This window comes from Lelliottia sp. RD5 (genome assembly GCF_056032945.1).
The window spans coordinates 1-57,671 of the sequence record NZ_JBVYHQ010000004.1 but is presented as its reverse complement, the minus strand read 5'-3'; the positions used below and the strand labels follow the sequence as shown (position 1 = coordinate 57,671).

The 57,671-nt window shown below is 49.9% G+C and carries 52 protein-coding genes, 2 tRNA genes and 2 pseudogenes (1 of these 56 running past the window's edge); 16 read left to right on the top strand and 40 right to left on the bottom strand.

Annotated elements, in window-relative coordinates; translation table 11 throughout:
• Positions 1 to 498, top strand: the 3' portion of a protein-coding gene (locus AC0LWE_RS14430) for an AI-2E family transporter (RefSeq protein ID WP_219346975.1). The gene continues 612 nt to the left of window position 1, outside the view; 498 of the gene's 1,110 nt are visible here — the last part of the coding sequence; its start codon lies beyond the left edge, outside the window; it ends in the stop codon at positions 496 to 498.
• A 120-nt stretch (positions 499 to 618) separates the two neighbouring features.
• A complete protein-coding gene (locus tag AC0LWE_RS14425) occupies positions 619 to 2,403 on the top strand; it encodes a diguanylate cyclase (RefSeq protein ID WP_202667313.1) in 1,785 nt (594 codons plus the stop codon).
• Between the two features lie 34 nt (positions 2,404 to 2,437).
• Here AC0LWE_RS14425 and AC0LWE_RS14420 read toward each other — a convergent pair whose 3' ends face one another.
• From AC0LWE_RS14420 to proB, 20 genes and pseudogenes are all read right to left on the bottom strand, one after another.
• Positions 2,438 to 2,734 carry a hypothetical protein gene (locus AC0LWE_RS14420; protein WP_202667314.1) on the bottom strand — a complete coding sequence of 99 codons (297 nt, stop codon included), beginning with the start codon at positions 2,732 to 2,734 and terminating at the stop codon, positions 2,438 to 2,440.
• 95 nt (positions 2,735 to 2,829) lie between these two features.
• A complete protein-coding gene (locus AC0LWE_RS14415; protein ID WP_202667315.1) occupies positions 2,830 to 3,441 on the bottom strand; it encodes a class I SAM-dependent DNA methyltransferase in 612 nt (203 codons plus the stop codon).
• Between the two features lie 135 nt (positions 3,442 to 3,576).
• Positions 3,577 to 5,130 (bottom strand): peptide MFS transporter, encoded by a 1,554-nt coding sequence (locus AC0LWE_RS14410; RefSeq protein WP_202667316.1) that lies wholly within the window; start codon positions 5,128 to 5,130, stop codon positions 3,577 to 3,579.
• Positions 5,131 to 5,502: 372 nt separating this feature from the next.
• Entirely contained in the window at positions 5,503 to 6,255 is a 753-nt protein-coding gene (locus AC0LWE_RS14405) for an alpha/beta fold hydrolase (RefSeq protein ID WP_174342459.1), read from the bottom strand.
• A 163-nt stretch (positions 6,256 to 6,418) separates the two neighbouring features.
• The gene (locus AC0LWE_RS14400) at positions 6,419 to 6,913 is read right to left on the bottom strand and encodes a hypothetical protein (RefSeq protein WP_219346976.1); all 495 of its coding nucleotides are present in this window, start codon (positions 6,911 to 6,913) and stop codon (positions 6,419 to 6,421) included.
• 120 nt (positions 6,914 to 7,033) lie between these two features.
• Positions 7,034 to 7,168: pseudogene (locus AC0LWE_RS14395) on the bottom strand (Arm DNA-binding domain-containing protein); the annotation flags it as partial.
• A 319-nt stretch (positions 7,169 to 7,487) separates the two neighbouring features.
• Positions 7,488 to 8,006 (bottom strand): hypothetical protein, encoded by a 519-nt coding sequence (locus AC0LWE_RS14390; RefSeq protein WP_474265721.1) that lies wholly within the window; start codon positions 8,004 to 8,006, stop codon positions 7,488 to 7,490.
• The gene (locus tag AC0LWE_RS14385) at positions 8,003 to 8,851 is read right to left on the bottom strand and encodes a ParA family protein (RefSeq protein WP_474265718.1); all 849 of its coding nucleotides are present in this window, start codon (positions 8,849 to 8,851) and stop codon (positions 8,003 to 8,005) included. Before AC0LWE_RS14385 ends, AC0LWE_RS14390 begins: the two co-directional genes overlap by 4 nt.
• Positions 8,852 to 9,417: 566 nt before the next feature.
• Positions 9,418 to 9,690 carry an Ogr/Delta-like zinc finger protein gene (locus tag AC0LWE_RS14380; RefSeq protein ID WP_421532772.1) on the bottom strand — a complete coding sequence of 91 codons (273 nt, stop codon included), beginning with the start codon at positions 9,688 to 9,690 and terminating at the stop codon, positions 9,418 to 9,420.
• Between the two features lie 276 nt (positions 9,691 to 9,966).
• Positions 9,967 to 12,654 (bottom strand): DUF927 domain-containing protein, encoded by a 2,688-nt coding sequence (locus tag AC0LWE_RS14375; RefSeq protein ID WP_474265716.1) that lies wholly within the window; start codon positions 12,652 to 12,654, stop codon positions 9,967 to 9,969.
• The gene (locus AC0LWE_RS14370; protein WP_474265714.1) at positions 12,651 to 13,061 is read right to left on the bottom strand and encodes a hypothetical protein; all 411 of its coding nucleotides are present in this window, start codon (positions 13,059 to 13,061) and stop codon (positions 12,651 to 12,653) included. Before AC0LWE_RS14370 ends, AC0LWE_RS14375 begins: the two co-directional genes overlap by 4 nt.
• On the bottom strand, positions 13,051 to 13,290 hold the full coding sequence (locus AC0LWE_RS14365) for a hypothetical protein (RefSeq protein WP_449576850.1): 240 nt from the start codon (positions 13,288 to 13,290) through the stop codon (positions 13,051 to 13,053). Before AC0LWE_RS14365 ends, AC0LWE_RS14370 begins: the two co-directional genes overlap by 11 nt.
• Positions 13,287 to 13,877, bottom strand: coding sequence for a host cell division inhibitor Icd-like protein (locus tag AC0LWE_RS14360; protein ID WP_449576851.1), 591 nt, complete (start codon positions 13,875 to 13,877; stop codon positions 13,287 to 13,289). Before AC0LWE_RS14360 ends, AC0LWE_RS14365 begins: the two co-directional genes overlap by 4 nt.
• Before the next feature lie 90 nt (positions 13,878 to 13,967).
• Positions 13,968 to 14,972: a P2 family phage major capsid protein gene (locus AC0LWE_RS14355; RefSeq protein ID WP_449576852.1), complete on the bottom strand. Its 1,005-nt coding sequence runs from the start codon at positions 14,970 to 14,972 to the stop codon at positions 13,968 to 13,970.
• An 18-nt stretch (positions 14,973 to 14,990) separates the two neighbouring features.
• The gene (locus AC0LWE_RS14350; protein ID WP_474265711.1) at positions 14,991 to 15,836 is read right to left on the bottom strand and encodes a hypothetical protein; all 846 of its coding nucleotides are present in this window, start codon (positions 15,834 to 15,836) and stop codon (positions 14,991 to 14,993) included.
• 333 nt (positions 15,837 to 16,169) lie between these two features.
• Entirely contained in the window at positions 16,170 to 16,967 is a 798-nt protein-coding gene (locus tag AC0LWE_RS14345; RefSeq protein ID WP_474265709.1) for a hypothetical protein, read from the bottom strand.
• The gene (locus AC0LWE_RS14340; RefSeq protein WP_474265707.1) at positions 16,957 to 18,147 is read right to left on the bottom strand and encodes a tyrosine-type recombinase/integrase; all 1,191 of its coding nucleotides are present in this window, start codon (positions 18,145 to 18,147) and stop codon (positions 16,957 to 16,959) included. Before AC0LWE_RS14340 ends, AC0LWE_RS14345 begins: the two co-directional genes overlap by 11 nt.
• Before the next feature lie 164 nt (positions 18,148 to 18,311).
• Positions 18,312 to 18,387, bottom strand: a tRNA-Thr gene (locus AC0LWE_RS14335).
• Positions 18,388 to 18,499: 112 nt separating this feature from the next.
• Entirely contained in the window at positions 18,500 to 19,753 is a 1,254-nt protein-coding gene (gene proA, locus AC0LWE_RS14330) for a glutamate-5-semialdehyde dehydrogenase (RefSeq protein WP_059177829.1), read from the bottom strand.
• A 10-nt stretch (positions 19,754 to 19,763) separates the two neighbouring features.
• The gene (gene proB, locus AC0LWE_RS14325) at positions 19,764 to 20,867 is read right to left on the bottom strand and encodes a glutamate 5-kinase (RefSeq protein ID WP_059177828.1); all 1,104 of its coding nucleotides are present in this window, start codon (positions 20,865 to 20,867) and stop codon (positions 19,764 to 19,766) included.
• 304 nt (positions 20,868 to 21,171) lie between these two features.
• Between proB and phoE the strand changes: the two genes are divergently transcribed.
• The gene (phoE, locus tag AC0LWE_RS14320; protein ID WP_219347039.1) at positions 21,172 to 22,224 is read left to right on the top strand and encodes a phosphoporin PhoE; all 1,053 of its coding nucleotides are present in this window, start codon (positions 21,172 to 21,174) and stop codon (positions 22,222 to 22,224) included.
• A gap of 203 nt (positions 22,225 to 22,427) precedes the next feature.
• On the opposite strand, the gene AC0LWE_RS14315 is transcribed toward phoE, so the two are convergent.
• The 4 genes from AC0LWE_RS14315 to gpt all read right to left on the bottom strand — a co-directional run bounded on the left by AC0LWE_RS14315 (position 22,428) and on the right by gpt (position 25,851).
• On the bottom strand, positions 22,428 to 22,970 hold the full coding sequence (locus AC0LWE_RS14315; RefSeq protein ID WP_131489412.1) for a fimbrial protein: 543 nt from the start codon (positions 22,968 to 22,970) through the stop codon (positions 22,428 to 22,430).
• Between the two features lie 609 nt (positions 22,971 to 23,579).
• Positions 23,580 to 23,981, bottom strand: a complete 402-nt coding sequence (gene crl, locus AC0LWE_RS14310; protein ID WP_059177825.1) for a sigma factor-binding protein Crl — start codon at positions 23,979 to 23,981, stop codon at positions 23,580 to 23,582.
• Positions 23,982 to 24,038: 57 nt separating this feature from the next.
• Positions 24,039 to 25,283, bottom strand: a complete 1,245-nt coding sequence (gene frsA / locus AC0LWE_RS14305; protein WP_059177824.1) for an esterase FrsA — start codon at positions 25,281 to 25,283, stop codon at positions 24,039 to 24,041.
• 109 nt (positions 25,284 to 25,392) lie between these two features.
• Positions 25,393 to 25,851, bottom strand: a complete 459-nt coding sequence (gene gpt / locus AC0LWE_RS14300) for a xanthine phosphoribosyltransferase (RefSeq protein WP_059177823.1) — start codon at positions 25,849 to 25,851, stop codon at positions 25,393 to 25,395.
• A 259-nt stretch (positions 25,852 to 26,110) separates the two neighbouring features.
• Between gpt and pepD the strand changes: the two genes are divergently transcribed.
• Positions 26,111 to 27,568 carry a cytosol nonspecific dipeptidase gene (gene pepD, locus AC0LWE_RS14295; protein WP_216980462.1) on the top strand — a complete coding sequence of 486 codons (1,458 nt, stop codon included), beginning with the start codon at positions 26,111 to 26,113 and terminating at the stop codon, positions 27,566 to 27,568.
• Between the two features lie 105 nt (positions 27,569 to 27,673).
• On the opposite strand, the gene dinB is transcribed toward pepD, so the two are convergent.
• Complete coding sequence (gene dinB, locus AC0LWE_RS14290) at positions 27,674 to 28,732, bottom strand: DNA polymerase IV (protein WP_174342473.1); 1,059 nt, start codon at positions 28,730 to 28,732, stop codon at positions 27,674 to 27,676.
• Between the two features lie 286 nt (positions 28,733 to 29,018).
• Between dinB and dpaA the strand changes: the two genes are divergently transcribed.
• A complete protein-coding gene (gene dpaA, locus AC0LWE_RS14285) occupies positions 29,019 to 29,759 on the top strand; it encodes a peptidoglycan meso-diaminopimelic acid protein amidase (RefSeq protein ID WP_219347040.1) in 741 nt (246 codons plus the stop codon).
• Here the strand turns inward: dpaA and AC0LWE_RS14280 are convergent.
• Together AC0LWE_RS14280 and lpcA are read right to left on the bottom strand one after the other, a co-directional pair.
• The gene (locus AC0LWE_RS14280) at positions 29,730 to 30,497 is read right to left on the bottom strand and encodes a class II glutamine amidotransferase (RefSeq protein WP_059177820.1); all 768 of its coding nucleotides are present in this window, start codon (positions 30,495 to 30,497) and stop codon (positions 29,730 to 29,732) included. The two genes, dpaA and AC0LWE_RS14280, sit on opposite strands and share 30 nt — an antisense overlap.
• Before the next feature lie 214 nt (positions 30,498 to 30,711).
• On the bottom strand, positions 30,712 to 31,290 hold the full coding sequence (gene lpcA / locus AC0LWE_RS14275) for a D-sedoheptulose 7-phosphate isomerase (RefSeq protein WP_059177819.1): 579 nt from the start codon (positions 31,288 to 31,290) through the stop codon (positions 30,712 to 30,714).
• A 363-nt stretch (positions 31,291 to 31,653) separates the two neighbouring features.
• Here lpcA and fadE point away from each other — a divergent pair, with 363 nt between their 5' ends.
• Complete coding sequence (gene fadE / locus AC0LWE_RS14270; RefSeq protein WP_219347041.1) at positions 31,654 to 34,098, top strand: acyl-CoA dehydrogenase FadE; 2,445 nt, start codon at positions 31,654 to 31,656, stop codon at positions 34,096 to 34,098.
• Between the two features lie 108 nt (positions 34,099 to 34,206).
• Entirely contained in the window at positions 34,207 to 34,977 is a 771-nt protein-coding gene (locus AC0LWE_RS14265) for an amidohydrolase (RefSeq protein ID WP_219347042.1), read from the top strand.
• 385 nt (positions 34,978 to 35,362) lie between these two features.
• Here the strand turns inward: AC0LWE_RS14265 and AC0LWE_RS14260 are convergent, their stop codons facing one another.
• The 8 genes from AC0LWE_RS14260 to AC0LWE_RS14225 all read right to left on the bottom strand — a co-directional run bounded on the left by AC0LWE_RS14260 (position 35,363) and on the right by AC0LWE_RS14225 (position 43,865).
• Positions 35,363 to 36,964 (bottom strand): gamma-glutamyltransferase family protein, encoded by a 1,602-nt coding sequence (locus AC0LWE_RS14260; protein WP_219347721.1) that lies wholly within the window; start codon positions 36,962 to 36,964, stop codon positions 35,363 to 35,365.
• Between the two features lie 9 nt (positions 36,965 to 36,973).
• Complete coding sequence (locus AC0LWE_RS14255) at positions 36,974 to 37,849, bottom strand: ABC transporter permease (RefSeq protein WP_012016162.1); 876 nt, start codon at positions 37,847 to 37,849, stop codon at positions 36,974 to 36,976.
• A gap of 2 nt (positions 37,850 to 37,851) precedes the next feature.
• Positions 37,852 to 38,793, bottom strand: a complete 942-nt coding sequence (locus tag AC0LWE_RS14250) for an ABC transporter permease (protein ID WP_012016161.1) — start codon at positions 38,791 to 38,793, stop codon at positions 37,852 to 37,854.
• A 19-nt stretch (positions 38,794 to 38,812) separates the two neighbouring features.
• Positions 38,813 to 40,327 (bottom strand): ABC transporter substrate-binding protein, encoded by a 1,515-nt coding sequence (locus AC0LWE_RS14245; RefSeq protein ID WP_219347043.1) that lies wholly within the window; start codon positions 40,325 to 40,327, stop codon positions 38,813 to 38,815.
• 2 nt (positions 40,328 to 40,329) lie between these two features.
• Positions 40,330 to 41,412 carry an ABC transporter ATP-binding protein gene (locus AC0LWE_RS14240; protein ID WP_059177815.1) on the bottom strand — a complete coding sequence of 361 codons (1,083 nt, stop codon included), beginning with the start codon at positions 41,410 to 41,412 and terminating at the stop codon, positions 40,330 to 40,332.
• On the bottom strand, positions 41,409 to 42,422 hold the full coding sequence (locus AC0LWE_RS14235; RefSeq protein WP_202694342.1) for an ABC transporter ATP-binding protein: 1,014 nt from the start codon (positions 42,420 to 42,422) through the stop codon (positions 41,409 to 41,411). Before AC0LWE_RS14235 ends, AC0LWE_RS14240 begins: the two co-directional genes overlap by 4 nt.
• A complete protein-coding gene (locus AC0LWE_RS14230; RefSeq protein ID WP_059177813.1) occupies positions 42,419 to 43,138 on the bottom strand; it encodes a FadR/GntR family transcriptional regulator in 720 nt (239 codons plus the stop codon). The genes AC0LWE_RS14235 and AC0LWE_RS14230 overlap by 4 nt, the downstream gene beginning before the upstream one ends.
• A gap of 448 nt (positions 43,139 to 43,586) precedes the next feature.
• Positions 43,587 to 43,865, bottom strand: coding sequence for a hypothetical protein (locus AC0LWE_RS14225; RefSeq protein WP_202667322.1), 279 nt, complete (start codon positions 43,863 to 43,865; stop codon positions 43,587 to 43,589).
• A gap of 1,188 nt (positions 43,866 to 45,053) precedes the next feature.
• On the opposite strand from AC0LWE_RS14225, the gene AC0LWE_RS14220 reads away from it, so the two are divergent.
• The 5 genes and pseudogenes from AC0LWE_RS14220 to AC0LWE_RS14200 all read left to right on the top strand — a co-directional run bounded on the left by AC0LWE_RS14220 (position 45,054) and on the right by AC0LWE_RS14200 (position 50,060).
• Positions 45,054 to 46,073 carry a glycosyltransferase family 2 protein gene (locus AC0LWE_RS14220; RefSeq protein ID WP_202667323.1) on the top strand — a complete coding sequence of 340 codons (1,020 nt, stop codon included), beginning with the start codon at positions 45,054 to 45,056 and terminating at the stop codon, positions 46,071 to 46,073.
• Positions 46,063 to 46,758, top strand: a complete 696-nt coding sequence (locus AC0LWE_RS14215) for a class I SAM-dependent methyltransferase (RefSeq protein ID WP_202667324.1) — start codon at positions 46,063 to 46,065, stop codon at positions 46,756 to 46,758. Before AC0LWE_RS14220 ends, AC0LWE_RS14215 begins: the two co-directional genes overlap by 11 nt.
• Before the next feature lie 4 nt (positions 46,759 to 46,762).
• Positions 46,763 to 47,104, top strand: a complete 342-nt coding sequence (locus AC0LWE_RS14210) for an EamA family transporter (protein ID WP_202667325.1) — start codon at positions 46,763 to 46,765, stop codon at positions 47,102 to 47,104.
• Positions 47,105 to 47,133: 29 nt separating this feature from the next.
• Positions 47,134 to 48,465 carry a hypothetical protein gene (locus tag AC0LWE_RS14205; protein WP_202667326.1) on the top strand — a complete coding sequence of 444 codons (1,332 nt, stop codon included), beginning with the start codon at positions 47,134 to 47,136 and terminating at the stop codon, positions 48,463 to 48,465.
• A gap of 838 nt (positions 48,466 to 49,303) precedes the next feature.
• Positions 49,304 to 50,060: pseudogene (locus tag AC0LWE_RS14200) on the top strand (DUF4942 domain-containing protein).
• A 148-nt stretch (positions 50,061 to 50,208) separates the two neighbouring features.
• On the opposite strand, the gene AC0LWE_RS14195 reads toward AC0LWE_RS14200, so the two are convergent.
• A tRNA-Asp gene (locus tag AC0LWE_RS14195) sits at positions 50,209 to 50,285 on the bottom strand.
• 129 nt (positions 50,286 to 50,414) lie between these two features.
• Positions 50,415 to 51,143 (bottom strand): DNA polymerase III subunit epsilon, encoded by a 729-nt coding sequence (gene dnaQ / locus AC0LWE_RS14190; protein ID WP_072241748.1) that lies wholly within the window; start codon positions 51,141 to 51,143, stop codon positions 50,415 to 50,417.
• Between dnaQ and rnhA the strand changes: the two genes are divergently transcribed.
• Positions 51,097 to 51,675, top strand: coding sequence for a ribonuclease HI (rnhA, locus tag AC0LWE_RS14185; RefSeq protein WP_164841565.1), 579 nt, complete (start codon positions 51,097 to 51,099; stop codon positions 51,673 to 51,675). The genes dnaQ and rnhA overlap by 47 nt on opposite strands.
• On the opposite strand, the gene AC0LWE_RS14180 is transcribed toward rnhA, so the two are convergent.
• The gene (locus AC0LWE_RS14180; protein WP_131489402.1) at positions 51,676 to 52,392 is read right to left on the bottom strand and encodes a class I SAM-dependent methyltransferase; all 717 of its coding nucleotides are present in this window, start codon (positions 52,390 to 52,392) and stop codon (positions 51,676 to 51,678) included.
• A gap of 32 nt (positions 52,393 to 52,424) precedes the next feature.
• On the opposite strand from AC0LWE_RS14180, the gene gloB reads away from it, so the two are divergent.
• Together gloB and mltD are read left to right on the top strand one after the other, a co-directional pair.
• A complete protein-coding gene (gloB, locus tag AC0LWE_RS14175) occupies positions 52,425 to 53,180 on the top strand; it encodes a hydroxyacylglutathione hydrolase (RefSeq protein ID WP_202667327.1) in 756 nt (251 codons plus the stop codon).
• Positions 53,181 to 53,251: 71 nt separating this feature from the next.
• A complete protein-coding gene (gene mltD / locus AC0LWE_RS14170) occupies positions 53,252 to 54,619 on the top strand; it encodes a murein transglycosylase D (RefSeq protein WP_131489400.1) in 1,368 nt (455 codons plus the stop codon).
• 50 nt (positions 54,620 to 54,669) lie between these two features.
• Here the strand turns inward: mltD and AC0LWE_RS14165 are convergent, their stop codons facing one another.
• Positions 54,670 to 55,440: a class I SAM-dependent methyltransferase gene (locus AC0LWE_RS14165; RefSeq protein WP_202694348.1), complete on the bottom strand. Its 771-nt coding sequence runs from the start codon at positions 55,438 to 55,440 to the stop codon at positions 54,670 to 54,672.
• A 75-nt stretch (positions 55,441 to 55,515) separates the two neighbouring features.
• A complete protein-coding gene (locus AC0LWE_RS14160; protein WP_012016150.1) occupies positions 55,516 to 56,316 on the bottom strand; it encodes an endonuclease/exonuclease/phosphatase family protein in 801 nt (266 codons plus the stop codon).
• Positions 56,317 to 56,624: 308 nt separating this feature from the next.
• Here AC0LWE_RS14160 and yafC point away from each other — a divergent pair, with 308 nt between their 5' ends.
• Positions 56,625 to 57,524 carry a DNA-binding transcriptional regulator YafC gene (yafC, locus tag AC0LWE_RS14155; protein ID WP_202665329.1) on the top strand — a complete coding sequence of 300 codons (900 nt, stop codon included), beginning with the start codon at positions 56,625 to 56,627 and terminating at the stop codon, positions 57,522 to 57,524.
• Positions 57,525 to 57,671: the final 147 nt, after the last annotated feature.

The window sequence follows — 57,671 nt, the reverse complement described above, 5'->3', positions numbered from 1 at the left end:
GCCGCCGTCTCCCGCGCGACGGTTAAAGGCACGGTGGTTGTGGCGCTCGTGCAGGGTATTTTGGGCGGTATCGCCTTTTATATCGCCGGTATCGACGGCAGTATTTTGTGGGGCGCGCTGATGGCGTTCCTGTCGTTAATTCCGGCCGTCGGCTCGGCGATTATCTGGGTACCCGCCGCTATCTTCCTGTTTGCCACGCAACAGCTGTGGCAAGGGTTCTTCATTGTCGGCTTCTTTGTCATCATCGTGGGGCTGGTGGATAACATCCTGCGCCCGCTGCTGGTCGGCAAAGACACCAAAATGCCGGACTATCTGATCCTGATCTCGACACTGGGCGGGATGGAAATTTACGGCATTAACGGCTTTGTGATTGGCCCGCTGATCGCCGCCCTGTTTATTGCCTGCTGGAATCTGCTTTCCGGACGCGACCATGCCGGCAATTCGGACGAAATCGACGAAACCTTTATCGAAGAAGGCAAAAACCCTCCAGATTTGTGAAAGCGTGACGATATTTAACAGACCAGGCGGCCAAATGGCCGCTTTTTTTACACGCAAAATCATGCGTTTCCTATAATTTCAAAATAGCTATCCCACAAATGGCCTAGAAGGATCCTACAGGTGCGTATTGCGACCATAACGAACTGGGCCTACGGTGCCACGGTGTGTCTGACAATCGTGTCAGGCGTGGTGATGCTGATGGCGTCAAACGCGGATAATGTTGAGCGGCAGGCGGTAGAACAGCGGCAGGTTTTTGACCAGCTCACTGAAGAGGTTGACGTCGAGATCTGGTCGCTTTCGGATCTGGCGCGGCTGTACGTGATCAAACAAGACCCGGACCTGCTGGCGGAATATCAGCAAAAAGAGCAGTCATTGAAGGCCGTTGAGCATCGTCTGGCAAAACTGAAAGACAATGGCGCGACGGATGATGAACTGGCGCTTTTGCATGAAGGATTCCGGGTTGTCGATGAACTGCAGGATGAACAGCAAACCGCGTTAGCTCAGGTGGCTCGCGGTGAACAGTCGCAAGCCCTCGCGCTACTTTACGGCAAACCTTACGAACAAGAGCTGGAGCGGGCGCAAGATCAAATCGACCATTTCCGCCTGATGCTCGATCGTCGTGCGCAGGACGCCGTCCAGCAAGCGACCAACACGTCACGCCTGTTACGCTCGTTATCTGAGGTGATGGTGGGTGTGACTGCCCTGCTGTTCCTGTTTGTGCTGGGTTTCATCTTAAAACGCCGCGTGCTGCGACCGGTGGTGCGTCTGAGCGACGTGGTGAATCGCCTGGCCTCCCAGGATTATGCGGTTGAAACGCCCAACTTTAACCAGATCGACGAAATTGGTGACATGGCGCAGGCGATCCGCATTTTTCGTGAGAATGGACTGGTGCGACAGCGTCTGGAAAAAGAGCGCGACGCCGACTGGGCGATCCGCGAGCTGCTGGCGCGCATGACGCAGCGTTTGCAGGGCTGCGAAAACTTCGAGGATGTGATTAACGTCGCACAGCTTTTTGCCCCCAATATCGCGCCGGGAATAGCCGGCCGGCTCTATATTTTCGACCGCGATCCGTGGCAGATGCGCTGCGTCGCGCAATGGCTTTCGCCCGAGGGAAAACAGGACCCGTTCCACCCCGACGAATGCTGGGCTGTACGTCGCGGTCAGAGCCATCCTCCGGTTAACGGCGAGCCGGATATCGCCTGCTACCATCTGCCGGACACCTGCGCAAATCACTCGCTTTGCGTACCGTTGATCGCCCAGGGAGAAGCGATTGGTTTACTCTCTTTCCAGAACATCACGCCGGAAACGGCGCCTTCTCGCGCTTATCTGGAACTGATGGCCGAAGCGCTTGGCCTCGCGTTAGCGAACCAACGTCTGCGCGATGCCCTGCTCGAAAAAGCGCTCTATGATCCGTTAACCGGCCTGCGCAATCGTCACCATCTGGAAGACACGTTGCGTACCCAAATGAGCCAGGCGACGCGCAATGCAGAACCGGTGAGCTGCCTGATGATCGACATTGATCACTTTAAAAATATTAACGACAGGTTCGGTCACGAGGCGGGCGATCAGGTGATCAAAAACGTCGCGGCCATCGTCCAACGCGCCGTTCACGACCATGGCGTGGCGTTCCGTTACGGCGGCGAGGAGTTTCTGGTGCTGCTGACGGGCGTTGATGAAGAGGCGGCTCACGCCTGCGCAACCGAGATTTTTAATGGCGTTCACACCCTCTCGATGCGCTATGGGCTGTCTGAAATCGGTCCCGTGGACGTGTCGATTGGCATCGCCAGCTACCCGGAGCACGTCCAGAGCGACAACCTGCTGCGTGCGGCCGACGTCGCGCTGTATCGTGCGAAAGAGCTGGGCCGTTCGCGGATTGTGAGTTTCGGGATGCTGGAGCCGGGTTAATTTTAAATTTGCCATTCAGTGAAGAGCACATTAATTAACTGTTATTTTGCTCCCGCCACTGTTTGACCCTGTCATCCGTAACTTCATTTTTATAGCAGAGTGGCGCGTAGCCTCCGGCCTTGCTCCATGCGCTGCGCCTGCCACAGGCACTACCATTCCTCGCACGATTGAATGGGCAAGCACACACGCCGGGATATGAGGCGATGGATTCGGCAATAACCTTATCTTTAATCTCTGAGTCTGAAACTGAATGACTCTTGGCCATGACGCTACCCATATTAAATACCCAGCATGCAGCCAAAATCACCGGTAACAATGATTTTATTTTCATTGAATTTGCTCACTAAGGGAGGGAATACAGCTTCACAGTAGAGTGAATAAGAGCAAAAAGTCATGATGTAAGACAATAAGCGCACTGACAAATGATTACGGGATAAGCGCCTGACAAAGCCAGACCGAATGCCCGCCGCAATCGGGATCTTCAAATATCACGTCAATCACTGCAAAACCATTTTCCGCCAGCCGTTGTCGGTATTCGTCCGGCGACAGGCTGGCGTGATACAGCGGTTCGCCTTCAAATTCCCCCATCGCGATACCGTGATGTGTGCCGCTGGTGAACATCAGCACGCTGTCAGGATGGCTGTGACGCGCAAAAACGGGGAACATCTGGCGCTGATCTTCAGGAGTCAGGTGGAAAAAACTGTCCCAGGCGATCAGCCCGTCAAAGGTTTTATTCAGCGCTAGCTGACGCATATCCAGATTCAACCAACGCTGTTCTGGAAACTGCTGCTGTGCGCGAGCCAGCATCGCGGAAGCGCCGTCGATACCCGTGATTTGATAATTTTGCTGAATGAAATAGTCAGCAATGGGCCGACCATTGCCGCAGCCGATGTCCAGAATCGTCCCGCGCGTCCCAAGCAAATCGATAAATTTATCGAGCCAGGCTTTTTCCATTAAATGGCGGGAACGCAGGCGCGCAAAGGCATCAGCGTGCGTGTCGTAAAGGTTAAGAATGTGTTTAGCGGCGGATTCTGACATGTCCTGCTCTTACGGTTGGGTTGTAGGGTGTCGCGTTTGTTCATCACCCGCAGGGTGATCATTACTGAACATATCACGCCCATAAAAAAACCGGCGCATTTCGCGCCGGTCTGTTTAAAGCTCAGTCACTGCCCGTCAGGCAGTTTTCACCGGTTTCTCTTCCGTTTTTACCTGTGCGTTTTCCAGCATACGACGCACCGGAACGATCAGCACCAACAGTACTGCGGCACAAATCAACAGCGCAATGGAACAGCGCGCGAAGAGATTTGGCAGCATATCCAGCTGATCGGCTTTGACGTGCCCGCCAATCAAACCAGCCGCCAGGTTGCCCAGCGCGCTGGCGCAGAACCACAGCCCCATCATCTGGCCGCGCATTCTTTCCGGCGCCAGCAGCGTCATGGTCGCCAGACCAATCGGACTCAAACAAAGTTCGCCAAGTGTCAGCATCAGAATGCTGCCCACCAGCCACATCGGCGATACGCCTGCCCCGCCGCTGTTCAACACATTTTGTGCCGCCAGCATCATCACGCCAAAGCCCGCCGCCGCACACAAAATGCCGATCACAAACTTGGTGATGCTGCTCGGACGCACGTGGTTACGCGCCAGCATCGGCCATGCCCAGCTAAAGATCGGTGCCAGAATAATGATAAACAGCGCATTGATTGACTGGAACCACACTGCCGGGATTTCAAAATCACCGATCATGCGGTTGGTGTAGTCATTGGCAAACAGGTTGAATGATGTTGGTTTTTGCTCAAATGCAGACCAGAAGAACGCCGCGGAAACCAGCAGAATGAAACAAACCAGCAGCCTGGCGCGCTCTTTACGATTCAGGCCGGCAAAGAGGAACAACCAGATAAAATAGAGCGCGACCGAGGCAGCAATCACGTAGACAAGCACGCTGGCGACCGCGACAGGATTAATCACAATCACACCCTGCGCAATCAGCGTCACAATAATCGCCACGCCGACCGCCAGAGCCAGCAGCCAGGCGCCTACGCCATTTTTCTTCGCCACCGGATTGTTCCAGGTGGAATCCAGGCCGACTTCACTGTCGTAGCGTTTCATTGATGGCACGGCAAACAGGCGGAAAATCACCAGCGCCACCAGCATCCCGATACCACCGATGCCGAACCCCCAGTGCCAGCCGTGCGTTTTAATCAGCCAGCCGGAGATCAACGGGGCGATAAACGATCCCATGTTGATGCCCATATAAAACAGCGAGAAGCCGCCGTCGCGACGGGCATCGCCTTTTTTATACAGCGTCCCCACCATGACCGAGATACAGGTTTTGAACAAGCCGGAGCCGAGGACGATGAACATCAGGCCGATAAAGAACAGGTTGTTGCCCATAAAGGCCGACAGCGCGATCGACAAATGCCCAAGTGCAATCAGAATGGAGCCGTACCAGACCGCACGCTGCTGGCCAAGCCAGTTATCCGCCAGCCAGCCGCCAGGGAGCGCAGCGAGATACATACTGCCGGCAAAGATCCCAACGATGGCCGATGCGTTTTCACGCGCGAGCCCCATACCACCGTCATAGACGGTCGCCGCCATGAACAGGATCAGTAACGGACGAATGCCGTAAAACGAGAACCGCTCCCACATTTCGGTAAAGAAGAGCGAGCCGAGCGGATAAGGATGGCCGAAGAAAGTTCGGCTTTCGTTCTTATTAACAGAGGATTGCATAATGCTCCTGAAAAGGTGTGTCAGTGTGTTTGCTGCGCTGACATGCACGCCGACCAGTCATCTATCTGGGCGATTTTTTACATGTAGCGATATTTTAATTAACCATATGATAACCAGACGTTGGTTTTGTCTAGTACAAAAGTTAGAACTTTAAGGTGAAAACTCGATAGATGTCTAGTTTTGTAGATTTTTTGTTTGATGAAAAGAGGAACTGATTGACACCGACTGCAAAAAAAAGCGGCAGAGTATTAGGCATTTATGTCTCGCACTCGTGTGCTTATGCGAGCGAGAAGAGGATAAAAAGGTTGTCATCATGAACACGGTCTTCGCCTGAGCGAACCTTGTCGAAGACCGTAGGCACGAAGCCACCGGTTATCCAAAAGCCTTGTTCAACGCCTCGGCAAGCGCAGAAGGATTCTCCCAGGACATTGAGTGTCCAGCCTGGGGCACTATGGCTACAGGAACGTCGTTATGGCTAACATGTTGAAAATCATCGTCCGGCAAGGATTGTTCGCCAAAAATCAGCGCGCGTGAACAGGACAGGCTAAGAAAGGTCTCCATCCACGAGGGTGAAGTCCCCTCAATCAGGCTTTTGGCTCCACGCCACATTGCCCAAGGCGCAGCATTTTGGGCCGAACCTTTCCATGGGGAGGTGTGGTTCGCCAGTATCCGATCGTAATCGTGAGAGACAAACTCAGCTTCCGGTTTCTCTACGATGATTCGGCTATATTCGCCGCCGCCAGCATGAAAGTTAGGTTCCGAAACCACCAGTTTACCGACCCGCTCACGCAACCGTGCCGCGACTTCAATCGCGATGCTGCCCCCCATGCTGTGACCATAAATGTTGCATTGCGGGAGCATCAATGCGTTGATCACCTCGATAACCACGCCTGCCTGATGAGCAATGCTGTAATCAAAGTCATGAGGCTTGTCGCTGAAGCCGTATCCAGGAAGGTCAATCAGTATGGCGCGTCGCCCGCCAAATGCCGGATCTGCCACAATGCGTGGGTATTCATAAGAAGAAGCACACCCGAGCCCGTGAATAAACACAACAGGAATACCCTTCCCTGGCAAATCATGCCAACGAACGTTGGCACCGGCTGTTTCCGAAAACACACTCTGCATACTGTGTCCCTTTATAAGTTGTGATTTTGAGATCTCAAAATGAGGAGGTCATTTTCCGGCGAATGAGGTAAAGCCAAAACCGTATACGCAGCTAAAAGATATACCATCAGTGTAAATACAATCAAAGCGACCCCTAAATGTTGCGCAAACGTTGTTCGGTCACTCATGATTTGATAAAGCTCACGCGCCTAACAATATAATCGACCACCGTTAACTGAATCGTTTTGCATTCCGCCGGGAAGCTCCAGACGTTACCGCGCACGTTGTGCCAGCAGTTATCAAGTAAAATACTCTTCGCGTCTTGCCAGTGCGCCCCCAAAACATAATCAGCCGCGAATCCCGATGCGTTGGTGTTCTCCATTGAAGGCATGGGCTTCGCACTCATCGCCCTGCGCGCCTCCTGGAGCGCTGACTTACGGTCATGTTCCTTCGCTGCAATCTGATTTTTGGTAAAGCCATTCTGCTCGGCGGTCTTGTGGATGTCGCAGCCGTCAAGCTGACTCATTTCGGTACAGCCTGATTTTTCTAATTGCATGCGGTAACGGGCAGAAATTGAAGAGGCATTAAAAGCAGGAACAGCGAAGAGAACAGCAACAGCGCTTTCGCCGTCGGTGTTCCCCACTCCAGCGCCGACATTTAAGGTCTGGCTTTGCAGCACTTGGGCTGGTCGCGATTGCAGCGACGCCAGCGATACCCGCAGAGGCGCGCTTGCGGTTGTTCTCAACGTCGCTTTTGAGTTTTTGCAGAGATACTTACAGTCACTCGGAGCCTTTCCTTAGGCTACACGATACTTGAGCCGCCAGTATTTGCCGCCATTAGGTTTAATCAGGAGATACAAACCACCACCATCAGCCAGCTTGTAAGGCTTATCTTTAGGTTTGGCGGCGTCCACCTGCCGGGCGTTTAGTTTCACTTGGGTGTACCTCCTCTAGACCGAACAGCAAATACCCCCAAACGACCGTAGATTTCAGGGAACTTTAGTAGACGTAGAAATACTAAAAGGGGCTGCAAGTCGCAGAGTATGAGGGGTTTCAGTGAACTTTAGTAGACTTGGGGAGACGTTAGAATGGTGCCGATAATAGGAACAAAAAAACACTTCCAACTATCTATTTATATTAGTGTTTTTTATTATAACAGAAGAAAATGCCCCCATAAGTGCCCCCTAGTACTTTTCACATGTAAGCCCTCACTGCCACTATACTTCGAGCATACAGTGGCAGTAAGTTTTTAAGTTATTTTTTTTGGGGATCAATGATATAGTTTGCTAAATCATTAAAACCTTTATCGTCGTGAGTTATCTTAGGACGCATATGATTTTTAACCACATCTCTGATTTCATTAGATTTTTTCTTAGAAAGATATATCAGTAAATTGTTTACAGTTGCAGCTTTAGTAGCACCAATCAAACTAACTTGATCGAGCTTTGCCATCAAATCTTTAAGATCACTAAAATTTTTGAAAATTGCACCAGACCGCAGATTTAATTTTAGCTGCTGAAGTAACTCATACTTTTCTGGCTCCTGTACTCGAAGGTTTTTTAAAATAAACTCGAAGCTTTTTGGTTTTAAATTCGACGAGCTGCTACTTTTAACGGCTATAGACACATTAGATGCACCCAATTTATTCGAAAAGAATGAATCAAAGGATAGCCTTTGTACTTCTCTAAGTACATTGCTAAACTCTGAGCTAGTTAAGCTTTCCTTTATAGCCAGCATATGCAATAGCGCGATTTTTTCTTTCTTACTTATCATAATCCAATCCCATCCAGGAACTCTTCTGCAATCAAGTGGAACTCATCTTTCACATATTCTCTTGCATTTTTAGTTCTAAAAATCGGGCTACCATCTCGAGACCCCGTTGGATAAGAGTCTGAATGATAGGCTTGATTACTTAAAACTGGCCAGTTGAAATCATTAGCTAGCTTTTTAACATTTCGTATCGACTCCAGATGTTCAGCAGTAGTCCCTGTTCTTTTAGAATCATTAAAGACAATACCTGCCATATCTAAGCTTTGGTGAGCGTTTCTCTGTTTAAATTCACTCATTGACCGTGCCAACAATGGAAGACCTATTGTTGCCAGAAACTCAGGTTTTACAGGAACAAAAATATAACGGCTAGATAAATAGGCTGCTGTGGTGAGAATTGATTCAGTAGGGGCACAATCAATAAGTATTAGATCATATCTATCTGCAATTTTTGCAATGAATTGAGGAAGAAGATTGGCTTTTTCTGTAGGATTTTTCAACGTCCATGCAAGTTCTAATCGAGAGGCCACCAAATGAATACAACTTTCATCTTGCCAGTCTTTAAATTCGTGGATCATATCATCTGGATTTATTATAACAGGCGATCCAGTCAGCCTATCGGGTGCAGAATATTGTTCAAATATATCTACAACTGTTTTGTTTTGTTTATTCAAAAAATCAAGATACTTTTCCGCGCCCATCAAATACTGACTTAAATTTGCTTGAGGATCTAAGTCAATAACTAAAACTTTAAGATTACGTATCCATGCAGAATACCAAGCAAGATTAAAAGTTAGTGTGGTTTTTCCTACCCCACCCTTCATGTTAATCATAGAAACAACTGTAGCCATTTAAAAAACCTCTTAAGATTAAATTAATATATGATATTTTGGGTCTGACTTTGTTGATTTTTCAATAATAATCACTTCTCCCTTTTCTCTTGTCAATAACATTTGCACGTTTTATTGACCTCTGACCTATCTTAATAAAAGCTCTATTTCAAACACTCAATGACTTTTTTTGACTCTCCTAAGTGCTCAAAAAAATAATCTTGTTGCGGACAAAAACGGCACTACACCGCACCCGCCTGCGGTTTTCAGATCATAAAAATTTTTCAGTTTGTTTTTTTACAAATGATAGCGCCAAGCCGCACCAATTCTGGGGATGGACTGAGAGACAGCTACTGAAAACGATGAAAAGAATTTCAGTTTTTTTCATTTTTGAGGTACTCAGATTTTAGCGAAATCAACATAACCCATTGATAATAAATGGATAATAAATTTTAGGTGAGACTTTTCAGGACTAAGGGCGAGAACATAAAATTATAATGCGTTGAATTATATGTTTTTTATTCTTTAAGCGATTGAAATTTTATGAATCGAATCCGGGAACGTTAATGCCATTCCCGTCGATTCGTTTACCGGCTCTCGTTAGCCTCCAGCAAAAGTTCTAAAGCTCTTTGTCGCTCGTCAGGTGGTAAAGAATCCATCAGCTCTTTAACCCTTCCCTGGCCGTTTAAAGCGCTGGGGCTAATGGTGTGAGAAAAACAGATATTCATTACGAACGTATGCCCACACTCAACATTTGAACAGTAACAGTATACATCTGACAATTTAGGGTGTTTCCGGTTTGTCTTTCTCACCTTTGCCGCAGACATACACTCTGGGCAGTTAATTTTCAGCACTCGCATCGCTGTTCCTCTTTTGCCAGCCAGAATAAGGGATTTGAATCCCTACCTCTTGTTCTGAACGTGTAACACTGGTAACACGTGTAACATCGTTGATTTAATTGAATTTAATCTGTTACCAGTGAGCTAAATAAAGAGGTAACGAGTGGTAACACACTGATTTTTGTTACCTCTGTTACCTCTGGCTATTTCTGACTGGTAACAGTGGCAAGCCTCGTCGTTACTGCCTGTTACCTCTGTTACCAGTGTTACCTCATAAAAATAAGACTCACGCGATTACTATTCGGGATCGGCGCTACCCAGTACTTGCGTATTAAACTGGTACACACGCTTAAGCCCTATTTCTGGTAGGCGAATGCTGTTTTGCGTTCTCCCGTCCTCCCCGGCTTTCAGCCAGCCCGCCTCAACACACAATCTGGCCACCTTTCGCGAATCGAACCCTTTACAAATTTCTTTCCAGCCAGATGGCAATACGTAGAAGGTCACTGTGGAATCTGTCACGTTGTCGCCCTTGTCCACTTTCCTGAACCCCATCATCGACAGTGGGCGGTTCTTGTCGTCGTGCCAGTCAGCAAAGCGGCTGAACTGGTTACGTGTCATATAATCCCTAACCTGCTCCAGTGCGGTTTTATCCTCCTGGTTCGCGGTGTGCCCACGATCAGCCATCCATGAGGCCAGACAACACTCAGCAGCCCTGAACGCCTCACCTTCAGGCCATCCGGTTATCCCAGCTTGTGTGGCCAGTTCTCCTGCCATCGCAACCAGCGCAAAACGGGTAACGGCGCGCCCAACCTGATTTCCTGCATCCGCAGGGGTCAACCTGCGGGTGTAGTCCTTCAGCAGCGCTTTCGCCTGGCTGGTCAGTTCCGGTAGATCAGCTGTCAGACAATGCAGCCAGTCGCGGAAGGGTGAGCCATGATGATGAATAACGGCATGTTCAAGATGCTCCGCCAGCGCTTTACCGCCACTAAAGCCGTGCAGCTCTTCAAATACACCATGCTTGCCCGAGTCACTTGGGATCTGGATCATGCGTACTTCAACCCCAGCGTAGGTTCGCTCTCCTGCATTGGCGGCGTGCTCGACCAGTGACAGCTCCCCCGTGGAAAGAAACAACAGATTCCAGCGGTTTGTTTCACGTACCGAACCATCAGTTCGGGCGCGGGCTTTGCCCTGGCCGTTCGCAAGCATGTAGGCAATATTTCCCGCCTCTCTGCCGTCCACTTCGCGGATTTCATCAAGCATCAGTGTGGCATCATTGCGGCGGCTGGCCGTTCCTTCCAGCGCGTTTCCGGTAGCACGCCATGTGTGCCAGAAATCCGTACCACCGCACACCGAAGCTGCCACTTTCATGGTCGTGGTTTTACCGTCTGTAGATTCACCTTTAAGGTGATAACCGCCGCCACCTATGCCAACCAGCTTCAAAAGCGGCGCGGCGAATGCCAGGCTTACGGCAAAGGCCAGTCGGGCATTATTGACGCAATAGCGGCCTATATTTTCCCGCCATTCTTTCGTGGTGCCAGTAACACGAAAATCACGCCCCTGAACGGTGGACGTCTGGAGAATGACAGACTGTGACTCTCTGCCGATCACTTCATCCTGAAGAACATAAACGCCGCCATGCCAGCCTGTTTTATTTACACAGGTTACTTTTCTGTCGGGCTTGCACAGGGAGATGTATTCCATCAGGTGCGCTCTGGCCATCCCGTTGATATTGATATAAGAAAGCCCATTAACCAGCAGTATGCGCCGCAGCTCCTCTCCGCTGCCGCCCAGCATTTCCATCGGCATTGCCCATTTTCGGCTCATGCCGTTGGTGTCCTCCCATTCCAGCAAGCGGCCATAGTTGCTGCCGTCCGCATCGCTGGTGATGGCAGTCACACGCAGCGGACTGCAAATCTTGATATTGCGGATCTCAGTGTCACCATCGGATTTGTTCACCAGCTTGTCGTACCACAAATATTCTTTAGTGAGCCTGAATCCCTGTGGCAATCTGGTTTGCCCTTTTCCGTGCAATGTCATTTCCTCCCGGAAGGCTTCACGCGCCCTTTCCTTCCCGGTTTCCTGACGATAATCATCCCAGTCTGCTTTATGACGTACCGGAGGAAGCGTTACCCAGCCATCTACGGCTTTCGCCGCTTTTTCAGCCCATACCCGGCCAGTGTTCTCTTTCCCGTCAACAAGATCATTATCTCCAGCCAGGATAATCCGGGTGTCCGGCCATCGAATGCGGATTTGCTCCGCAACCTTTACCAAATTTGTGGCCGCAATGGCAGCAACGATCCAACCGTCAGCCAGGAGGCTGACCGTCAACGCAGTGGCATACCCTTCAGTGATAATGACCTGTTCTGGAGCATCAGACGGAACATCAGCCACAGCAATAAAAGCACCTGACAGCTGACTGCCGGGTAACAGACTTTTATCACCGTCTGAGTTAATAAGCTGACCGCCTGTAACATTCCCGACGATGTCAGTTAAAGGCAGTAGCAGCGAACCGGCAGGAAAAGACATCCCCGCCAGATTGATGGTGGCAGTAAGAAGTGGTAAAGCGTAACCCTGTAACCCCTTCGCAGTCAGATAGACTGATTCACCGTTTTGAGACAGCTTTTTAAGTTTCTGATAGCGGTCTTCCCCGGCTTCTTTTACCTCCGCCTTTTTCCTGGCTGGCATAGCGGGTTTATCCTGTACTTCAGGCAATGCCAGAACCTCAGAGACCATCCCCGCGACCTCCTTCACTGTGCGCCCAGTCACTAGGCGGACTAAATCAAGGCCATCACCATTGCCGCACTGATTGCAGAACCATGTACCGCGCCCCTCTTTGTCATCAAGACGGAAGCGATCTTTTCCGCCGCAGGCCGGACAGGCACCGTGGCGTCGAGCGGAAGGAACATTGATCCCTAACGCGGTAAGGATGTGTGGCCAGCGCCCGTTTGCCGCACCCGAAACCGCAGATATAGATTGAACTTTCATAGTAGTACCTCCCCGACTCCCGCAGTGGTAATGCTGAAACCAGGAGGTAATTCGCCATCAGGCGCACCGAAAACGATATCCCGGTACACTTCGCGCAGCTCAGAAACACCAAATGCGGAAAGGCGAATATTTTCAGCCATGTAGCCGGGTGACAGCATTCGCTCCAGAACGTCACATGCCAGGCGATGACCTTCTTCCTGGCCAAATTCGTTAATCCAGGGCGCTTCAATATGATAAAGAATATTCATAGCCACACGATTAGGAGTTAGTTCGATGCGCTCGCCATCCTCGATATACACAGCTTCCCCATTAATCCGCAGCATCAAGGAGATATAGGCATCAGCAATGCAGGAACGCAGAAATGCCGCCCGAAATTCTGGTGAGTTAACCCCGATATTAGCGTGCATCGCTTTCTCCTTTCATTGTGCTGGTTTCTCTCACCACTCCTTCAAGCTGTTCTGCAATGCAAGCAATGACAGCTGCGGCACCTTCAGCAGAAATCGTTTTCGATCCGCTCATCGCGGGCATAGAAAGAATGTCAGCAAGAAACTCGCTGGCCAAGGCAGCTCGTAAAAGACGGCTCTCGCCTGCTTCAGTCAAGGTGCAACCGAGGTTCGCGATCGGTAAGTGGCTCATGCGTTCACCTTCCCGAAATTGTTCATCGGAATACGTGCCGCGAAGCTCAGTACGAAATCAGCAACGAGTTCAAGACGTGCAGCACGCTCGCAGGTTGCAACAGTCCGCACAGCGAATGGACGCGCGGCATAATCAGCACGGCGAACAGCGAGAAATACAAAGGTAAATTGTGGGTGAGAAAAAGCAGGGATCGTAGCCATGTTGGCAGTCTCCGTTAGATAGCGGGTAACGCTACCACCGGAGTTCCTACGCTCATGGGTGGTAGCCCAAACGGGGGTAGGAATACCGGCTCTAACGGATACCGGCCAGCCCGAAAGCTGCCCCGCCTGGACTACCATAATTCTGACAATGTGGCGCAAAAAAAGACAAGTTATGATTAATCGCCACACCATTAAATAAAGGTGAGTCAAAGCTACGACACAAAAAAACACGCCTGGCGCGTGTTGTGTCGCCGTTAGATTACTCGGGTTCCTACGCCCGGTTGCCGATTTTGCGGCAACGCTGCGAATATAGCCCGAGCAATTAGCATGGTGCAAGAATTTTATAACCGAATTATGTTTGTTGAACATATAGATAAACCCTGGCATTCTTAAACCTCAGACCGAAGTTTCGGTTTTTCATAATCCTGTTGCTGTGCATAAGACCCGCTTTTAGCGGGTCTTTTTGTTTCTAAAGTCTCAGTCAGAAAAAGTCACTGCACTCTCATCAACAGCCGCATAAAGCTCCGGTTCGCCCAGCGCATACCCTTCATTACGAAGATAAGAATTCACGTATTCACATTTCTCATCATCAAACTCAGCCCGAAACGAGCGAGTACGGGACTGGGTGTAAATGTGCAAATTATCCAGCGTAGTTACCGCAAGACGTTTGCCCGGCATAAAGGGCGGAACAAAAGCAAAGCGGCCAGCTACGGAACTGATTCCCATTTGTGCAGCATCTACATCTGCCGGGCGATCTGCCGTGTTAAAAAGCTTAAGGCGCTGTTTAGCAGCTAGCTCAGCACCAACCAGAACCACCAGGCGCGGATCTTCACGATAAGGTTCGGCAATCAGCTCTGTAATGAGGTGGTTAGCAAGCAGGTCAAGATTCTTCCATTCCCCGGTATCTCCGAGGGTAATAGGGGTGCTTAAAACCTGTTGACCATCCTGATAGTCTTTTGCCAGCGCATGCCACCCGATGTTTACGTCTTCACCTTTTTTATTCATCTCTGGATCAGTCGTATCGGCAATCGACTCACCATTAAAACCAACCCGCAGCATATCCAGCGCATAAGCCTGGCTAAAAAAGGTAGAGATCGTTTTATCGAATTCGCCCTGAACACTTGTATTATAAATATGTGACATATCTAAATAGCTAATTCGTGCACAAGTGTCCGTTTCGGATAAAAAAAACTCAGTACCATTTACCGCTAACATCTTACTGAATCTGCCACCATGAACTCGGCCTGTATGCAATTCGCTGGCTCCAATATTTATGGCATTACCTGAAACAGCATTAACATCGCGCAACGTAATATTATTAATTAACCAACCAGACTCAAGAATTGAGTTTCGCAATAAATTTTCAGTCGGCTTGCTCAATGCAAAGCGTCTGCTGGAACCATCCTGATAATTTGAACCAGATACGAATTTGCTGTGATAACGGCGTGCAGCGTCCGGCCTTTCGGCTTTGAATGCGTACATAATTTTCCTTTATATTATTTAAGAAAAGATTTTTTTCTTGTAGTCGGATAACTGATTAAATTTTACAGCATGCTCGGCATACTCCTGATCGCTTACTACGGAGCGTAAAATTGCATTCTCAGCACGATAATACTCCCGGTAAGCCATAGTTCGACTAACTCCGCCCCTATCCAGTTCATAACGGTCATTTGGAAGTGTGCAGCACTTAAGAATGTGATCAACTGCTTTATCCAATGCACACAGAGCAGCCATGATAAATCTCACATCCCGAACTAAAACCGCATCGTTTAAAATATTAATAAACTCGGTTGGAGAAGTTAACTGTCTGGAAAACGAGTTCTGATATTTTTTACTGATGTTCTTACCAATATGTTCAGCCTCTCCAAGTAACATACCTCCGAATCCTCTGAAGATACTTACGCGCGATTGCTGCTCTTTCAGCCTCAAATTTGCTGAATGGTATTGTCGTTCATAAGCATCACGCACCCCTTTCACGGCATTTTTGTTTTTTATTTCAGAAACTGTTCTGGAGTTAACATTCATTCCTGCATTTTTTAATGCGTACTCGGCAGAAGTAACATCTCTTTGTCTGAAGGATAACTCTTCTTCCTCACGGTGACATAGCATCTCAAATCGGCTCATCAAGAGATTGATCTCTTCTGCAACTGCCTCTGTATCGGAGATTGTTAGCCCTGTTAAAGAACGTAATTTTTCTCCTTTATGACGCAATTTACTTAACATGAAAATCTCAATGATTCTTATGATGCACGCAGAATCACCATATTCATCTTTGAAGATACTGATCTTATAATTATCTAATATAGAAACGTTTTCGTTTTTAAGTGAAGGGTAAAATGAAGTCATACTAATCCTCGATTTAAGAAAGACATTTAGTTAGATGTGTGACTATCTCGCCAAGCATAATAATCCCCTGCACGCCAACGTGACATACGTCCTAATTTAATAGGCTTAGGGAACTTGCCGAGAGATATCAATTTATAGATCCACTTATCAGTGAATAAGCAATCAGATGTGATATATTTCATATCAATTAGTGAATCAGCATTAGGGCGAGTTTCAGTGAACGCCATGATTGTTCCTCTCAATTCATCAATCCGTATCAATGGAGAGGATTAAAGCACTTGGTTCGGATGTAAAAAAGGCGAGTAAGTAAAAAAAACTTACCCACCGAAAATGTTAAGCATTTGTGAAAACTGGCTTTTTGAAAATACCCGCAATCAGTTTACTAATTACTGCGAAAGACAAGGGGGGTTCTTTATTATCAGGCCAAAATTCTTCAGCTCGGGTAAAGATAAGCTCTGTAAGTGCTGTAGCGTTGTCTTTTTTGACATTAGAATTTTCTTTATATAGATAAATGGCCACACACAAAACTTGATTTCTTTTTGATGCATGTCGCTCTTGTTGAGCAATTGAAAGCGATTTGTATACTTCGGAAGTAGGTGAATCATTGTTAATGATGTTATAAAGTTTTCGAACATATTCGCTTTCTAAATATCCATTATGTTCTAAAAAAAAGCCATCCGAATTTTTCCAGTCCATCTGGAGGAATTTTACATAATTTGAAAACACCTGTCCCGCAGGAATTAGGAGAGAGGGGTATTCTGGAAACTGACCACTATAAAATATAAAGTCCTTCTGGACTTTTGGCGGGTAATTAAAATACCCTTTGATACGTACTATAACTAAATTCTTGTCATTTTTAACTTCATATAACTTTATGAGGCTATATTGACTAATATAACTATACCCTTCATCATCCTTATCCAATGAATCAATATGATTAATAAACTCACTTATATTTCTAACTCGATGTTTTGAGAAGTTACCCTCCCTGCCAACATACGCTGAGAATAAAAAATCATTCTCCCCAGCCAGATAAAAGATATCTTCCTCTTCACAACTCAGTATCTTAGCAACTTCTACTACTTGATAATGTGTGCGAAATAGTTTCAAAGGAGAATATTTATTTGCCATTGTGATTCATTCCCCCAATAAAATCCGCATACCACTGCATCATTTCCCTACGCCCTTCAATATATTGAGCATGGTTATAAATTCCACGAATTGAATTTTTATCCAAATGAGCAAGCTGGGTTTCAATCCAGGCGCTATTAAAACCTTTCTCGTGTAGAATCGTACTCATCGTATGCCTGAAACCATGGCCTGTTACTCGTCCTGTATACCCAATACGTTTAAACACCTGATTAATACTGGCTTCACTCATAAACTTACTAGGATCGTTGCGTCCAGGAAACATGAGCGGATAGTTGCCTGTCAACTCATGCAATCGTTGGAGGTGAGCTAATGCTTGTTTTGACAATGGTACAATATGAGTCCTACGCATTTTCATGCGCTCTTTAGGGATTTCCCACACTGCGTTATCAAAATCTACCTCACACCATTCCGCTGCTCGTAGCTCTCCAGTTCTTAGACCTGTCAGGATGAGCAAATGTGCCCCCAGTAATACAATCGGGCTTCCTGAATAAGCGTTAAGGGTAGTAAAGAACTCGGGCAGCTCGTTGGCCTTGAGGAATGGATAGTGAACTGCTTCGTGGCCTTGCATAGCGCTGGCAAGATCTGGTGCCGGATTGTAGATCGCCCGACCCGTTACGATGGCATAGCGGAATACTTCACCGCATCGTTGACGAACTTTCTTCGCCTTTTCCATGGCTCCTCTGGCTTCTATCAACCTCAGAACTTCAAGCAGCTCAAGGGGCTTGATATCGGCAATAGGACGATGGCCAATATGCGGGAAAATGTCTTTCTCGAATGCCTCGATGATATCTGAAGCGTAGCCATCGGACCATTTGGGAGACTTCATCTTGTGCCACTCTAGCGCCACATCTCTGAATGGGTTAAGTATCTCGACCACAGCGGTTAAAGCCTGCTTTTTTGCTTTCTTCGCTTCGCCAGGGTCTTCACCGGCTGCGAGTAGTTTCTTTGCGTCTTCGCGTTTTTGCCGGGCATCAGCCAGAGAAACTATTGGATAGACACCAAAAGATAAGCGCTTCTCTTTGCCAGCAAAACGGTACTTCATACGCCAGTATCGCGAGCCATTGGGTTCAACTTGAAGATACAGACCACCGCCATCAGATAGCTTGTAGCTTTTCTCTTTTCCTTTCGCGGCTTCAACCTTGCGGGCATTCAGCATCATTGGGGGCACATTTCCTAAACCGAACAGAACATGCCCCTAATTGTGCCCCCAAAGGCATGTTGATTTCAATAGATAGAGGTTGACGTCAAATGACTGAAAAGATGGAAATGGCCATGTTTTTAAAGGGTTTTATTGATGTGAATTGACTTGAGAAAACTAGGGGATGGTGCCGATAATAGGAGTCGAACCTACGACCTTCGCATTACGAATGCGCTGCTCTACCAACTGAGCTATATCGGCCCTGAAAGGCCGGCTACGAATGTAACCACGGGGCAAAAGGTTAAAACTAACGGGGCGATGCGTCAATGGCCTTATGAATCAAGTGCCTGTTTTTGCATCACCCGCGTTTTAATTACGCACGAATCGTATCATCACCGTAGCCGATCCACTTGTAGGTGGTCAGTGCTTCGAGACCCATTGGCCCGCGCGCGTGGAGTTTTTGCGTACTGACCGCCACTTCTGCGCCCAAACCAAACTGTCCGCCGTCGGTGAACCGCGTGGACGCATTCACGTAAACGGCAGAAGAATCCACTTCGTTGATAAAGCGATTGGCGTTACTGAGCGTGCGGGTAAGGATCGCATCGGAGTGTTGCGTACCGTGTTCACGAATGTGCGCAATGGCGTCATCCAGATCGGTAACCACTTTTACGTTCAGATCCAGCGATAAATACTCGTCATCATACTGCTCTGCTTTCACTGCTTCGACTTTCGCCGCGCCGCCTTGCAACAGCGTCAATGCGCTGGCATCGGCATGTAACGTGACGCCACTCTCGGCCATTTGCTGACTCAGCGCAGGCAAGAATGTGTCAGCAATGCCCTGATGAACCAACAGCGTCTCAACAGTGTTACAGGTGCTTGGTCGCTGGGTTTTGGCGTTGACGATAATCTTCAGCGCAGGCTCAATTTCGGCGCTGTCATCCACCACGATATGGCACACGCCGATACCGCCGGTGATCACCGGAATGGTCGATTGCTCGCGACACAGCTTATGCAGACCGGCACCGCCGCGTGGGATCAGCATGTCGATATATTTGTCCATGCGTAGCATTTCATTCACCAGCGCACGGTCCGGGCTTTCAATCGCCTGTACGGCCCCCGCCGGTAAACCGCACTCTTCCAGCGCTTGCTGAATCACTTTGACGGTGGCGGCGTTAGTGCGCCATGTCTCTTTGCCCCCGCGTAAAATGGCGGCGTTGCCCGTTTTAAGGCACAGAGAGGCGACATCAACGGTGACGTTTGGGCGCGCTTCATAGATCACGCCAACCACACCGAGCGGCACGCGGCGACGTTCAAGTCGCAGGCCGCTGTCGAGCACCCCACCGTCGATCACCTGCCCAACCGGATCGGCAAGATTGCAGACCTGACGCACATCATCGGCAATGCTTTTCAGGCGTGCAGGGTTCAGCGCCAGACGATCCAGCATCGCGTCGCTCAGGCCGTTCGCGCGGGCTTCCGCTAAGTCTTGTTCGTTGGCGAGCAAAATCTGTTGTGACTGCCCTTCCAGATAATCAGCGATTTTTTCCAGAACGCGATTTTTCTCGCGGCTGGAAAGGAGCGCCAGCTTATAAGAGGCGGCTTTAGCAGCTGCGCCCATTTGTTCCAGCATGTTTGGCTCCTTAGCGAATAATCATATCGTCGCGATGCACAGCGACCGGACCGTATTCGTAGCCCAGAATGGCGTCAATTTGTTGTGAGTGATGGCCGGCAATACGGCGCAGCGCGTCACTGTTATAGCGCGTAACGCCATGAGCGATGTCGCGTCCTTCGAGGTTACAGATACGAATCACTTCACCACGGGAGAAGTTACCTGTCACGCTTTTAATCCCTTTCGGAAGCAATGAGCTCCCTCTTTCCAGAATTGCGGCGGTGGCACCTTCATCAACGGTGATTTCACCGGCAGGCGGGGCACCAAAGATCCAGCGTTTACGGTTTTCTAATGGCGTGGCTTCGGCGTGGAAACGCGTGCCAACGGAAATGCCTTCCATCACGTCGCCAATCACACCAGGACGGCTGCCCGCAGCAATGATCGTGTCGATACCGGCGCGACACGCCACGTCAGCGGCCTGTAATTTCGTGCCCATACCGCCGGTGCCCAAACCCGATACGCTGTCTCCGGCGATGGCACGCAGCGCGTCATCAATACCGTGAACATCTTTTATCAGCTCGGCCTGCGGATTGTTGCGCGGATCGGCGGTGAATAAGCCCTGCTGATCCGTGAGCAGCAGCAGTTTATCGGCACCCGCAAGGATCGCTGCCAGCGCGGAGAGATTATCGTTATCGCCGACTTTGATTTCAGCCGTCGCGACGGCATCGTTCTCGTTAATCACCGGAACGATATTGTTATCGAGCAGCGCCCGCAGGGTGTCGCGCGCGTTCAGGAAACGCTCACGATCTTCCATATCTGCACGGGTTAACAGCATCTGCCCCACGTGAATGCCATAGATTGAGAACAGCTGTTCCCACAGTTGAATCAGTCGGCTTTGTCCCACGGCGGCCAGCAGCTGTTTGGAGGCGATCGTTGCGGGCAATTCGGGGTATCCCAGATGTTCACGTCCGGCAGCAATCGCCCCGGATGTGACGATCACGATACGGTGACCTGCGGCATGAAGCTGTGCGCACTGGCGGACAAGTTCAACAATATGGGCGCGATTAAGGCGGCGCGATCCGCCTGTTAAAACACTGGTACCGAGTTTTACCACCAGCGTCTGGCTGTCACTCATGATTCTCTGCCATTCAACAATAAGGGAAAATGATGTAATCAGACGTTTTAACAGGACTCAGCGCCGTTGCCAACTGCCATAGCACAAAGCACGTTAATTTGTTGTGCGGGATCAGGAAGCGTAGCGGCAGATGTTGACAGTTTTATTACCGAAAAAATAAATGTGACTTTTTTAAACATATTCTTACTTTGTCATAAAACGTTCATCCCCGGACGATAAAAACCATCCTGTTTTTCACGGGGTAATGAGCCGAATCTTATTGCTCAGCGAATATTAGCGCGTTTTAAAAATATCAGGATTGAAAATGAAAAAGAGCACTCTGGCATTAGTGGTAATGAGCGTTGTCGCATCCGCATCCGTACAGGCAGCCGAAGTTTATAATAAAAACGGAAACAAACTGGACGTGTACGGCAAAGTTAAAGCCATGCATTATATCAGTGATAATGATGCTAAAGACGGTGACCAGACCTACGTTCGTTTTGGCTTCAAAGGTGAAACGCAAATTAACGATCAGCTGACCGGTTACGGTCGCTGGGAAGCAGAATTCTCCGGTAACAAAGCCGAGAGCGATTCCACGCAGAAAACCCGTCTGGCATTTGCTGGCCTTAAATTAAAAGACTTCGGTTCCCTGGATTACGGACGTAACCTGGGCGCGCTGTATGACGTGGAAGCCTGGACCGATATGTTCCCGGAATTCGGCGGTGACTCTTCAGCTCAGACCGATAACTTTATGACCAAACGCGCGTCTGGTCTTGCGACATACCGCAATACCGATTTCTTCGGCGTGATTGATGGCCTGGATATGACTCTGCAATATCAGGGTAAAAACGAAGATCGTGACGTCAAAAAACAGAATGGCGACGGCTTTGGTACCTCTCTGACTTATGATTTCGGTGGCAGCGATTTCGCCGTCAGCGGTGCCTACACAAGCTCTGACCGTACTGACGACCAGAACCTGCAGGCGCGTGGCGAGGGCAAAAAAGCGGAAGCCTGGGCAACAGGTCTGAAATATGACGCGAACGATATTTACCTAGCCGCGATGTATTCTGAAACGCGCAATATGACGCCTATTCCAGGTGGTTTTGCAAATAAAGCGCAGAACTTCGAAGTAGTTGCGCAATATCAGTTTGACTTTGGTCTGCGCCCATCCCTGGGTTACGTCCAGTCGAAAGGCAAGGATATTGAAGGTGTTGGCGATGAAGATCTGGTCAAATACATCGACGTTGGCGCGACCTATTATTTCAACAAAAATATGTCCGCATTTGTTGATTATAAAATCAACCAGCTCGACGACGACAATAAATTGGGTGTGAACAGCGATGACATCGTCGCGCTTGGCATGACCTACCAGTTCTAATATTCAAATATGAAAAACCCGGCACGACGGTGGCCGGGTTTTTTATTGCATACTTTTAACAGAGCGTGTCATCTTCGACTTTCAAAGCTACAGGCTGACTTAAACCGTATTTTTTAGATTAGATGCAGAACCCATACGTTCATACGGTTTATCCGCTGCCCTGTTGCCAGCCTTCACTCAACGACACGTAGTGAACATGACTTTCACAGACGCTCAATATTGATAGTCATTGCCGCGTGAAGCGTTCCTGGTACGGCTTCCTGCCCCGTGAGTTTAACAATAGCAAAGTTTATCGCTTCAACGCGGATTGGCGATGCGATCATTAATTCCTTATTTATTGGAAAAATATTATGGTCTTTGTCATAAAGACCAATACCTAAGCCTTTAGCGCGAGTTTGCGAAACGTCCATGTTCGCCAGGGCTGTCCCGTCGGCATTATCTGCTGTTCCAGTCAGGCGGTAAGCGAGCCTACCGTTCGTTGCCATGGTTATGCATTCCTCGCCACCCGTAAAATAAAAATTAAGGGCTTGCCCGGTTCCGTTAAACGTTTCCGTCCCCTGGTCAATAACATCTTTCATACTTTCCGAAATCATAAACGTGTTTTGATTGATATTAATCCCACAATCTTTAGATGCGTTTGCGGTAACCGAGCCGGTAATGGCAAGTGTCGACGAGGTATCTTCCGCATGCGCAAAACCCGCCAGTAAAAAAGTGGATAATGCCAGGCTAAGAATATTTTTTCCCATTTCATTCATCCTTGTATGTTCTGTGTAAAGTAAACATTGGAGACTATGCAAAGCCTCTACAGCGTATTTAAAGACATATTATCCTCATGAATAACTTTTTTTTAAATATCACTCTCCAAATAATGAATCCAGCCATTATGCAACGGTCTTCTACATCAGGTCGGGCATATTATTACTTGCAAAATGACGAGTCTCAATGTGGCATTTAACCCCACAGTCTTAAAGTTCGCAATGACATCAAACACCTACCTTTTCGAAAGAATGAACCGGCATTTTTATGAGAATTAATAAAAACAAGCGAACAATGCTGCAAGATTTTGATTTTAATGAGATAAGACAAAGAGGCTTCTTACTATTGTTTTGGTGAAATGCCGAGTGGCTAATAACGATGAGGAAATATTTTTCATCCAGATATACATATTTATTTTCTGGACACAATAATCAGATAATGCATCTTCATTCACGCTGTACAATTATCTTTATTAACGGTCTCCACATCGTATACGGCATGAGGGAAAGCAATAATAGCGTGTGTGCAGGGGGAATTCTGCGGGCAGAATGAGAGATAAATAAAACCCGCCGCAAGGGCGGCCGGGTTTTATACGTTATTCAGGCGGAAAGTTTGATCTTCTGGTTGGTAAAATCATCTGCAGGTTCGAGCTTAAGCTCAAAGGTCTCCAGCAAAGCGCGCGCTTTTTCATGGAATCCGCGCAGGGTTTGCTCCAGACGCTCGACGACTTCCTTATCCTTGATGGTTGTCGCTTGCCAGTGGCCCGCTTTATTGAACAAACCAAAATGATAGGTGTAGGTGAAGCGTTTTTCTTCGGCTTCCATTTCCATCCACCAACCCCAGAATTCACGCTCTTCTGGCGCGGGTTGCACATTGACGCATACAGCCAGGCAGTCGAAAAAAAAGCGATTCTCTTCACACTGCTCTTCACGGATGTACGGGCCCAGAGCCATGAACTTCTTAATCAGTCTGCTTTTCGGGTGTCCACTCGGTAACGTCATTGCGATCTCCTTTTGTCAGTCCACTGTTTTACCAAACCATCAAAATTTAGCAATCTCTTAACACAATCTCTGCGTGATCCAGCGTGTAATCTCTTTCAGGCCTTTGTCAAAATTCTGATACACCGGACTGAAGGGGATCTCCAGCAGTTTGCCATCCGAAGATGACGACGTGATTAAACGCGATTCTTCTTCAGGGCTGAAGGGGTCATTTTTCCAGAAACCTGACATCATTGGCGTGGGACAACGACGCCCCAATAACCCCTGCGTTTTTAACGAGTAACGGTTCAGTTCTACGCGCAGCGCTTCATCCGATGCATCATGCATGCCAAGCCGGCTTGCCAGGACGTCCAGATACATTTCAGGCACGCTTCCCTGACGCTGCGGCTCGCTGAGCAAAGCATGGACAACAGGCCCAAGACATGCGACCGCTTTCAGACGGGACGACTCAAGATACGCCAGGCGCACCGCGACGTTTGCCCCAAACCGGAAGCCAAATGCCGCCACACGGGTGTGATCCACCCACGGAATATTCTCGAGCGCTTTAAGCGCATGCTGGTGCAGCAAACTGGAATCTTGCGTCAGTTTCCATTTCGATGAAAACCCGATCGACGGCATGTCCAACGTCAGCATCGCGATCCCTTTTGGTGCGAAGTAACGCTCAAACAGGCTGTAATAGTCAATTTGCAGGGAGTCGAGACCGCCGCACATCAGCACCGTCGGGAACGGGCCCTCGCCGGGCGGCATATGCAAGAATCCGGTTACCGATGCACCACCGGGGATGGCGAATTCGATTTCACGCATGTTGCAAGGTAGCCGCTGTGCCGCTTCTTCATAAGCGCGATTGGCCAACGCCTGCGCTTGTTCTGCCAGGTCATCGCCTTTGAGATGAGGATAGGCGGCGATGCTGTAGAGGTTGGCGGCATGCAGCCAGTGTTGTCCGCTGAGGGTTTGATCTGGCTCCTGCGTCGCCTTTTGCTGCCAGACCATCGCCTGCGTGGCCCACTCGTAGATCCAGTTTCCGCCACGATACCCCACAACGGTATCGTAAAGTTCACTGTCGGTACGGTCAGCTTCGCTCATGACGATGCGCGCCTGGACTTCGAGGATCTCACGCGCATCAATACCGCGCCAAATCCACATCAGGCGGTTGATCATGCGATACCAGTGCGGCACGGTTTTGCCATCCAGGGCGGACTGAACTGCGGGCTGGGTGCCGGGATTGAAACGACGCACCAGCGTCGACGTTTCCGGGTGCTTGAAACGGGGTTTGAACAGGGTTTCGCTGAGATTCGCCTGAGTCATTGCGCTCTGCCTCCATGATGACGTGTCATAGCGGCTATTGTAACGCGGCGCAGGCTAAATAAAACAACGCCCGGCATCACCGGGCGTTAAAAATAATATCGACGCGGTATTAACGGCCTGAAATCGGCGGTACGAAGACCACGCCCATATCCCATGGCTGTTCAATCCAGGTATCCTGCGGGATATCGATAACGTAATCGTCGACCAGCGGCTGCCCGGCTGGTTTGGCGAAAATCGTCACGAAATGCGCTTTTGGATACATGTCGCGGATCGCAACGGCAGTACCGCCGGTGTCGACCAGATCGTCAATCACGATAAAGCCTTCGCCATCGCCTTCAGCGCGTTTCAGCACGGTCAGCTCACGCTGGTTATCGTGGTCATAGCTGGAGATGCAAACGGTATCAACATGACGAATACCCAGTTCACGCGCCAGCAGTGCGCCAGGCACCAGACCGCCACGGCTAACGGCAATAATGCCTTTCCACTGTTCAGAAGGCATCAGTCGCGCGGCCAGCTTGCGGGCGTGAATCTGCAACATGTCCCAGGTGACGACGTATTTTTCGCTCATGTGAAGTGTCCCAGCCTGTGTATATACGGCTTAAAAAGTGTTCGAGGGGGAAATAGGTTGCGCGAGATTATAGAGATCTGACGCGCTAAAAACCAGTATTAAGCGGCGCTGGCCGGAGTTTTTACTTGCATTATGCTAGCAGCAGACGGAGAAAGTGGTATTCTCGACCTTATCTCGCAAGCCCGACTTGTGGTGACTATTAATCTGCTAACCCTGTGACCTGCAAGCTTGTTGCAGCGCCACGACAAGGAGACTCATCGTGTCTGAACTGTCTCAATTATCTCCACAGCCGCTGTGGGATATTTTTGCCAAAATCTGTTCCATTCCTCACCCGTCCTATCACGAAGAACAGCTTGCCGAACATATTATGGGCTGGGCGAAGGAAAAAGGCCTGCACGCGGAACGCGATCAGGTTGGCAATATTCTGATTCGTAAAGCGGCTACCGCAGGGATGGAAAACCGTAAACCGGTTGTGCTTCAGGCGCACCTAGACATGGTTCCGCAGAAGAACAACGACACCGAACACGACTTCACCAAAGATCCTATTCAGCCGTACATTGACGGCGAGTGGATCAAAGCGCGCGGGACAACGCTAGGCGCGGACAACGGTATCGGTATGGCATCTGCGCTGGCCGTGCTGGCCGACGATCGCGTTGAACACGGTCCGCTGGAAGTGCTGCTGACCATGACCGAAGAAGCGGGCATGGACGGCGCATTTGGTTTGCAGGCCAACTGGCTGCAGGCGGATATCCTGATCAATACCGACTCCGAAGAAGAAGGTGAGATCTACATGGGTTGCGCGGGCGGGATTGATTTTATCTCTACCCTGCCGCTCTCCCGTGAAGCGGTTCCGGCCGGTTTCCAGACCTTCAAGCTGACGCTGAAGGGCCTGAAAGGCGGTCACTCCGGCGGCGATATTCACCTGGGCCTGGGCAATGCTAACAAACTGCTGGCGCGCTTCCTGGCGGGTCATGCGGACGAACTGGATCTGCGTCTGGTGGATTTCAACGGCGGTACGCTGCGTAACGCGATCCCGCGTGAAGCCTTCGCGACCGTTGCCATTGCCGCGGATAAAGTCGACGCGCTGAAAAACCTGTCGACGGATTATCTGGATATCCTGAAAAACGAACTGGCCGCGAAAGAGAAAAATCTGACCGTGGTTCTGGAAGCCGTATCCAGCGATAAAGCGGCACTGACCAAACAGTCCCGCGACAGCTTTGTCCAGCTGCTGAACGCGACGCCAAACGGGGTGATTCGCAACTCCGACGTGGCGAAAGGCGTGGTGGAAACGTCCCTGAACGTGGGCGTTGTGACCATGAGCGACGACAGCGCAGAAATCATCTGCCTGATCCGTTCTCTTATCGACAGCGGTAAAGAGTACGTGGTGAGCATGCTGGAATCGTTGGGCAAACTGTCTGGCGCGAAAACGTCCGCTAAAGGCAGCTACCCAGGCTGGCAGCCTGACGCCAGCTCTCCGGTGATGGCACTGGTGCGTGAAACTTATCAGCGTTTGTTCAACAGCACGCCGAACATTCAGGTGATTCACGCGGGTCTGGAGTGCGGTCTGTTCAAAAAACCGTACCCGGATATGGATATGGTTTCCATTGGGCCGACCATTACCGGGCCACACTCCCCGGATGAGCAGGTTCATATTGAAAGCGTGGGCCATTACTGGACGCTGCTGACCGAACTGCTGAAATCGATCCCGGCTAAGTAAATCTCTACTGGGATGGGTGCAGTCTGATACCCTCACCCCAGCCCTCTCCCACAGGGAGAGGGAACCAAAACGCAGGCCCGGTAAGCGTAGCGCCACCGGGCTTTTTTATAGCCCCAGCACCAGTTGCCGCTCCAGCTGCGGATCGAGCAGCGTAACATGCAGGCCCACCAGCCTGACTCCCCTTCCTGCGCGGCGTTCTTGCCAGGCTTTTTTCGCCGTCTCAATCAGATCGTCTTTATTCAGTTTCGGCCAGACATGTTCCTGCGTGGTTTGCTGGAAATCGTTGAATTTCAGCTTAACGCCCTGGCGAGCAATCAGCAGATCTGGCTTCACTTTTGCCAGCCGTCGTTCCAGCTCGGGATAAAGCTGTTCGGTAATAATCGTTTCGCAGTCGCTCCAGTCGTGAATATCTTCTGCCAGCGTGCGCTCGACCCCCACGGATTTTCGCAGGCGTTCATTGTTGATACTGCGCTCGTCGATCCCCTGACTGCGCTCCCAGAGCACGCGCCCAAACTTACCAAATCGCTTCAGGAGCATCGCCAGGTCGCTTTTCTGCACGTCTTCACAGGTACGCAGCCCCAGGTTTTCCAGCCTGGCGGCGGAGACTTTGCCGACGCCGGGGATTTTACTCAGCGGCAAGCTTTTCAAAAAATGGGGAACGTCATCGGGCGTTATCACGTACTGGCCGTTAGGTTTGTTGAGATCCGAGGCGATTTTGGCGAGAAACTTTACCGGCGCGATACCGGCTGAGGCGGTGAGATTCAGTTCATCAGAAATGGTCTGGCGGATCGCCTGCGCCATTAGCGTGGCGGAGCCGTGGCAGTGCACGCTGTCCGTCACGTCCAGATAGGCTTCGTCCAGCGACAGCGGTTCAATAAGCGAGGTGTAACGGGAGAAGATTTCCTGAATACGAACCGAGGCTTCTTTATATGCATCGAAACGGCCGGGCAGCAAAATCAGATGAGGGCAGAGCTTGAGCGCCATCGCCGTTGGCATCGCGCTGCGCACGCCAAATTTGCGCGCCGGATAATTGGCGGTGCTGATAACGCCACGCTTGACGCGGCTACCGCCAATCGCGATGGGGACATCCCGCAACGCCGGATTGTCTCGCATCTCCACTGCGGCAAAAAAGCAGTCCATATCGACATGGATTATTTTGCGCATAGTAAGCCCTCACTCATCACTGGATAAGTATACAGTAAAAGTTTAAACTTTGAGAAGCACTCTATGACGCAGACTCTCGCCCGAATAAGGCGCGTTTTTACACTGTTCTTACAGTTATTCCGGCGTGAATGCGGTATAAAGAAAACTATTTTGTAAACTCATGGCTTCGTGCTTGCGAAAAAATTCAGCGATGCTAATGTGAGCGCTCCTAATCCAGATAATTCTGATTTCGGGTCTCTTTTGCCGTCCTGGCAAGTTGGTTTGGCTTTATCAAGGAACTTGTAGTATGCGTAAAATCGCATTGTTTATTGCGATGCTTCTGATTCCGTGTCTTTCGTTTGCTGGGCTATTAAGTAGCAACAGTTCAACAACACCAATCAGCAAAGAATATAAACAGCAGTTAATGGGATCACCGGTTTATATTCAGATCTTCAAGGAAGAACGCACACTCGATCTATTTGTCAAAATGGGCGAGACATATCAGCTGCTTGATAGCTACAAAATCTGTAGTTATTCCGGCGGGTTGGGCCCGAAACAGCGTCAGGGTGATTTCAAAAGTCCCGAAGGGTTCTACACCGTTCAACGTAATCAGCTCAAACCTGACAGCCGCTTTTATAAAGCCATTAATATCGGCTTCCCGAATGCCTATGACCGTGCACACGGTTACGACGGCAAATACCTGATGATTCACGGTGCATGTGTGTCGATTGGCTGTTACGCCATGACGGACGGCGGTATTGATGAAATTTTCCAGTTTGTGACGGGCGCATTGGTGTTTGGTCAGGCGGGTGTGCAGGTCAGCATCTATCCGTTCAGAATGACGGATGCCAACATGGAGCGTCATAAGTTCTCGACCTACTCGGAGTTCTGGAAACAGCTAAAACCGGGCTATGACTACTTCGAGCAGACGCATAAACCGCCAACCGTTTCGGTTGCAGATGGACGCTACATCGTCAGTAAACCGCTGAGCCATGAAGTCGTCCACCCACAGTTGGCGTCAAATTACGCGGTCCCCGAGACAAAATAAGACCCACTCGCCTGGCATAATCTTTTGCCAGGTTTCATTGCCCGTCAGTGGCTGAGTGGCGATAACCGTGACCACATCGTTAGGTGTGGTCTCCGTTTGAAAATCAATTTCCACATCCTGATCGAGCAGCTTCGCAACGCCAAACGGCGCGCGGCGCGTTATCCAGAACAGATTGGTCGAGCAGAACGCCATCACGTAGCGCCCATCCGACAGCAGCATATTAAATACGCCCTTCTCACGCAGCTCACAGGCCAGCGAGCCGATGTATTTGAACACGGCGGTCATGTTGGTCGGCGTACGCGGATAGCGCTCGGCCAGCTTATGCAGCAGCCAGCAGAACGCCTTTTCACTGTCGGTCTCCCCCACAGGACGGAAATTCCCCGTCACCAGCGTTTTATAGCCCGTTAGTTGGCCGTTGTGCGCGTAGGTCCAGTTGCGGCCCCACAGTTCACGGGTGAAGGGATGCGTATTTTCCAGCGCCACTTCACCGCGATTCGCCTGACGAATATGCGCGATGACCGAGCACGATTTTATCGGGTAATCCTGCACCAGTTTGGCAATCGGAGAGTTAAAGCTAGGCTGCGGATCTTTGAACGTGCGACAGCCTTTGCCTTCGTAGAAGGTAATGCCCCAGCCGTCTTTATGCGGCCCGGTTCCTCCACCGCGCTGCACCAGCCCGGTGAAACTAAAGCAGATATCGGTTGGCACATTGGCGCTCATCCCGAGCAATTCGCACATACATCACCTCCACAAAAACGCCTCAACCCAGGAAAGCGTCAATGGTGTAGCAATCTCACTACACAACGGCAAATACTAAAAACGTTTATACCCTAAATAATTCGAGTTGCAGAAAGGCGGCAAGGGAAGAAATCCCCAGAAGCATAGATAACTATGTGACTGGGGTTACTGAGTGCAGCCAACGCATCTGCAGCGTGAACGACGACGGGTATAATTACTTAACCATCTCTTTTTCGATCAACTGAATCAGGATATGAATCACTTTGATATGAATCTCCTGAACGCGGTCAGCGTAGCCGAAGTGCGGCACACGAATTTCAATATCCGCGGAACCTGCCATCTTACCGCCATCTTTACCGGTCAGAGTGATGACTTTCATCCCCTTCTCACGCGCCGCGTCGATCGCTTTGATTACGTTTGCGGAGTTACCGGAAGTGGAAATACCCAGCAGAACGTCACCTTCACGACCGACCGCCTCAACGTAACGAGAGAAGATATGGTCATAACCGAAGTCGTTACCCACGCAGGAGATGTGGCTCACGTCAGAAATCGCAATCGCCGGATAGCCCGGACGGTTTTCACGGTAGCGACCGGTCAGCTCTTCCGCAAAGTGCATCGCGTCACAGTGAGAACCGCCGTTACCGCACGAGATCACTTTGCCGCCCGCTTTGAAGCTGTCTGCCAGCAGAACTGCCGCGCGCTGAATCGCATGAATATTGGCTTCATCTTTCAGAAAGTTAGCTAACGTTTCCGCTGCTTCGTTCAGTTCGTTACGAATAAGATCCTGGTACATGAGGATAATCCTTCAGTATTGATGAAATAACTTACGGAGTGTACCGGATCACGCGAAAAGCGAGAAGCTATACCCGTCATACTTCAAGTTGCATGCGTGTTGGCGGTGCCTGCTCACCCCGGTCACTGACTAAAGTAAGCGCCTGGGGATTCTCAGGCTTGCCGCCTTCCCGCAACTCGAATTATTTAGAGTAAACAGCCATGCGAATCATCCGGCATTTTGATGATTCGTGCCTGCCACACCCTGAACATTGTGAACCAGGTTGTAATTATTTTGTGAACGTATTGCTAAAAGAAATGACATCCACTACAACCATATCATCACAAGTGGTCAGACCTCCTACAAGACAGGGAGCTTTTCTTTATGATGATTTTGAGCATTCTCGCAACTGTTGTTCTGCTCGGTGTGCTGTTCTATCACCGCGTGAGTTTACTTCTGAGCAGCCTGATTTTACTGGCCTGGACCGCTGCGCTGGGTCTTTCTGGCCTGTGGAATATCTGGTTTGTCCTGCCGCTGGCCATCATCCTGCTGCCGCTGAATTTACCCGCGATGCGTAAGTCGATGATTTCCGCGCCAGTGTTTAAAGGCTTCCGTAAAGTGATGCCGCCGATGTCGCGCACCGAAAAAGAAGCGATCGACGCGGGCACAACCTGGTGGGAAGGCGACCTGTTCCAGGGGAATCCTGACTGGAAAAAACTGCACAACTATCCGCAGCCGCGTTTAACGGCTGAAGAAGTAGCCTTTATCGACGGCCCGGTTGAAGAAGCGTGCCGTATGGCGAACGACTTCCAGATAACCCATGAAATGGCCGATCTGCCGCCGGAGCTGTGGGCGTTTCTGAAAGAACATCGCTTCTTCGCGATGATCATTAAAAAAGAGTACGGCGGTCTGGAATTCTCCGCTTACGCTCAGGCTCGCGTTCTGCAAAAACTGGCGGGTGTCTCCGGAATTCTGGCGATCACCGTCGGCGTACCGAACTCACTAGGCCCGGGCGAACTGCTGCAACACTACGGCACTGAAGAGCAAAAAGATCACTATCTGCCGCGTCTGGCACGCGGACAGGAAATTCCATGCTTCGCGCTGACCAGCCCGGAAGCCGGTTCTGATGCCGGTGCGATCCCGGATACCGGCGTGGTCTGTATGGGCGACTGGCAGGACCAGCAGGTGCTGGGCATGCGCCTGACCTGGAATAAACGCTATATCACCCTGGCGCCTATCGCGACCGTACTGGGGCTGGCCTTTAAGCTTTCCGACCCCGACAAACTGCTGGGCGATGAGGAAGATCTGGGCATTACCTGTGCGCTGATCCCAACGTCCACGCCGGGCGTTGAAATTGGTCGCCGCCACTTCCCGCTGAACGTACCGTTCCAGAACGGTCCAACCCGTGGCGAAGACATCTTTGTGCCGATTGATTACATCATCGGGGGTCCGAGCATGGCCGGTCAGGGCTGGCGGATGCTGGTGGAATGTCTGTCGGTTGGTCGCGGTATCACCTTGCCGTCAAACTCTACTGGCAGCCTGAAGTCAGTGGCGATGGGTATCGGTGCCTACGCGCACATTCGCCGCCAGTTCAAAATTTCTATCGGTAAGATGGAAGGTATCGAAGAACCGCTGGCGCGTATCGCGGGTAACGCCTACGTGATGGACGCCGCTGCATCGCTGATTACTTACGGCATCATGCTCGGTGAAAAACCGGCAGTGCTGTCGGCTATCGTGAAGTATCACTGTACCCACCGCGCACAGCAGTCAATTATTGATGCGATGGATATCGCGGGCGGCAAAGGCATTATGCTCGGTGAGAGCAACTTCCTTGCACGTGGATATCAGGGCGCACCGATTGCCATCACCGTTGAGGGGGCAAACATTCTGACCCGCAGCATGATGATCTTTGGTCAGGGCGCGATCCGCTGCCATCCGTATGTGCTGGAAGAGATGGCGGCGGCGCAGAATAATGACGTCAACGCCTTCGATAAACTGCTGTTCAAGCATATCGGCCACGTGGGCAGCAACAAAGTACGCAGCTTCTGGCTGGGCCTGACGCGCGGTTTGACCAGCGCCACGCCAACCGGCGATGCAACCAAACGTTATTACCAGCACCTGAACCGTCTGAGCGCTAACCTCGCGCTGCTGTCTGACGTGTCGATGGCGGTCCTGGGCGGTAGCCTGAAGCGTCGCGAGCGTATCTCTGCCCGTCTCGGCGATGTGTTAAGTCAGGTGTTCCTCGCGTCTGCCACGCTGAAACGCTACGACGACGAAGGCCGTCACGAAGCGGATCTGCCGCTGGTCCACTGGGGCGTTCAGGATGCGCTGTATAAAGCAGAACAGGCGATTGACGATCTGCTGGCGAACTTCCCAAATCGACTGGTTGCAGGTGCGCTGCGCGTGGTGATCTTCCCGACCGGTCGGCACTACCTTGCACCGTCCGATAAGCTCGATCATAAAGTGGCGAAGATCCTGCAGGTCCCAAGCGCGACTCGCTCCCGTATTGGTCGCGGTCAGTACCTGACGCCAAGCGAGCACAATCCGGTGGGACTGCTGGAAGCGGCGCTGCTGGACGTGATGGCTGCCGATCCGGTCCACCAGAAAATCTGCAAACAGCTGGGTAAAAACCTGCCGTTTACACGTCTGGATGTACTGGCAGAACAGGCGCTGGCGGGTGGCATTATCGATCACACCGAAGCCGCCGTGCTGATTAAAGCCGAAGAGAGCCGTCTGCGCAGTATCAACGTCGATGATTTCGAGCACGACGAGCTGGCGACCAGGCCGGTAAAGTTGCCGGAGCAGGTCCGCAAACCTGAAGCGGCATAACCCGCTGCGCTGCCACCAACCCCGCCCTGTGCGGGGTTTTTTATTGCCACATTTTCTCTTTGCCCCGTGCTACAGTGTCAAAATGCTGTCTGACGAGGAGTCTGAATTGTGCCTGGTTTGAAGATTACCCTACTGCAACAACCCCTGGTGTGGATGGATGGCCCGGCCAACCTGCGCCATTTTGATCGCCAGCTCGAAGAGATTTCCGGGCGCGATGTGATTGTTCTGCCAGAAATGTTCACGACCGGCTTCGCCATGGAAGCGGCAAAACAGTCTCTGCCACAGGACGACGTGGTCGCCTGGATGTACGCCAAGGCTCAGCAAACCAATGCCCTGGTAGCCGGAAGCGCGGCGCTGCAAACCGATCGCGGCCCCGTAAACCGTTTCCTGCTGGTCGAGCCGGACGGTACGCTGCACTTTTACGACAAACGCCATCTGTTCCGCATGGCGGATGAGCATCATCATTACGAAGCGGGCAATGAGCGGGTGATATTTGAGTGGCGCGGCTGGCGGATCCTTCCGCTGGTGTGTTACGACCTGCGCTTCCCGGTGTGGTCACGCAATCGCAACGATTACGATCTGGCGCTGTACGTGGCCAACTGGCCTGCCCCACGCTCGCTGCACTGGCAGGCGCTGCTGGTGGCGCGCGCGATCGAAAACCAGGCGTACGTGGTCGGCTGTAATCGCGTCGGCACGGACGGTAATGGACATCACTACCGCGGTGATAGCCGGGTGGTGAATCCTCAGGGAGAAGTGCTAGCGACGGCGGAGGCGCATCAAGCCACGCGTATTGACGCCGAGCTGTCGCTGACTGCACTGAAGGAGTATCGGGAGAAGTTTCCTGCGTGGCAGGATGCCGATCCATTTAATATTGGATGAGCCCCCTGTTTTGGAAGGCGATCCAGAACCGCATTTCATCCCGTGGGAGAGGGTTGGGATACGGGGAATATGTTGCTCTGTTAGTGATTCCGTTCACTTCATGATCAGCATTTTTCTATATCAACCGAACCTGTGAACGTGCCAGGGTGGCTCATTCGCCACCACCCTGGCGACCCGGGCTTCCGGCAAGAAAATCGTCGCTTCGCGATACCCTCAGCTTATCCCTTCAGGCTTTCGGGTCGGTCGCGATCCTGCATCCATGCAGGTCGCGTCCTCTCCGCGCTTCCCTGCGCGTCGCCCCGGCCTTTCGGCAACGCTTCGGCGATTTACAGCCGGACCAGTCCATCGCTGCCAGTCGCAGAGGATCATTAACAATATCGTCGCATCAGCTCACTAACGCCTGTCCGTCTTTGCGACTTTCGGTTGCTGCAACGTAATGCCCTTCCGGCATGCGGTAAATCACCTGCGCACCGCCGAAGTTGTATTCCTGCAACGGATCTTCCACCACAATCTGATGCCCGCGCTCGCGCAGCGCCGCAATCGTATTGCGATCAAACGTCGATTCGACGATCACTTCCCTGCCCTGCACCACGCGCCAGCGCGGCGCATCGATTGCCGCCTGCGGGTTTTGCCCGTGCAGCATAATGCGCAGCGCCATTTGCATATGCCCTTGCGCCTGCATCGGGCCGCCCATCACGCCAAATGACATCAGCGGCTGACCGTTTCCATCCATCGCAAAGCCCGGAATGATGGTGTGGAACGGACGCTTGCCGCCCGCCAGCGCGTTCGGGTGTTTTGGGTCGAGAACAAAACCGCAGCCACGGTTTTGCAGGCTGATGCCGGTATCCGGCACAACCACGCCAGAGCCAAAGCCCATAAAGTTCGACTGAATAAAGGAGATCATCATACCGCTCGAATCGGCCGCGGAAAGGTAAACCGTCCCGCTTTGCGTCGGCGCACCGTAGGTGAAATCTGACGCCTTATCGTGGTCAATGAGCGCCGCGCGCGAGGCCAGATACTCATCGGTCAACAACGCTTTCGCCGCGAATTCCATGTGCTCTTCGTCGGCCACGTAGCGATCCAGATCGGCAAGCGCCAGCTTCATCGCTTCGATTGACAGATGCAGCGACTGTACGGAATCCGGGTGATGGCGCTCAATTCCGCACTGTTCCAGAATCCCGAGGGCAATCAGCGTAGCGATGCCCTGGCCGTTTGGCGGTAGCTCTTGCACCGAACCGCCCGCGAAATCACGCGACAGCAGTTCAACCCAGTCAACGCGATGATTCGCCAGATCCTCAGCCGTCAAATGCGCGCCATGCTCTTTGGCAAAGGCGGCAATTTTCTGCGCCAGCTCACCACGATAGAACGCTTCACCGTTGGTTTTGGCAATCAGCTCCAGGGAATTGGCCTGCGCCGGATTACGGAAAATCTCGCCGATACGCGGGGCGCGGCCTTCTGGGGCAAAACAGGCGCTAAAGCCCGGCTGATCTTTCAGTTTGTTATAGCCGCGCTGCCACAGTTGACCAATCAACGGTGAAACCGGGAAACCGTTGCGCGCATAGTCAATGGCCGGTTGCGCCAGCGTGGTTAGCGGCAGCGTGCCGAAGCGCTCCGCCAGCGCCACCCAGCCAGACACCGCGCCGGGTACGGTAACGGCATCCCAGCCAAGCTCTGGCATGGCGGTTTTGCCCGCAAACAGATCCGCATGCCAGCTGGCTGGCGAACGGCCTGAAGCGTTCAAACCGTGCAGTTTTTTACCGTCCCAGACGATGGCAAACGCATCGCTGCCAATTCCGTTACCGGTCGGCTCAACGACGGTGAGCGCCATGGCGGTTGCAATCGCCGCGTCAACGGCATTGCCGCCGAGCTGCAGCATGCGCATCCCAGCCTGCGCCGCCAGCGGCTGAGAGGTGGCGACCGCATTATGCCCCATCATCGGAGGGCGTCGTGACGCGTAACCGGTCGTAAAATCAAGCGCTTTGGTCATCATGACTCCTTAGTCGTGGCGCGGATCGAGCGCATCGCGCAGCCCGTCGCCGAGTAAATTAAAGCCCTGCACCGCCAGGAAAATAGCGATGCCAGGAAAAATGGACATCCAGGGGGACTGTTCCAAAAACCCTTTTGCCGTGTTGAGCATTGAGCCCCACGACGGGTTTGGCGGCTGTTGACCCAAGCCGAGGAACGAGAGGCTGGCTTCGGCGATAATTGCGGAAGCAATCGCCAGCGTAGCCTGCACCAGAATCGGTGACATCACGTTTGGCAGCACGTATTTGATGATGATCCAGCGATCCGGCAGGCCAATCGCGCGTGCCCCGTCGATATACTCTTCGTTGCGAATGGCGATCACCTGACCACGCGTCAGCCGCGCAAAGATCGGCATCGCTGATAAACCAATGGCGATCATCGCGTTGGTCAGGCTTGGACCTAAAAATGCGCCCAGCGCGATCGCCATGATCAGGAACGGACAGGCCAGCAGCGCTTCGATAAACCGCGAAATGACGCCATCCCAGATCCCCTGGAAATAACCGGCCACCAGCCCCAACGGCACACCGATCACCACGGCAATCACAACCGACATACAGCCCGCCATCAGCGACGTGCGCGCCCCCCAGACAATACGCGAGAGAATATCGCGCCCCAGTTCATCGGTGCCAAACCAGAACAGTTCTGACGGCGGCTTACGCACCGCCAGGAAGTTGGCTTTGACCGGGTCGAACGGTGCGAGCCACGGTGCCAGCAGCGCAATCAGCACAAAGATGCCGACCACGACGGCGCCAATGACCGCACTTTTATTGGCGAGGAATTTCTTCAGCACCCGGTTTTGCGCGCGCGGCAGCACGGGCGCAACGGTTTGAGTGGTCATTTCCGCCATGATTAGCCTCGCATTTTCGGGTTGATGAGAACGTAAAGCACGTCAGCCAGCAGGTTCAGCAGCAGGAAACCTATTGCGACGATCAGCACCACACCCTGCACCACCGCGTAGTCACGGTTGAACACGGAATCGACAATCATTTTGCCAAATCCGGGGATCGTGAAGACCTGCTCGGTCAGCACCGCCCCGCCCAGCAATTCGCCAAACAGCAGCGTGGTGAGCGTGATAACCGGCACCAGCGCATTACGAAAGGCGTGCTTGAGGATCACCGCGTTTGGCAGCAGCCCTTTCGCGCGTGCCGTACGAATGTAATCCGCTTTCAATACCGCAATCATCGACGCACGCGTGTGACGCATCAGCGTTGCCGCAAGCCCGGTTCCGAGTACGGACGCGGGCAGTAACAGCGTACGCAGGTTTTGCAGCGGATCCTCACTGAAAGGCACATAGCCTGAGGCGGGGAGCCACTGCAAATTGACCGAGAACACCAGGATCAGCAAGATCCCCAGCCAAAAGTGCGGTATCGAGATCCCGGAGATCGCCACAAAGTTGGCCCCGTGATCGACCCAGGTATTTTTGTTGACCGCCGCGAGGATCCCCATGCCGATACCAAACACCAGCGCGATGATCATCGCCAGCAATGACAGCTCCATCGTGACCGGCAGTTTGCTGGCGATCAGCTGCGTTACGGGTTCATGGGTGCGTAAGGAGACACCAAGATCGCCCTGCAACGCACGCGTCAGCCAGTCGAAATACTGCACCGGCAGCGGCGCATCCAGGTTCAGTTCCGCGCGCAGTTGAGCGATGACCACCGGGTCACGCTCTTCTCCTGCCATGGCGATCAGCGGATCGCCGGGCAGCAATTTTTGCAGTCCGAAAACCATCATGCTGACCAGCAGTAACGTTGGGATCGCCAGCAGCAGGCGTTTACAAATCAGTTCCAGCATGGTTTCTCCTCACACCTCGTTACTTCGCAAGCGTTATGCCCGCCAGACGCACGATGCCATCCGGATACGGTTTGAAGCCCTGCACGCTTTTGTTCAGACCGAAAATACGCGGCTCAAAATAGAGATAAGCGATGGGCATATCCGTTTGCAGCTGCTTAACCACCTTGTCGTATAACGGCTGACGCGCCGCAGGGTCGGTATTCAGGCGAGCCTGGGTCAACCATTCGTCCACCTGCGCATTGCTGTAACGACCGTCGTTGAGATTGCCTTTGCTGTTAATAAAGCCGTAGATGCTGCCGTCAGGATCCGGGCGACCAGACCAGCCGGAGAAACTCAGCTGGTAATCGCCGCTTTGCTGACGATCCAGCAGCGTAGCGAATTCGGTCATTTGCAGATTCAGATTAAAGCCCGCTTCCGCCACCATCGCCTGTAAGACCTGACCCACCTGCTGTGAAGTTGGGTTATTTGGCACCAGCAGATTGACGTTCAGCGGGGCGTTAATCCCTGCCGCTTTCAGCAGTGTTTTGGATTTTTCAACGTCGCGTGCCGGGACGGGTACGTTGACGTGGTAGGGGCTGACCGGTGAGAACGCCTGGTTTGCCGGGGTATACAGCCCTTCAAACACCACCTGATTCAGCGCGTCGCGGTCAATCGCCAGCGAGAACGCTTCACGTACGCGCGCGTCTTTGAACGGATCGTTCGCCGGGACTTTACCGTTGTTGATATTGAACGTGATGCCCTGATATCCCAGCCCGGTAACTTTCGAAAGCAGAAGCTTGCTGTCCGCTTCAACCGTTTTCACATCGCTTGCCGCTACGCCTTCGGTCAGATCCAGATCCCCCGCGCGCAGGTTCGCCAGACGCACAGAGGCATCCGGGATCGGCAGATAGATGATTTTGTCGAAGTGATACGCGCCTTTATTCCAGTAATTGTCGAAACGACTCAGAACGATGCGATCCTGCGAGACGCGGCTGTCGAATTTGTAGGGCCCGGAACATACGGGATGCGCGGCAAAATCGGGCTTCGCGGCCGCTTCTGGCGCCATCATCGCCCCTGCACGGTCGGTTAACTGCATCAGCAGCGCGGCGTCAGGCGTTTTCAGGTGAATCGCAATTTGGGTTGGGCTTTTGACTTCGACGGATTCAATAGATGAAATTTCGCTTTTACGCAGCGTGCCTTTCAGCGTTAACGCGCGGTCGAGGTTATATTTCGCGGCTTCAGCATCAAACTTTTCGCCATCGTGGAAGGTCACGCCTTCCCGTAAATTCATGGTCAGCGTTTTGTTGTCATCGCTCCATGACCAGTCTTTCGCCAGGCCCGGCACCACTTTCAGATTTTCATCCACGTCCACCAGCCTGTCGCACAGGGAGGCGAACACGAAACGGCCATAGTAGGTGCGCGCCAGATGTGGATCGAGCATATCCGGATCAGCGCCGAGGCCGATTCGCAGCACGCTTTCTGCGTGTGCGGGAACGGCCGCACCAAGCAACATTACACTTCCCAGTACGGTCAAAAGAGAATTACGCATTGTCATTATCATGAGTTCCTTGCTGGAAGAGACGAGTGAGTTGCCGCATGTTCGAACAGCGCGCGGCGGCGCAAAAAGGCTGCGGATGGCGGTGCTATCTGGATAACACTGCGATCGCGATTGATCTCCTGCCAGCGATGACAGGCGACCTGACGTCCACCTTCCAGAACCTGATCGATAGGTTCTACCTGGCGGCATTCATCCGTGACGTAAGGACAGCGGGTGTGGAATCGACATCCGGTTGGCGGGTTTGCCGGGTTCGGCAAATCGCCCTGCAATAACGGCGTAGTGCGCTGCGCACCCGGCTGCATTTGCGGTGCGGAAGCAATCAGCGCCTGGGTATAAGGGTGTAGCGGTGCGTCAAAAATTTCATCGACGGTCGCCAGCTCAACGATTTGCCCGAGGTACATTACCGCCACGCGGTCGCTCATATGGCGGATCACCGCCAGACCGTGCGCCACAATAACCATCGTCAGGCCCAACTGATGCTTCAGGCTTTCCAGTAAATTCACAACCTGTGCCTGCACGGAAACATCCAGCGCTGATACGGGCTCATCGCCGAGCAATAGTTTTGGCCCTGATGCCAGCGCACGCGCAATACCGATGCGCTGGCGTTGGCCGCCGGAAAACTCATGTGGATAACGCCCGGCCCAGGCGGCGGGTAGTCCAACGGTTTTGAGCAGTTCCGCCACGCGATACTGGCGGTCGGCTTTTTTCATGTTCTGATGCAACCACAGCGGCTCACCGACGATTTGTTCCACCGTCATGCGTGGATTCAGCGAGGCAAACGGATCCTGAAAGATGATTTGCAACTCACGGCGCAGCAGGTTCAGACGCGAACCTGAAGCCTGAGTGATCTCTTCGCCCTGATAAAAAACACGCCCTTCGCTGGCCGCGAGTAAACGCAGGAGCAAGCGCCCAAGGGTGGACTTGCCAGAGCCGGACTCACCGACGATAGCCAGCGTTTCACCCGGCATTACCGAGAGCGAAACTCTGTCAACCGCCGTTACAAATTTTGCCGGGGCGAAGAGTTTTTTAGGACCGGGAAAGCGTTTGCTCAGATCGCGAGCTTCAAGAATGGGTACGGTCATGCGATTTCTCCCAGCGCGATATGTTGCTCAAGGGGGACGCGGAAACAGGCAACCTGATGCCCCGCGCCCAGGGTGTTCAGCACAGGTTTTTCTTCGTGACAACGGGTTTGCGCGAACGGGCAGCGAGTCGCAAAACGACAGCCTTTCGGCATAAATTCGGGTAAAGGTACAGCCCCCGGAATCGTTGAAAGCTGACCTTTACGCGCACCGAGCGAAGGAATCGATCCCATCAAACCAATGGTGTAAGGGTGCTGCGGATCGGCAAATATCGCCTCGACGCTGCCCTGCTCCACCACCTGTCCGGCATACATCACCGCCACCTGCTGCGCGACTTCTGCGACCACGCCCAAATCGTGAGTGATCATCAATACCGCTGTGCCCGTTTCCGCTTTCAGGGTGTTCAGCAGGCTCAAAATTTGCGCCTGAATGGTGACGTCCAGTGCGGTTGTCGGTTCGTCGGCGATGAGCAGACGCGGATGATTAATAAGCGCCATCGCAATCATCACCCGCTGGCGCATCCCGCCCGAAAGCTGATGGGGGTAGGATTTCAGACGCATTTCTGGCGCAGGGATTTGCACTTTTTCCAGAATTTGCAGCGCCACTGCCATGGCGTCCGAAGGGGACATTTTCTGATGGCGGATAACCGCTTCGCTGAGCTGATCGCCCAGGGTGAAGGCAGGATTCAGCGAGGTCATGGGTTCCTGGAAAATCATCGCCAGTTCGTTCCCACGCAAATCGGCGTATTCGCGGGGGGAGAGCTTGCGCAGATCGTGACGGCGGAACTGCATTTCTCCACTCACGATTTGCGCGCTGGCTGGCAGTAGCCCCATCAGCGCCAGAGAGGTGATGCTTTTTCCGCACCCGGATTCGCCCACCAGCGCCAGGGTTTCACCCGATTTGACGGTCAAAGAAATGCCGTCGAGCACGCTGACCGGCGAGCCGGAAAATTTCACGTTGAGATTGTGCAGGCGAAGGACGGGCGCGGACTCCTTAAAAGGGATCGTCGTCATAACAGGGAATCATCCTCAAGGTTGATGGCCTGAATCAGGGCGGTTTGCAGGCTGAGCAAGTGTTCGCGCATGGCGGCAGCGGCTTCATTGGGCTGGCGGTTGATGATCGCCGTCATGATTTTGTCGTGATGATCGTTGTAGCTGTCGACGCGTTCAGGCGTTCGGGCAAGTTCGCGTAAATGCTGCCAGCCGGGATCGCGGCGAACGGCGTCAATAGCGTCGAACAGCCCCAGCATCAGGCGATTTCCGGCGGCCTCAGCGATGGCGCGGTGAAATGCGCTGTCCCACAGTTCGTTAAGATCGCGGTCATCCGGGCTGACCTTATTGATGCGTTCCAGCATGCGCTGCATGAGCGCGAGGTTTTCCCTGGTGGCACGCAGTGCCGCAAGCCGGGCCAGGCCCGGTTCGAGCTGCAGACGGGCTTCCATGACTTCCAGCAAATTGGTTTGTTGCACTAAACCCTGAAGTGCCAGCGGTTCAACAGGTGCAGCCGGGCCAATAAAGGTCCCTTTGCCCTGCTTGCGCCAGATGCGCCCCTCTTCTTCCAGCACGTCCAGCGCACGACGAATTTCACGTCGCCCTACGCTGAGTGTTTCCGCCAATTCACGTTCAGTGGGCAGCGGAATGCCTGGTGTTGACTCGTGCTGATGGATGAGACCGCGCAGCTGCTCAAGCGCAGTGCTGGAATTTGCCAGAAACCGTGACGCTTTTTCCATAATGGTTCGCCTGCTTTCATCATTGCTTTATAGTTATGAACGATAAGTTATTGATATAGATAAATACTTATCGCCCATATGATTAAGCAATTAACGAACCAATAAATGATTGGTTCAGGAACTTTCTGGAAAACAGTGAGTAAGCTAATGATTATCTGAGGATTATTTTTTACAAAGCAGTTACAAAAAATCATGTTTGTAAATGAGTTGGCACATTAAAATGCACAAAAAAGGTGCAGAAGGCGCACTGAAATCGCACAATTGTTAATTAATTGCACCATTAATATTAACTTTCGGTTAACAAAAAAGTGAAGAGGGATAAGAGACGAACTGGGGCTGAAATGAAGAAACAACAAAAGTTGTTGTCCGTACCTCTTAAGAGGCCTCCAGAAAAGTTCATAGTGAATTGCTTCCGGGATGGCGTAACAAAAGCATCGTAAGCAATGGATTACCATGCTCGAACAAAATATATTTCCTTTATTAGAGCTTGCGCACCAAGATAAAATTGTTCCGGAAACATCGCTGATGTATTTCGCCCTTTCTGGATGACAATTCCTGAGACAGCCGGACGGGTTAAGTGACGAATCCGTACTGCAATTTCGGCGATATTTTTGTCAGCAGCCGCAAAGCCATCTTCCATGTAATACACAAAGAGGGCTACGGGTTTAGGGAATAAGTGAACACTTTCGGCAAAGCCGAGTGTCAGGACAGCGTTTTCATTTTTCACGCAGCCAGCTTCCCAGTGCGTTAAGGAGCGGTTTTGTTTTCAGCTGACGTTTCGCAAGTAGCTACTCTGTTAGCATTCTCCTTATCTCACCCTCGCAAGCGTACAACTGACCTATACACACCCAGGCCTTCTGCTGAAGCATCCGATGGCGTGCGTAAATACACGTCATTGATTTTGGGACGGACATGAAACCAGCAGGCCAGCGCGAAGTGGAATTTGGGGATAATAAATCGCTCAAGGACAAAGTAAGCGGCCAGGCAGGGCCGGAGAGTTATTCAAACTCCCCCCGAATAGTTCTTTTTTAACACGATAAAAGTGTCGTGCTTTAGTATTATAACCATATTTTATACAATGATGAAGCTCAGCGCTCTCTTGCGGATTGGTATTATGCAGAATGAGTAACACTTTACAGTTTGTCGGATAACTAAAGAATGCGCGGCTTTACCGGTCTGTCTTATCGCTTATACCGGTGGTCCTATTTCCTGGAAGGTTCAAAGGATAATGTGCATAATTTTTCCTTCAGGTGCCGTAAAAAGAGAATGCTTTGTCCTAGAGCTCAATAATATTTTCACCAACAGGCAGTCATACTTTGGTATTTTTTAAGGCAAGTCAATACAACAACAGAATGTCTTGAATAAGTACGAGCATTATTTTTATAAACACGCTCTTCAATGCTGTGTATTTCATACTGATTGCGTATATTTTGAATACGTCTCGCACTTGAATACAGGCTGTCGCGACGAATGAAATTCACATCGCGGTGACCTAATAGTTCAATTAGACAATAACAATTGCATGTGTATATTTATGATATCAAGATTATTTTATCTATTAAGATGCAAAATACATATTATTATAAGACCACTTTGCGCCATAAGCACCAAAGCTATTCTCGACTTGATAAATAATTAAAGAATACAAATTACAAATTCATATACTAAATTGAGGTTAATAATTTCATCTGTAATGATGTTGACACTTGTTATTATTTCAATTTTATTCAAACACCATTGATAAAGTAACAATGAAAACTTAAACTCATTGGCAAAGCTTAACGTTGCTACAGTTGCATCCGAGCGTGTGAAAAACATACAATTGCTCGCGGTCAAATTTTTTAGTGCGTCTTGTCTTATGGCAGGGTCTCTAAAACGCAAGTGGCGTCCTCTTTATCTTTCTCAGGCATCGTTTATGAACTCAAGTTTCACTGTCTTACCAAAAATCTGTGTTGTGATTCCTGCATATAAGGTGAAAGAGCAAATATTGTCAGTTATCAATAAGATAGAGCCTTACGTTGAACGGATATTTGTTATTGATGATTGTTGCCCGGAGCATACGGGCGACTGGGTGAAGGCACAATGTAGTGATGGCCGTGTTGAGGTGATTACCCATCAGAAGAATCAAGGCGTGGGAGGTGCACTTATAACAGGGTACATGGCCGCACTACAGCAAGATATGGATATTGCCGTAAAAGTGGATGGTGATGGGCAGATGGATCCTGAGTTGATCGCTGCATTTGTGACACCAATCCTTGCTGGCGAAGCAGATTATACTAAAGGTAATCGCTTTTTTGATCTTGATAGTTTAATAGAAATGCCTAAGATAAGACTTTTTGGCAATGCAGTATTGTCTTTTATGAATAAAATGTCTTCAGGGTATTGGGATATTTTTGATCCGACGAATGGATATACCGCAATACACACTGAACTATTAAGGCACTTACCACTTGAAAAAATCAGCCGCCGATATTTTTTTGAATCAGATATGTTATTTAGATTGAATACATTGCGTGCTGTCGTCGTCGATATACCGATGCAATCAAAATATGGAACTGAAATAAGTAATTTAAAAATCAATCATGTACTTGGTGAATTCTTATATAAAAACTCACGAAATATGTTTAAGCGTATATTTTACAATTATTATTTAAGAGGGTTATCAATTGCCTCTATTGAGTTACCTCTGGGAATGCTCATGCTTATTTTTGGTGTCGCGTTTGGGTTTGAAGAATGGGGAGAATCTGTAACCCAGAATCTTACCGCCTCAGCGGGAACTGTCATGCTCGCAGGCTTGCCTGTTATTTTGGGCGTGCAATTTATTCTGGCTTTTTTAAATTACGATATAAGTTCAGTTCCTAAAAAAGCGTTCCATCTTTCTAAGGTGAGAAACAATCAGATCCGTAAAATTATGGGAGAGAAAAATGCAAGATGAAGACAAAGCCTGGCTTGAATGGCGTAATAATTTTCACGCTTTGTATGACAATGCAAACTATTCCAGTTCGCTTCAGGCGAAAGTTATGCATGCCAGTCACCGGCTATTGGAACGCCCATTTTCGCAAGCTAACTATTTCCCTAAAGTACTTGAAATTGGTGCAGGCACTGGTGAACACACGCAATTTCTGCGACATAATTTTGATCATTATGTAATTAGCGATCAAGATGCAAAGACACTTGAAGTAGCCAAAAATAAAATTAACACTTCGCTCAAAGACAAGTTTATTTTCGAAGTCCAAACTGGCGAATCAATTAACCATCCTGACAATAGCTTTGACCGAGTGATTGCAGCACATGTATTGGAACATATATATCAACCACATCTCGCGCTCAAAGAGTGGCGGAGGGTGATAAAAGATGGCGGGGTTTTATCCATTTTATTGCCAACAGATCCCGGTGTAGCATGGCGTATTGGACGTATGCTCGGCCCACGTAAACACGCCTATGCTGCTGGGATTGCATATGATTATATTATGGCACGAGAGCATGTCAATTCGTGTATTAACCTCATTGCTATTCTTAAGCATTATTTCCCTGAATGCAAAGAAGCATGGTGGCCAGTCCCCCTTCCTTCAGTGGATTTGAATTTGTTTTACGCATTTCATGCAACGGTAAGGAAATAACTATATGGCAAGTTATATTGTTGCATTACTATGTGTGTTCGGACTGGCTGTCGGCCAGATTCTGTTTAAATTAAGTGCAAATTTATTCACTACTTCAGGTACGCTGCTGTCTTTAAAGCCGATGAGTGCGTTATTTTCTGCCATTGTATTATATGGCGTTACGTCTCTAGCCTGGGTATGGGTTCTACAGCGTACTCAATTGGGAAAAGTCTATCCATTGATGGCGCTTGCATTTGTATTTGTGCCGTTAGCAAGCTATTTTCTCTTTGGCGAAAGATTTAATATTACTTATTGCATCGGTGTGATAATGATTCTTATAGGTGTTATTTTAACGTCATTAGCATAATTAGACGAGATTGTAGAGTGATAGATATTATGGCACTGAATAGAGATACTTTTCACAAAGTAATGCCGATAGTTTTTATTTTTGTAGTTTCTTGGTACTTTTTCGCTCCAGGATACATGTCTTCAGATTCTTTTTTACAATATGGCAGTGCGATGGCTGGAGAATATCCAGATAATCATCCAGCAATAATGTCTTATCTGTGGCATTATTTGATGTATATTATCCCAGGCCCTCAATCATTACTTTTTTTTCATCTGATGCTATTAGCGTTGGGGATTTATTTTTGGCAAGACAATATTAACAGCAAGTTTTCAAGCTATATTTTAGTGCTGCTTTTCATAATGCCATGGGTGATAAATTTCGTGGGTGTGTTATGGAAGGATATAGGTATGGCATTTTCACTTCTTCTTGGCACGTCTTTATTGCTGAATTCACGAGGAAATAGGAAGATTGCCCTACTGTCAATTCCATTTATATTATATGCCTTTGCAGTACGTTACAACGCAATTTTGGGAATTGTGCCAGTTGTCTTTATGGGAATATATTATTTATTTCCACGCACATCTTACTTACGCTGCGGAATGATAACATGCGTCATTGTTGTTATTTCTTTCTTTTGCATTAAATTTTTCACATATCATATTATCCATGCAGAAAAGAAACATTATGAAATCTTGTTAATGGGGGATGATATTGCAAGAATTTCATTGGATACTAATCAAGAAATCCTCTTGAACGTTAAAAAAGAAGATTTGCAGAAATGTTCATCGTATCCAATTCTTTATGAAAGAGCATTGTGCTTCATTGATAAAGGTTATGATAAAAATGGTATTTTAGTTGTAGGTATGCCTGTAGAAGATGTTCACAAATTATGGTTAACTACAGTTATTGAGCACCCATTAACCTATGTAAACATTAAAATTACGGCATTTCTTTATTTTTTACGCAGTCCATTTATGGAACCTGTTACAACTTGGCTGCCAGGTATTAATAAAAACATCTACCATCTCGTTGTCGAAAGACCAGAATTAGTAAATAAACTAGAGACATATGTTTTAGGATCACAAGATACTATTTTGAGTGAGTTTTTTAAACCGTATCTGTGGTTACTAATTTCTTTAACATTGATTCCTGCGTCTTTACTTGTTAATAGCCGAACAGCCAGATTGCAAATTGCCGCTCTTAACTTATCGTCTTTAGGATATTTTGCTAGTTTATTTCTCTCTGTACCTTCCGTAGATTTTCGGTATTGTTATTGGTGTATTATTGCGGCCACTGTCTCGATTGCCATTTTTACAGTGGAACTAGTTTCACAGAAAAAGAATCTGGTCAGCAGACACCACAACCAACATATTATATAATATAACAAAAAAATTAATGGCACTCATCTAAAATCAACAACACCTTTAAAGGTAATGAACTGAATACTAAATCGTAAGTTGTAATATAAATATTTTGAAAAAGTATCGAAGGGGACTAAAAGTTTCCTTCGACGCTCACCTCGTCGAGATAAACTCCCATTTATAGCAATAAACATTACCGATAATCCAACTTCACCAAGGCAATAATCACCTTTAACATCATGCATTTCATTCTAACTGAAGTAGGACTGAGTTTTGATATTTAAATAGACCTCAAGCAGTGCCTTATTCTTTTCGAATACAATATTAATGCCAAAATCCTTTTTTATCTTTACCAAGATCTCCATGGGGTTAAATTTATATCATGTCAAATATGATTAATAGATACCTGGCACTTGTTTTGTATTTGTGGCTAGGTGGTAGATATCCTGTCTGGCCCAAAATCTTTTACTATTTTACTGGCACCATCGGTAAGCCACGGCCGTTCATCATTGCGATGATGTATTGCCAAATCTAATGCTTGAATAACTCTTGCACCGGCGTGCTTCAGGCGAAGTGCTTGCTTTCTGACTTTGCCATCTTCGACTGGCAATCTTCCAGCCAACATTACTCACCCCATACCGTAAGTGACGGCAGGGTAATATCATCGCTGGAGCGATGGACTCAGCAGCCTGATTACCCGCCCCTGAACAGGTACATAAGGCTGGCACAGAGTGACCCGCGTACCATCAATTACGCATAAATATCAGATCTTATCCGGCTGATGCTTTTTAAAAAGTAAAAAGACAGAAATGGTACATATCTAAGCCGATATTTTTTAACCGATCATTCCGAAGTAATTTGCTCCATCAGCATTAACGCATTGTTGCCGAACGTGATGCCGTACTGATGAAGATTGAAGCAAATCCAGAAGCTCACCGATATCTCGACGCTGACCCACATCATAAACTGCAAAAGCGCCTTGGGCTGGACTATAAGCAGAATTTTCGCTTTAGCTGCTGGCTGATGGAGAAATCAGAAACGGCGATGAAAACTATACCCGCAATCTCGATCGTGGGATCTGCCGAGATTTAATGCAAAAGCCTGGAATGCTCAGTCTGATGGATACTGCTACTCGCGACCACTGGTTCAACCGTCTGGAAAAGGACGATATTCCTGAGGCCAGGGAAGCGAATATTCTCAGCCCCTTTGAGCAACTGCATCTGAATAACAACAAGGTGTTTTAGCGGGGGGGGGGGGGCTAATTTCCGCCTTCAAAGGTCTGAGGCACGGCAACAAAAGTAACAACCTAACAGATCTTCGTAAATGAGCTGGCAAAACACAACCAATGGGGATTTGGGCTTAACTGGGGATGCCAGAGTAAGAGTAAACGTTTTGCAGACCTGGATGGTCAGCCTATTCCTAACAATTGCACCGATATAACTCGTCTTTTAGGCGACGATATCGATGATAATAAGCACTGTAATTGTTACGAGGATGAGATGTTTGCAAGCAAATATTCTAAGAAGTGAACTGCTCATACAACACTTAAACGACTGGTACTCGTGGGTAAACTAAATAACATCATCGCCCGACATCATCACGGAAGCTGGTAGCAGGGCGAAGCCAATATCAGATGGCAATCCGTTCGATGTATCCACATGCCCGACAGTGTGAGTCGGAGGATAAGACCATACTGGATGACATATCAAAAAACATAAATAGTAAAAAGGCCATGCTGATTAACAGCATGGCCTTAAATAGTGGCGGAACGGACGGGACTCGAACCCGCGACCCCCTGCGTGACAGGCAGGTATTCTAACCGACTGAACTACCGCTCCGCATTGTTCCCTTGGGAACGAGGCGAATATTACGGTTTGCCTTCGATCCCGTCAACGCTTTTTCTCAACATTTGAATCAGTTGCTGCAAAAATCGCCCGTGCGGGGAGTTTACACGCGTTAAACCGGATTTATGTCCGCCAGAGGCAGCTTCCGCCTTTCTTCTGGACGATATCGAGACGCGACTCATGTGCTGCCAGCTCTTCTTCACTGGCTAAAATAACGCGCAGTCGGCTGTCTTGTCGTACAACGCGTTGAATTCCGCCATTGGCCTGCTGCTGAGAATCGCTTTCAGTGCTGAAAGCCATCGACGTCTGGCCGCCGGTCATGAGCAAGTAGACGTCAGCCAGAATCTGGGCATCGAGCAATGCGCCGTGCAGCGTTCGTTTGCTGTTGTCTATTTCATAACGCGAGCAGAGCGCATCAAGGCTATTACGTTTGCCCGGAAACATTTTTCTCGCCAGCGCCAGGCTGTCGGTCACCTTGCAGAAGGTGTTTGTTTTCGGAATGTTACGGTTTAGCTTGCTGAATTCATAATCCATAAAGCCGATATCGAACGAGGCGTTATGGATAACAAGTTCTGCCCCATTGATGTACTCGATAAACTCATCCGCTACGTCCGCAAACGTGGGTTTGTCTAACAAGAATTCATCGGCAATACCGTGAACGCCAAACGCTTCTGGATCTACCAGCCGATCGGGCTTGAGATAAACATGGAAATTTCTGCCAGTCAGACGACGGTTAATCACCTCAACGGCACCGATCTCAATGATCTTATGCCCTTCGTAGTGCGCGCCAATCTGATTCATACCGGTGGTTTCAGTATCGAGAACGATCTGTCGTGTAATTGCAGTGCTCATATCAGTCATTTATGTCAGACTCGTCGTTTTACTGATCGTTTCAAATACAGGAAGTCTACCAGAGATGACTAAGCAGGTAGAAATTTTCACCGATGGATCTTGCCTCGGCAATCCGGGCCCTGGCGGCTACGGTGCTATTTTGCGTTATCGCGGACACGAAAAAACCTTTAATGAAGGTTATCACCTGACCACCAATAATCGCATGGAGCTGATGGCGGCCATCGTCGCGCTGGAAGCGTTAAAAGAAGATTGCGATGTGGTCATCAGCACCGACAGCCAATACGTTCGTCAGGGAATTACGCAGTGGATTCATAACTGGAAAAAGCGCGGGTGGAAAACTGCAGATAAAAAACCGGTCAAAAATGTGGATCTCTGGAAACGTCTGGATGCGGCATTAAGCCATCACACCATTAAATGGGAATGGGTAAAAGGCCACGCGGGGCACCCCGAAAACGAACGTTGCGACGAGCTTGCGCGCGCGGCAGCGATGAATCCCATTCACGAAGACGTGGGTTATCAGTCGGGTTCCTGATTACGGTTTGCGAAACTGTCGCGTCGCGCCCACGGCCTGGCGAATCCGGGATTTCGCTTTGCTCTGTTTCATCGGATTAAGCGTAAGGGGAATGGTCCGCTTACGCGCGACAATAAGCTGCATGCAGCCCAGCGCCGGAAAGTGCGTTGTCAGCATTTTCCCTCCCTGCTGCGTCCAGGGTAACACCTGAAAACCGCTATAATGCATCACTTCAAAATTCAGTAACGAGAGCCAGTCAAGCTGTCGCGTGAACGTAAACATCCGGCTGTTGTAGGGTGCTTTTCGACGTAAGACGGGGACCAGTTTGCGTAGTCCCATCAGGCTCATCGGGTTAAAACCACTCAATATTAGCCAACCATCATCAATTAATACGCGGTCGGCCTCTCGCAAAAGACGATGCGGATCGCTACACCACGGCAGGGTATTTGCCAGCAGGCAGGCATCAACGGATTTTTCAGCAAACGGTAAATGCAGCGGATCGGCCTTTACCTGAATGGGTTGCCCGGCGAGCGACACATTCACCTGATGGGAGATAGCGCAGCTTTCGGTATTGATTTCCGCGCTGAGATTGCCAATCTTGAGAAGGTGAAAGCCGTACATTTTTGCGAGCCAGGGTTTGAGCTGACGCTCAAGCGCGTCGCGAAAATATTCACCCTTAGGCAATTCCGCCCAATGTTCTGGTGCAGAGACAATCTGAGGTATCCTTGCCGGCTTCATCAAAACACTCGCTAGGTTATGAGAGGTAATTTATGAATCTTATCAGTATTCCCGCATTTCAGGACAACTACATCTGGGTTTTAGCGGACGATAAGGATCGCTGCATCATTGTCGATCCTGGTGAAGCGGCTCCAGTCATGAAAGCGATAGAAGAAAATGGCTGGCAGCCTGAGGCCATTTTACTGACTCATCATCATAACGATCATGTTGGCGGCGTTCCTGCCCTGCGCGAAAAATTCCCTCATCTTGAGGTATACGGACCGAAGGAGACGCAAAATAAGGGAACCACACGCATAGTCGAAGAGGGGCAAAACGTCCTCATACTGGAGTGGGAATTTTCTGTATTTGCTACACCGGGTCACACTTCAGGACACATTTGTTTCTACAGTTTCCCTTATCTTTTTTGTGGAGACACGATGTTTTCTGGCGGTTGTGGACGGCTTTTCGAAGGGACGCCGGAGCAAATGTATCAGTCTTTCCAAAAGATTAACGCACTCCCTGAAGAAACCATCATTTGTTGCGCTCATGAGTATACATTAGCAAACATGAAGTTTGCGCTGAGCATCCTTCCTGAGGATCCTGCGATTCAAGATTATTACCACAAAGTGAAGGAGTTACGGGCAAAAAAACTAAATACACTCCCCGTAATTCTCAAAAATGAGCGGCAAATAAATTTATTTTTAAGAACTGATGATATTGATTTAATTAATAAAATTAACCAAGAAACAAAATTGCAACAACCTGAACAACGTTTTGCATGGTTACGGTCAAAGAAAGATAACTTCTGACAATTGCGGGTTGCCTTTTCAAAATTTCGCCGTTATTATCGCTCGTCTTTTAAGCAACTATTGACACACACATGAAGGCAAAAGCGATATTACTCGCCTCTGTCCTGCTTGCTGGGTGCCAGTCTTCTCAGAATACTGGTAACGTTCAGCAGCACGCACAGAGCCTTTCTGCAGCTGGTCAAGGGGAAGCAGGGAAGTTTACAAGTCAGGCGCGATGGATGGACGATGGGACATCATTTGCGCAGGATCAGGACTTGTGGGCCTCTATTAGCGACGAGCTGAAGATGGGAATTCCGGAAAACAACCGGATTCGCGATCAGAAACAGAAGTATTTGAGAAATAAGAGCTATCTCCACGATGTAACTTTACGGGCAGAGCCGTATATGTACTGGATAGCAGGGCAAGTTAAGAAACGTAACATGCCTATGGAACTGGTACTACTACCCATAGTGGAGAGCGCTTTTGACCCGCACGCGACGTCTGGCGCCAATGCCGCAGGCATTTGGCAGATCATTCCGAGCACTGGGCGCAATTATGGATTGAAACAGACCCGCAGCTACGATGCGCGTCGTGATGTTGTCGCTTCAACGACTGCCGCTCTCGACATGATGCAGCGTCTGAATAAGATGTTTGACGGTGACTGGTTGTTAACTGTCGCCGCGTATAACAGCGGTGAAGGGCGTGTACTGAAAGCAATGAAAGCAAACAAATCTCGGGGTAAACCCACCGATTTTTGGTCTCTCTCACTGCCTCAGGAAACCAAGCTTTACGTACCGAAAATGCTGGCATTGAGCGACATACTCAAAAACAGCAAACGTTATGGCGTACAGTTGCCAACGACAGACGAAAGTCGTGCGCTGGCTCGTGTTCGCCTCAGTAGCCCGGTTGATATGAAACAGGTTGCTGACATGACGGGAATGTCGGTAAGCAAGCTGAAGACCTTCAATGCAGGAGTTAAAGGTTCTACGCTGGGGGCAAGTGGTCCACAGTATGTGATGGTTCCGCAGAAGCATGCTGAACAGTTGCGAGAGTCTTTGGCTTCGGGTGAAATTGCAGCGGTTCAGTCTACGCTGATTGCTGACGTTTCCTCTGTGACGAGTCGTAGCTACAAGGTTCGCTCTGGCGATACGCTTTCAGGGATCGCATCACGTCTCGGCGTGAGTGCAAAAGATCTGCAGCAGTGGAATAATCTGCGCGGTTCAAATCTGAAAATCGGCCAGAATCTGACGGTTGGTGCAGGCAGCAGTGCACAACGTCTCGCCCGCAACAGCGATAGCATTACCTATCGTGTACGCAAAGGCGATTCGCTGTCCAGTATCGCGAAGACTCACGGCGTGAACATCAAAGATGTGATGCGCTGGAACGATGATACCGGCAATCTGCAACCAGGCGATCAGTTGACGCTGTTTGTTAAAAACAGCACAACGCCAGATTCCTGATAGTACAATCCTTAATGAAAAGGCACCGATTCCCCCGGTGCCTTTTTTGTTTATCCCGCTTTTTGCGCTTCGGCCAGGATCGTATCGCTGGTAAACGAGCCATCCTCCTGCACCTCAAAGTACGCTCTCACGTCCGCAGAAGCACTATCCTGATACAACCTAATCGCATGGCTTAACGCCTCAGGTGTGCGCATACGCGCAATCCAGGAGGTGAACTCAAGGGGCAAGCGGTCGGTGATGAACGATCGTGAAATTAATCCAGCATCTGTCATCATTGAAAACCATTCGCCGCTGGAATAGTTGCGTACGTGCGAGGTGTCACGCAAGGCTTCAACAGTCTGGAGCCAAACGTCACGTACCGGGTGTCCCGGGGACATAATATCCATGATGATAAAAATACCGCCAGGCTTCAGCACGCGTTTGATCTCGCGTAACGCCAGACCGACATCATGCCAGTGGTGAGCAGAATAACGGCTGATGACAATATCGAATGACTCATCGGCAAAAGGCAGCGATTCGGCATAGCCCTGCTGCGTCGTTATGTTATTCAGCTCTTTGTCTCTTGCCGCCTGGCTGACCACCTCAAGCATTTGGCTGGATAAGTCATATGCTGTCACGTTCGCAACCTGTTGCGCCGCAACAAAGCTGGCGTGCCCTGCCCCGCAACCTAAATCGAGAACATACGCCTGGGGAAATGCCGCCAGACGTTCGCCGAGGCGCAGCAGATCGTTGCCGGATGCGTGTACGGCGCTGGTCAGATAGGCATTTGCCTGCGAGCCAAACTGTTTTTCTACATTGTCATGATGGGATTGTGTTGTCATCGTACTGTCCTTTTTGATTGAAAAATAAAGGGCAGCACCTCCGTAGGCCTGCCCGACGGCAGACCTGACTCACCATTACTTATCAGGTTTGCCGGGACTGAATTCAACGAGTAGAGGATTGTGATCGGAGGCACGCGTGACCAACACGGAAGCTTCGTGCACGTTCAGGCCTCGATAGAAAACAAAATCAAGTGGACGACCAAACGCTTTACGGCGCTGATCATCGGTAAAGCGAACTTCGCGCAATGACATTTCACGCGCAAAGCGATAAAGGGCGTTCATCCGCGGTCGGCTCCAGGCATTGAAATCTCCCGCCATAATAATCGGTCCGCTGTGGTGCGCTATCTGATCGCCAATAGGAAGTAACTGTTTACTGTAAACATCCACGCCCAGACTAAAATTCACAGCATGAATATTTACGACCATCAGTAAACGGGTATCCGGCAAAGGATAGACCGTGACCAGCGCCGATTTAGCCAGACGTAAGATGGGCTCACGTTCACGCAGTGGACAACAATAGACAGGATGTGCAGCCGAGAGTGTCATGACGCCTGAGGGATGCTGAGGCAGGACAAATGCGGGAACCTGATCGGCGGCCAGATAGTTGGTTGTCGCAAACCGAACTAATTCAGGTGTAGTTTGCGCCTCTTGTAATAAGACCAGGTGCGCATCTTTCCCAAAATTCTTGAGGACTGATAACCATTCGGCACGCTGCTGCTTAAAAATGTTCCATACCAGTACACGGATTTTTTCATCGCTGCTTAATGGCGCACCAGCAGGTAACGCCTGACCAATGCTCGCAAAGGATCCCGGAGGCAAAATTCTCTCCGCAGGTTGTCCGGCGATATAGCGCATAGCATAGGTATTTTTTCGCACTTTTAGAAACGGCCTCTATTACATGAACCCGTCCGAAATACGTGCGGGTTCTACTGTTATAGGGATTTTAGCTCACACTTTCAACGCAATTACTGATAAACCTGTTTCTGATTTGTAAGCAAGCGCTTACTAGAGCTCATCTATACGGGACATTTACTGCTTAGTTTTAACAGGGATCTTCATTTGCACGTGACTCATTATCAGGGGTTGCAGTGAAGGATAAGGATCATGATGACATGGAGCGTACATGCGTGTATTACTATCAAAAATAGTCATAACGACAATGGAATTTTGCGGATGATGCAACAATGAAAGCAACGTCAGAAGAGCTGGTTATCTTTGTGGCGGTGGTAGAAAGCGGGAGTTTCAGTAGGGCTGCGGTGCAGCTGAGGCAGGCTAATTCGGCCATTAGTCGATCGGTAAAAAAACTGGAAATGAAACTTGGGGTGAGTTTATTAAATCGCACTACACGACAGCTGAGCCTAACGGAGGAAGGTGAGCGATATTTTCGTCGCGTTCAATCCATCTTGCAGGAGATGGCCGCCGCAGAAACAGAAATCATTGAAACCAGGAGCACACCTCGAGGACTACTAAGAATCGATGCCGCTACGCCTGTCGTCTTGCACTTTTTGCTGCCGCTGGTAAAACCTTTCCGTGAGCGCTACCCGGAAGTATCGCTGTCGCTAGTTTCGTCTGAGACGTTTATAAATTTGATTGAGCGTAAAGTAGATGTAGCGATTCGCGCCGGTACGCTGACTGACTCAAGCCTGCGTGCACGGCCTCTGTTTACTAGCTACCGAAAAATGATCGCCTCACCTAGCTATCTTGCCCGTTACGGGAATCCTACTAACGTGGACGACCTCAACCAGCATATATGTCTGGGCTTTACTGAGCCTGTATCGCTGAATACCTGGCCTATCGCCGGTAGCGACGGACAACTGCATGAGATTATCAGCGGTTTGTCCTCTAATAGCGGTGAGACCTTAAAACAGCTTTGCCTTAGCGGCAACGGTATTGCTTGTCTATCAGACTACATGATTAACAAAGAGTTAGAGAGGGGTGATCTTATTGAGATATTGGCAGACAAGCGCCTGCCGGTTGAGATGCCATTCAGTGCGGTATATTACAGTGACCGAGCGGTCAGTACCCGTATTCGGGCATTTATCGACTTTTTGAGTGAGCATGTAAAACAACTGCCACAGGAATGATAGGGATGTAGAGGTGGTTAATATTCCCACTCGGTACTGAACGTGCCGAGTAAACCTGGTTGCTGAGATTAACAACCGAGATTTTAATGATGAAAAACCTCAAACGACAGGCAATAAAAAAGCCCTGAGCGTTAGCTCAGGGCTTTA

Coding starts and splice junctions, on each gene's coding strand:
- AC0LWE_RS14420 (WP_202667314.1), bottom strand. CDS start 2,734: ATGAAAATAAAATCATTGTTACCGGTGATTTTGGCTGCATGCTGGGTA.
- AC0LWE_RS14415 (WP_202667315.1), bottom strand. CDS start 3,441: ATGTCAGAATCCGCCGCTAAACACATTCTTAACCTTTACGACACGCAC.
- AC0LWE_RS14410 (WP_202667316.1), bottom strand. CDS start 5,130: ATGCAATCCTCTGTTAATAAGAACGAAAGCCGAACTTTCTTCGGCCAT.
- AC0LWE_RS14405 (WP_174342459.1), bottom strand. CDS start 6,255: ATGCAGAGTGTGTTTTCGGAAACAGCCGGTGCCAACGTTCGTTGGCAT.
- AC0LWE_RS14390 (WP_474265721.1), bottom strand. CDS start 8,006: ATGATAAGTAAGAAAGAAAAAATCGCGCTATTGCATATGCTGGCTATA.
- AC0LWE_RS14385 (WP_474265718.1), bottom strand. CDS start 8,851: ATGGCTACAGTTGTTTCTATGATTAACATGAAGGGTGGGGTAGGAAAA.
- AC0LWE_RS14380 (WP_421532772.1), bottom strand. CDS start 9,690: ATGCGAGTGCTGAAAATTAACTGCCCAGAGTGTATGTCTGCGGCAAAG.
- AC0LWE_RS14375 (WP_474265716.1), bottom strand. CDS start 12,654: ATGAAAGTTCAATCTATATCTGCGGTTTCGGGTGCGGCAAACGGGCGC.
- AC0LWE_RS14370 (WP_474265714.1), bottom strand. CDS start 13,061: ATGCACGCTAATATCGGGGTTAACTCACCAGAATTTCGGGCGGCATTT.
- AC0LWE_RS14365 (WP_449576850.1), bottom strand. CDS start 13,290: ATGAGCCACTTACCGATCGCGAACCTCGGTTGCACCTTGACTGAAGCA.
- AC0LWE_RS14360 (WP_449576851.1), bottom strand. CDS start 13,877: ATGCCAGGGTTTATCTATATGTTCAACAAACATAATTCGGTTATAAAA.
- AC0LWE_RS14355 (WP_449576852.1), bottom strand. CDS start 14,972: ATGTACGCATTCAAAGCCGAAAGGCCGGACGCTGCACGCCGTTATCAC.
- AC0LWE_RS14350 (WP_474265711.1), bottom strand. CDS start 15,836: ATGACTTCATTTTACCCTTCACTTAAAAACGAAAACGTTTCTATATTA.
- AC0LWE_RS14345 (WP_474265709.1), bottom strand. CDS start 16,967: ATGGCAAATAAATATTCTCCTTTGAAACTATTTCGCACACATTATCAA.
- AC0LWE_RS14340 (WP_474265707.1), bottom strand. CDS start 18,147: ATGATGCTGAATGCCCGCAAGGTTGAAGCCGCGAAAGGAAAAGAGAAA.
- proA (WP_059177829.1), bottom strand. CDS start 19,753: ATGCTGGAACAAATGGGCGCAGCTGCTAAAGCCGCCTCTTATAAGCTG.
- proB (WP_059177828.1), bottom strand. CDS start 20,867: ATGAGTGACAGCCAGACGCTGGTGGTAAAACTCGGTACCAGTGTTTTA.
- phoE (WP_219347039.1), top strand. CDS start 21,172: ATGAAAAAGAGCACTCTGGCATTAGTGGTAATGAGCGTTGTCGCATCC.
- AC0LWE_RS14315 (WP_131489412.1), bottom strand. CDS start 22,970: ATGGGAAAAAATATTCTTAGCCTGGCATTATCCACTTTTTTACTGGCG.
- crl (WP_059177825.1), bottom strand. CDS start 23,981: ATGACGTTACCGAGTGGACACCCGAAAAGCAGACTGATTAAGAAGTTC.
- frsA (WP_059177824.1), bottom strand. CDS start 25,283: ATGACTCAGGCGAATCTCAGCGAAACCCTGTTCAAACCCCGTTTCAAG.
- gpt (WP_059177823.1), bottom strand. CDS start 25,851: ATGAGCGAAAAATACGTCGTCACCTGGGACATGTTGCAGATTCACGCC.
- dinB (WP_174342473.1), bottom strand. CDS start 28,732: ATGCGCAAAATAATCCATGTCGATATGGACTGCTTTTTTGCCGCAGTG.
- dpaA (WP_219347040.1), top strand. CDS start 29,019: ATGCGTAAAATCGCATTGTTTATTGCGATGCTTCTGATTCCGTGTCTT.
- AC0LWE_RS14280 (WP_059177820.1), bottom strand. CDS start 30,497: ATGTGCGAATTGCTCGGGATGAGCGCCAATGTGCCAACCGATATCTGC.
- lpcA (WP_059177819.1), bottom strand. CDS start 31,290: ATGTACCAGGATCTTATTCGTAACGAACTGAACGAAGCAGCGGAAACG.
- fadE (WP_219347041.1), top strand. CDS start 31,654: ATGATGATTTTGAGCATTCTCGCAACTGTTGTTCTGCTCGGTGTGCTG.
- AC0LWE_RS14260 (WP_219347721.1), bottom strand. CDS start 36,964: ATGACCAAAGCGCTTGATTTTACGACCGGTTACGCGTCACGACGCCCT.
- AC0LWE_RS14255 (WP_012016162.1), bottom strand. CDS start 37,849: ATGGCGGAAATGACCACTCAAACCGTTGCGCCCGTGCTGCCGCGCGCG.
- AC0LWE_RS14250 (WP_012016161.1), bottom strand. CDS start 38,793: ATGCTGGAACTGATTTGTAAACGCCTGCTGCTGGCGATCCCAACGTTA.
- AC0LWE_RS14245 (WP_219347043.1), bottom strand. CDS start 40,327: ATGACAATGCGTAATTCTCTTTTGACCGTACTGGGAAGTGTAATGTTG.
- AC0LWE_RS14240 (WP_059177815.1), bottom strand. CDS start 41,412: ATGACCGTACCCATTCTTGAAGCTCGCGATCTGAGCAAACGCTTTCCC.
- AC0LWE_RS14235 (WP_202694342.1), bottom strand. CDS start 42,422: ATGACGACGATCCCTTTTAAGGAGTCCGCGCCCGTCCTTCGCCTGCAC.
- AC0LWE_RS14230 (WP_059177813.1), bottom strand. CDS start 43,138: ATGGAAAAAGCGTCACGGTTTCTGGCAAATTCCAGCACTGCGCTTGAG.
- AC0LWE_RS14220 (WP_202667323.1), top strand. CDS start 45,054: ATGAACTCAAGTTTCACTGTCTTACCAAAAATCTGTGTTGTGATTCCT.
- AC0LWE_RS14215 (WP_202667324.1), top strand. CDS start 46,063: ATGCAAGATGAAGACAAAGCCTGGCTTGAATGGCGTAATAATTTTCAC.
- AC0LWE_RS14210 (WP_202667325.1), top strand. CDS start 46,763: ATGGCAAGTTATATTGTTGCATTACTATGTGTGTTCGGACTGGCTGTC.
- AC0LWE_RS14205 (WP_202667326.1), top strand. CDS start 47,134: ATGGCACTGAATAGAGATACTTTTCACAAAGTAATGCCGATAGTTTTT.
- dnaQ (WP_072241748.1), bottom strand. CDS start 51,143: ATGAGCACTGCAATTACACGACAGATCGTTCTCGATACTGAAACCACC.
- AC0LWE_RS14180 (WP_131489402.1), bottom strand. CDS start 52,392: ATGAAGCCGGCAAGGATACCTCAGATTGTCTCTGCACCAGAACATTGG.
- gloB (WP_202667327.1), top strand. CDS start 52,425: ATGAATCTTATCAGTATTCCCGCATTTCAGGACAACTACATCTGGGTT.
- mltD (WP_131489400.1), top strand. CDS start 53,252: ATGAAGGCAAAAGCGATATTACTCGCCTCTGTCCTGCTTGCTGGGTGC.
- AC0LWE_RS14165 (WP_202694348.1), bottom strand. CDS start 55,440: ATGACAACACAATCCCATCATGACAATGTAGAAAAACAGTTTGGCTCG.
- yafC (WP_202665329.1), top strand. CDS start 56,625: ATGAAAGCAACGTCAGAAGAGCTGGTTATCTTTGTGGCGGTGGTAGAA.